The sequence below is a fragment of the Saccharothrix syringae genome, from assembly GCF_009498035.1.
GTDB classification, from domain to species: Bacteria; Actinomycetota; Actinomycetes; order Mycobacteriales; family Pseudonocardiaceae; genus Actinosynnema; species Actinosynnema syringae.
Genome location: NZ_CP034550.1, coordinates 4464502 through 4521280 on the forward strand (window position 1 = coordinate 4464502; position 56779 = coordinate 4521280).

54 protein-coding genes and 1 pseudogene (2 of these 55 running past the window's edge) are annotated in these 56779 nt (G+C 73.3%); 21 read left to right on the forward strand and 34 right to left on the reverse strand.

Translation table 11 applies throughout. The features are described 5' to 3' along the window. Positions 1-357, forward strand: the 3' portion of a protein-coding gene (locus EKG83_RS19310; protein ID WP_033434608.1) for a hypothetical protein. The gene continues 177 nt to the left of window position 1, outside the view; the window shows 357 of its 534 coding nt (coding positions 178-534); the start codon falls outside the window, past its left edge; its stop codon occupies positions 355-357. Positions 358-380: 23 nt separating this feature from the next. Here the strand turns inward: EKG83_RS19310 and EKG83_RS19315 are convergent, their stop codons facing one another. Continuing rightward, positions 381-1433: a VanZ family protein gene (locus EKG83_RS19315; protein WP_153278224.1), complete on the reverse strand. Its 1053-nt coding sequence runs from the start codon at positions 1431-1433 to the stop codon at positions 381-383. Between the two features lie 237 nt (positions 1434-1670). On the opposite strand from EKG83_RS19315, the gene EKG83_RS19320 reads away from it, so the two are divergent. After that, a complete protein-coding gene (locus EKG83_RS19320) occupies positions 1671-2417 on the forward strand; it encodes a hypothetical protein (protein WP_153278225.1) in 747 nt (248 codons plus the stop codon). Between the two features lie 7 nt (positions 2418-2424). On the opposite strand, the gene EKG83_RS19325 is transcribed toward EKG83_RS19320, so the two are convergent. Together EKG83_RS19325 and EKG83_RS19330 are read right to left on the reverse strand one after the other, a co-directional pair. After that, positions 2425-2835 carry a VOC family protein gene (locus EKG83_RS19325; protein WP_033434606.1) on the reverse strand — a complete coding sequence of 137 codons (411 nt, stop codon included), beginning with the start codon at positions 2833-2835 and terminating at the stop codon, positions 2425-2427. Between the two features lie 24 nt (positions 2836-2859). Next, positions 2860-3861: an LLM class flavin-dependent oxidoreductase gene (locus tag EKG83_RS19330; protein ID WP_033434605.1), complete on the reverse strand. Its 1002-nt coding sequence runs from the start codon at positions 3859-3861 to the stop codon at positions 2860-2862. Between the two features lie 84 nt (positions 3862-3945). Between EKG83_RS19330 and EKG83_RS19335 the strand changes: the two genes are divergently transcribed. Beyond that, positions 3946-4947 carry an MBL fold metallo-hydrolase gene (locus EKG83_RS19335; protein ID WP_033434604.1) on the forward strand — a complete coding sequence of 334 codons (1002 nt, stop codon included), beginning with the start codon at positions 3946-3948 and terminating at the stop codon, positions 4945-4947. Here the strand turns inward: EKG83_RS19335 and EKG83_RS19340 are convergent. Continuing rightward, positions 4940-5698 (reverse strand): alpha/beta fold hydrolase, encoded by a 759-nt coding sequence (locus EKG83_RS19340; protein WP_033434603.1) that lies wholly within the window; start codon positions 5696-5698, stop codon positions 4940-4942. The two genes, EKG83_RS19335 and EKG83_RS19340, sit on opposite strands and share 8 nt — an antisense overlap. A gap of 42 nt (positions 5699-5740) precedes the next feature. Here EKG83_RS19340 and EKG83_RS19345 point away from each other — a divergent pair, with 42 nt between their 5' ends. Beyond that, entirely contained in the window at positions 5741-6355 is a 615-nt protein-coding gene (locus EKG83_RS19345; protein ID WP_033434602.1) for a TetR/AcrR family transcriptional regulator, read from the forward strand. Between the two features lie 73 nt (positions 6356-6428). Here the strand turns inward: EKG83_RS19345 and EKG83_RS19350 are convergent, their stop codons facing one another. The 3 genes from EKG83_RS19350 to EKG83_RS19360 are packed head-to-tail and all read right to left on the reverse strand — an operon-like array spanning position 6429 to position 9552. Further along, the gene (locus EKG83_RS19350; RefSeq protein WP_033434601.1) at positions 6429-6866 is read right to left on the reverse strand and encodes a response regulator; all 438 of its coding nucleotides are present in this window, start codon (positions 6864-6866) and stop codon (positions 6429-6431) included. After that, on the reverse strand, positions 6863-8353 hold the full coding sequence (locus tag EKG83_RS19355; RefSeq protein WP_051766770.1) for a sensor histidine kinase: 1491 nt from the start codon (positions 8351-8353) through the stop codon (positions 6863-6865). Before EKG83_RS19355 ends, EKG83_RS19350 begins: the two co-directional genes overlap by 4 nt. Continuing rightward, positions 8353-9552, reverse strand: a complete 1200-nt coding sequence (locus EKG83_RS19360) for a PP2C family protein-serine/threonine phosphatase (RefSeq protein ID WP_153278226.1) — start codon at positions 9550-9552, stop codon at positions 8353-8355. The genes EKG83_RS19355 and EKG83_RS19360 overlap by 1 nt, the downstream gene beginning before the upstream one ends. 75 nt (positions 9553-9627) lie before the next feature. Here EKG83_RS19360 and EKG83_RS19365 point away from each other — a divergent pair, with 75 nt between their 5' ends. After that, complete coding sequence (locus EKG83_RS19365; RefSeq protein WP_033434630.1) at positions 9628-10362, forward strand: lysophospholipid acyltransferase family protein; 735 nt, start codon at positions 9628-9630, stop codon at positions 10360-10362. Between the two features lie 3 nt (positions 10363-10365). Here the strand turns inward: EKG83_RS19365 and EKG83_RS19370 are convergent, their stop codons facing one another. The 8 genes from EKG83_RS19370 to EKG83_RS19405 form a co-directional block, all read right to left on the reverse strand. Next, positions 10366-10821 carry a YkvA family protein gene (locus EKG83_RS19370; protein ID WP_228122701.1) on the reverse strand — a complete coding sequence of 152 codons (456 nt, stop codon included), beginning with the start codon at positions 10819-10821 and terminating at the stop codon, positions 10366-10368. A gap of 399 nt (positions 10822-11220) precedes the next feature. Beyond that, complete coding sequence (locus EKG83_RS19375; protein WP_211269245.1) at positions 11221-11946, reverse strand: D-Ala-D-Ala carboxypeptidase family metallohydrolase; 726 nt, start codon at positions 11944-11946, stop codon at positions 11221-11223. A gap of 121 nt (positions 11947-12067) precedes the next feature. After that, entirely contained in the window at positions 12068-12259 is a 192-nt protein-coding gene (locus EKG83_RS19380; RefSeq protein WP_153278227.1) for a hypothetical protein, read from the reverse strand. A gap of 18 nt (positions 12260-12277) precedes the next feature. After that, a complete protein-coding gene (locus EKG83_RS19385; protein ID WP_033434600.1) occupies positions 12278-13501 on the reverse strand; it encodes a hypothetical protein in 1224 nt (407 codons plus the stop codon). A gap of 239 nt (positions 13502-13740) precedes the next feature. After that, positions 13741-15231, reverse strand: a complete 1491-nt coding sequence (locus EKG83_RS19390) for an NAD(P)/FAD-dependent oxidoreductase (protein ID WP_084717011.1) — start codon at positions 15229-15231, stop codon at positions 13741-13743. Next, positions 15228-16067: a ferric reductase-like transmembrane domain-containing protein gene (locus tag EKG83_RS19395; protein ID WP_194283041.1), complete on the reverse strand. Its 840-nt coding sequence runs from the start codon at positions 16065-16067 to the stop codon at positions 15228-15230. Before EKG83_RS19395 ends, EKG83_RS19390 begins: the two co-directional genes overlap by 4 nt. Before the next feature lie 172 nt (positions 16068-16239). After that, positions 16240-16992, reverse strand: a complete 753-nt coding sequence (locus EKG83_RS19400) for a DUF4142 domain-containing protein (protein ID WP_051766768.1) — start codon at positions 16990-16992, stop codon at positions 16240-16242. 28 nt (positions 16993-17020) lie between these two features. After that, the gene (locus EKG83_RS19405) at positions 17021-17605 is read right to left on the reverse strand and encodes a hypothetical protein (protein ID WP_170191939.1); all 585 of its coding nucleotides are present in this window, start codon (positions 17603-17605) and stop codon (positions 17021-17023) included. Positions 17606-17782: 177 nt separating this feature from the next. On the opposite strand from EKG83_RS19405, the gene EKG83_RS19410 reads away from it, so the two are divergent. From EKG83_RS19410 to EKG83_RS19420, 3 genes are all read left to right on the forward strand, one after another. After that, complete coding sequence (locus tag EKG83_RS19410; protein ID WP_084717009.1) at positions 17783-18346, forward strand: sigma-70 family RNA polymerase sigma factor; 564 nt, start codon at positions 17783-17785, stop codon at positions 18344-18346. Between the two features lie 5 nt (positions 18347-18351). Then, entirely contained in the window at positions 18352-19077 is a 726-nt protein-coding gene (locus tag EKG83_RS19415; protein ID WP_033434598.1) for an anti-sigma factor family protein, read from the forward strand. Between the two features lie 227 nt (positions 19078-19304). Continuing rightward, positions 19305-20219, forward strand: a complete 915-nt coding sequence (locus EKG83_RS19420; protein ID WP_322746678.1) for an NAD(P)-dependent oxidoreductase — start codon at positions 19305-19307, stop codon at positions 20217-20219. A gap of 64 nt (positions 20220-20283) precedes the next feature. Here the strand turns inward: EKG83_RS19420 and EKG83_RS19425 are convergent, their stop codons facing one another. Further along, the gene (locus EKG83_RS19425) at positions 20284-21192 is read right to left on the reverse strand and encodes an FG-GAP repeat domain-containing protein (RefSeq protein ID WP_084717008.1); all 909 of its coding nucleotides are present in this window, start codon (positions 21190-21192) and stop codon (positions 20284-20286) included. A gap of 187 nt (positions 21193-21379) precedes the next feature. Beyond that, positions 21380-21724, reverse strand: coding sequence for a DUF742 domain-containing protein (locus tag EKG83_RS19430; protein WP_033434596.1), 345 nt, complete (start codon positions 21722-21724; stop codon positions 21380-21382). 486 nt (positions 21725-22210) lie between these two features. Between EKG83_RS19430 and EKG83_RS19435 the strand changes: the two genes are divergently transcribed. Both EKG83_RS19435 and EKG83_RS19440 read left to right on the forward strand, forming a co-directional pair. Continuing rightward, positions 22211-22966, forward strand: coding sequence for an ABC transporter ATP-binding protein (locus tag EKG83_RS19435; RefSeq protein ID WP_033434595.1), 756 nt, complete (start codon positions 22211-22213; stop codon positions 22964-22966). After that, the gene (locus EKG83_RS19440; protein WP_033434622.1) at positions 22966-25500 is read left to right on the forward strand and encodes an ABC transporter permease; all 2535 of its coding nucleotides are present in this window, start codon (positions 22966-22968) and stop codon (positions 25498-25500) included. Before EKG83_RS19435 ends, EKG83_RS19440 begins: the two co-directional genes overlap by 1 nt. A 249-nt stretch (positions 25501-25749) precedes the next feature. On the opposite strand, the gene EKG83_RS19445 is transcribed toward EKG83_RS19440, so the two are convergent. From EKG83_RS19445 to bdeA, 6 genes are all read right to left on the reverse strand, one after another. Beyond that, a complete protein-coding gene (locus EKG83_RS19445) occupies positions 25750-27546 on the reverse strand; it encodes a 1-deoxy-D-xylulose-5-phosphate synthase (protein WP_084717007.1) in 1797 nt (598 codons plus the stop codon). After that, positions 27543-28469 (reverse strand): 4-hydroxy-3-methylbut-2-enyl diphosphate reductase, encoded by a 927-nt coding sequence (gene ispH, locus EKG83_RS19450; protein WP_033434594.1) that lies wholly within the window; start codon positions 28467-28469, stop codon positions 27543-27545. The genes EKG83_RS19445 and ispH overlap by 4 nt, the downstream gene beginning before the upstream one ends. Before the next feature lie 210 nt (positions 28470-28679). Continuing rightward, entirely contained in the window at positions 28680-29720 is a 1041-nt protein-coding gene (locus EKG83_RS19455) for a family 2 encapsulin nanocompartment cargo protein polyprenyl transferase (RefSeq protein WP_033434593.1), read from the reverse strand. 86 nt (positions 29721-29806) lie between these two features. After that, complete coding sequence (locus EKG83_RS19460; RefSeq protein WP_033434592.1) at positions 29807-31216, reverse strand: family 2B encapsulin nanocompartment shell protein; 1410 nt, start codon at positions 31214-31216, stop codon at positions 29807-29809. Between the two features lie 179 nt (positions 31217-31395). Beyond that, entirely contained in the window at positions 31396-32802 is a 1407-nt protein-coding gene (locus tag EKG83_RS19465) for a family 2B encapsulin nanocompartment shell protein (RefSeq protein ID WP_033434620.1), read from the reverse strand. Positions 32803-33872: 1070 nt separating this feature from the next. Further along, a complete protein-coding gene (gene bdeA / locus EKG83_RS19470) occupies positions 33873-34733 on the reverse strand; it encodes a bis(hydroxyethyl) terephthalate hydrolase (protein ID WP_211269168.1) in 861 nt (286 codons plus the stop codon). Between the two features lie 170 nt (positions 34734-34903). Between bdeA and EKG83_RS19475 the strand changes: the two genes are divergently transcribed. Genes EKG83_RS19475 through EKG83_RS19490 form a run of 4 tightly spaced genes read left to right on the forward strand, consistent with a single transcriptional unit; the run spans position 34904 to position 39780 of the window. Next, positions 34904-37360 (forward strand): helix-turn-helix domain-containing protein, encoded by a 2457-nt coding sequence (locus EKG83_RS19475; RefSeq protein WP_033433057.1) that lies wholly within the window; start codon positions 34904-34906, stop codon positions 37358-37360. A 13-nt stretch (positions 37361-37373) separates the two neighbouring features. Further along, on the forward strand, positions 37374-37808 hold the full coding sequence (locus tag EKG83_RS19480; protein WP_033433058.1) for an acyl-CoA thioesterase: 435 nt from the start codon (positions 37374-37376) through the stop codon (positions 37806-37808). Further along, positions 37805-38905, forward strand: coding sequence for a zinc-binding dehydrogenase (locus tag EKG83_RS19485; protein ID WP_033433059.1), 1101 nt, complete (start codon positions 37805-37807; stop codon positions 38903-38905). Before EKG83_RS19480 ends, EKG83_RS19485 begins: the two co-directional genes overlap by 4 nt. Positions 38906-38964: 59 nt before the next feature. After that, complete coding sequence (locus EKG83_RS19490) at positions 38965-39780, forward strand: cyclase family protein (RefSeq protein ID WP_228122703.1); 816 nt, start codon at positions 38965-38967, stop codon at positions 39778-39780. Positions 39781-40121: 341 nt separating this feature from the next. On the opposite strand, the gene EKG83_RS19495 is transcribed toward EKG83_RS19490, so the two are convergent. After that, a complete protein-coding gene (locus EKG83_RS19495; protein ID WP_228122704.1) occupies positions 40122-41633 on the reverse strand; it encodes a GGDEF domain-containing protein in 1512 nt (503 codons plus the stop codon). 59 nt (positions 41634-41692) lie between these two features. Between EKG83_RS19495 and EKG83_RS19500 the strand changes: the two genes are divergently transcribed. From EKG83_RS19500 to EKG83_RS19510, 3 genes are all read left to right on the forward strand, one after another. Then, positions 41693-42211 carry a MarR family winged helix-turn-helix transcriptional regulator gene (locus EKG83_RS19500; RefSeq protein WP_033433060.1) on the forward strand — a complete coding sequence of 173 codons (519 nt, stop codon included), beginning with the start codon at positions 41693-41695 and terminating at the stop codon, positions 42209-42211. Positions 42212-42573: 362 nt separating this feature from the next. Then, positions 42574-43194 (forward strand): DUF4360 domain-containing protein, encoded by a 621-nt coding sequence (locus EKG83_RS19505; protein WP_033433061.1) that lies wholly within the window; start codon positions 42574-42576, stop codon positions 43192-43194. A gap of 104 nt (positions 43195-43298) precedes the next feature. Continuing rightward, a complete protein-coding gene (locus EKG83_RS19510) occupies positions 43299-43931 on the forward strand; it encodes a DUF4360 domain-containing protein (RefSeq protein WP_033433062.1) in 633 nt (210 codons plus the stop codon). 128 nt (positions 43932-44059) lie between these two features. On the opposite strand, the gene EKG83_RS47950 is transcribed toward EKG83_RS19510, so the two are convergent. The 9 genes from EKG83_RS47950 to EKG83_RS19550 all read right to left on the reverse strand — a co-directional run bounded on the left by EKG83_RS47950 (position 44060) and on the right by EKG83_RS19550 (position 54606). Continuing rightward, a complete protein-coding gene (locus EKG83_RS47950) occupies positions 44060-44155 on the reverse strand; it encodes a 5'-nucleotidase (RefSeq protein WP_228122706.1) in 96 nt (31 codons plus the stop codon). A 261-nt stretch (positions 44156-44416) separates the two neighbouring features. Beyond that, positions 44417-45868, reverse strand: a complete 1452-nt coding sequence (locus EKG83_RS19515; protein ID WP_033433063.1) for a glutamate synthase subunit beta — start codon at positions 45866-45868, stop codon at positions 44417-44419. Next, the gene (gltB, locus tag EKG83_RS19520; protein ID WP_033433064.1) at positions 45861-50363 is read right to left on the reverse strand and encodes a glutamate synthase large subunit; all 4503 of its coding nucleotides are present in this window, start codon (positions 50361-50363) and stop codon (positions 45861-45863) included. Before gltB ends, EKG83_RS19515 begins: the two co-directional genes overlap by 8 nt. Before the next feature lie 387 nt (positions 50364-50750). Continuing rightward, positions 50751-50963 (reverse strand): hypothetical protein, encoded by a 213-nt coding sequence (locus EKG83_RS19525; RefSeq protein WP_033433065.1) that lies wholly within the window; start codon positions 50961-50963, stop codon positions 50751-50753. A gap of 141 nt (positions 50964-51104) precedes the next feature. Beyond that, on the reverse strand, positions 51105-51809 hold the full coding sequence (locus EKG83_RS19530; RefSeq protein WP_033433066.1) for a VIT1/CCC1 transporter family protein: 705 nt from the start codon (positions 51807-51809) through the stop codon (positions 51105-51107). Between the two features lie 144 nt (positions 51810-51953). Beyond that, entirely contained in the window at positions 51954-53189 is a 1236-nt protein-coding gene (locus EKG83_RS19535) for an MFS transporter (protein ID WP_322746690.1), read from the reverse strand. 24 nt (positions 53190-53213) lie between these two features. After that, entirely contained in the window at positions 53214-53582 is a 369-nt protein-coding gene (locus EKG83_RS19540) for a hypothetical protein (RefSeq protein ID WP_153278228.1), read from the reverse strand. A gap of 86 nt (positions 53583-53668) precedes the next feature. Then, positions 53669-54220, reverse strand: a complete 552-nt coding sequence (locus EKG83_RS19545; protein WP_033433068.1) for a hypothetical protein — start codon at positions 54218-54220, stop codon at positions 53669-53671. Between the two features lie 20 nt (positions 54221-54240). Then, on the reverse strand, positions 54241-54606 hold the full coding sequence (locus tag EKG83_RS19550; RefSeq protein WP_033433069.1) for an ArsR/SmtB family transcription factor: 366 nt from the start codon (positions 54604-54606) through the stop codon (positions 54241-54243). Positions 54607-54701: 95 nt separating this feature from the next. On the opposite strand from EKG83_RS19550, the gene EKG83_RS19555 reads away from it, so the two are divergent. Beyond that, on the forward strand, positions 54702-55433 hold the full coding sequence (locus EKG83_RS19555; protein ID WP_033433070.1) for an SDR family NAD(P)-dependent oxidoreductase: 732 nt from the start codon (positions 54702-54704) through the stop codon (positions 55431-55433). Between the two features lie 117 nt (positions 55434-55550). Then, on the forward strand, positions 55551-55754 hold the full coding sequence (locus EKG83_RS19560; RefSeq protein WP_033433071.1) for a hypothetical protein: 204 nt from the start codon (positions 55551-55553) through the stop codon (positions 55752-55754). Here the strand turns inward: EKG83_RS19560 and EKG83_RS49655 are convergent. Then, positions 55673-56401 (reverse strand): annotated as a pseudogene (locus tag EKG83_RS49655) (hypothetical protein); the annotation flags it as partial. The gene EKG83_RS19560 and the pseudogene EKG83_RS49655 overlap by 82 nt on opposite strands. Here EKG83_RS49655 and EKG83_RS19565 point away from each other — a divergent pair. Both EKG83_RS19565 and EKG83_RS19570 read left to right on the forward strand, forming a co-directional pair. Next, positions 56322-56549 (forward strand): hypothetical protein, encoded by a 228-nt coding sequence (locus EKG83_RS19565; protein WP_153278229.1) that lies wholly within the window; start codon positions 56322-56324, stop codon positions 56547-56549. The pseudogene EKG83_RS49655 and the gene EKG83_RS19565 sit on opposite strands and share 80 nt — an antisense overlap. After that, positions 56546-56779, forward strand: the start of a protein-coding gene (locus EKG83_RS19570; protein WP_033433073.1) for an HAD domain-containing protein. The gene runs 246 nt beyond the window's last position; only the first 234 of its 480 coding nucleotides appear in the window; the start codon lies at positions 56546-56548; its stop codon lies off the right edge, out of view. Before EKG83_RS19565 ends, EKG83_RS19570 begins: the two co-directional genes overlap by 4 nt.

Sequence of the window (56779 nt, forward strand, 5' to 3'; positions counted from 1 at the left end):
CGCAGCGAGGTCGTCAACCTGCCCGTCGGCTACACCTACAGCGGCATCGACGCTTTCGTCTCCACCACCCCGCAGGCCGGCCTGGTGCCGTTCTACCGCATCTACAGCCCGCAGCGGAAAGACCGCTTCCACACCGCGAGCTGGGACGAGGTCGTCGCCGCGACCGGCAGCCAGGGCTACACCTACGAGGGGATCGGCGCCTACGTCCTCCCGGCCGGCTCCGGCGCCGGGATCCCGTTCCACCGGCTGCGCCACCCGGGCAACGGCGACCACGTGCTGATGACCAGCCAGGCCGAGGTCAACCACGCGATCAACGCCGGGTACCGCTACGAGGGCGTGGCGGCCGAGGTCGGGTAGGCCGCGGGACGGGGGCGGGTGCGCTAGACGCGTTCCGGCACCCGCTCCGACACCGCCCGCGTGCCCGCCACCCGCTCGTGCCACCCGGCCTGGTCCCGCCGGAACACCGGCACCGCGAACGTCCCCGCCAGCACCACCGCGATCACCAGCAGGTCCAGCCACCACCAGCCCAGCCGGGGCGACACCGCCACCGCGTACGCGAGCAGCCCCGTCACCCCCAGCAGCTCGCGCACCGCGATCCGCCCGGCACCGGCCCGACCACCGCCCGGCAGCCGGGTCCGGTACCGCAGCAGCCACCCGCCGAACGTCCAGCCGCCGCTCACCGCCGGCACCACCACCCGCAGCAGGGCGGTCAGTGCCAGCGCCCACCACGCCCCGGGCAGCAGCAGCCGGCACACCAGCGCCACCACGAGCAGGTCCACCACGAGCCCGCACAGGCGCCGGGGCACGCTCACCGTGCCCGGCGGCGCGGTGGCGTCCGCCGCGTCGGGCACCGCAGGCACGACCACCGCCACCGGCGCGAGCATCCACCCCAGCAGCGCGCCCGCGGTGTTGGAGATCAGGTCGTCCACGTCCGCGATCCGGTACGGGCACGGGTAGTAGCCGAAGTTCCCGGTGTACTGCACCACCTCGACGGCCAGCGACACGCCCAACCCGACGCACACCACCGCGAACGGCCCCCGCCGGTACGCCTTGCGCAGCACCACGCCCAGCGGCACGAACAGCGCCACGTTGAACGCCTGCTGGAGGAACGCCTGCGAGGTCGCCATCGCCTGGATGCCCGAACGCCCGGTGGCCGCCATGTTGTTGCGCATGTCGGTGACCCACTGGAACGGCGTGGTGGACAGCATCGTCTCGCCCCGGCACACCTGCGCCCGGTCCGGGAACGGCAGGAAGATCAGCGCCAGCGCCACCAGGCCGTACGCCAGCAGCCCGTAGAGCACCACCGCCCGGCGCGGCTCGACGCGCCCGAACCGCCAGTAGTGCAGCGCCACCAGCGGCAGCAGCAACAGCGCGCCGACACCGACGAAGGTCGAGAACCCCGTCCGCGCGGGCTCCAGGTACGAACTCAACATGTCCACGGCTCCGCTTGCTCAGCGCGACGGGGTGAACCTCCTTTATCCAACCGCCCCGCCCGCCAAACCCCGCCGGGGCCGGCCGCTGGTCACCGGGACCGGCGAGCCGGGGCGAGGTGCCCGCCGCCACCCGCGCGCCGTACTTCTGCGGAACGACCGGGGCGGGGCTTGACCCTTTCTGATGTATTCGCGACCGGTGGCCGCCGACCGGCCCCGGCGGGCGCTAGCGTGCGCCTGGTGAAAGAAGGGGTTCCGCCGGCGCTGGGCATCACCGCGGTCGGCCTCCTCGCCGTGGTCCTCGTGCTGAGGTGGCGCGCGAAGCGCGAGGGCTCTTCGGTCTGGCCGTGGTTCGAGCGCGCCAGCTGGGTGGCGGGGATCGCCGCGGCGATCTTCGCGGTCGTGATCGTCGTCGCGGTGCGGGACGAGCCCGCGGCGATCGGCGGCAGCCCCGTGCCGGACGCCGCGACCACCAGCCCGGCGGCCTCGCCGTCGGGTTCCCCGACCCCGACGACCACCACGGCCACCACGACGGCCGCGCCCGTCGCCGCACCGACCACCCCGCCCCCCGAGCCCGTCGAGGTCCAGCTGTCGCCCGGGGTGTGCGGCATCGGCGTCGACTCCTTCCTGGACTTCGACGAGCCGCGGTCGTTCGTCGAGCGGACCGACACGCCCCTGCGGGACCTCGACGGCTTCGAGCTGCTCTACCGCAACTGCAGCGGCGGCCTGGAGAACCACAAGGCCAAGTCGTACGGCGCGGCGCGCGACGTCGAGGCGACCCCGGAGGCGTGCCGGACCGCGGCCCGGACCCGGGGCGTCGGCGAACTCCCGCTCGCGGAGGTCGTGCCCGGCGTGGTGCTGTGCGTGGTCACGAACGAGAACCGCGTCGGGTGGGCCAGGGTGATCGAGGTCCGCTGCCCGTGCGCGGAGGCGAACGACGGCGAGATACCCACGATCCGGCTGTCGGTCGTCTCCTGGCCCGGCTGAGGCCGCCTCAGAGCCCGCGGTCGTCCTGGACGAACTCCAGCAGGATGCCGCTCGGGTCCTTGACGAAGAAGTACGTGACGCCGGTGACGCCCTCGCGCACCTCGATGCCGGAGGCCAGCCCGCGCCGCTCCAGGAACTCCTTCGCCTCCCGGATCGACCCGACCCGCAGGCCGAGGTGCTTGACGCCGACCCGGGGCAGGTCCGTGGCCAGCGCGCCCGCGGTCGCCGGCGCGTCCTGCCGCGACCGGTACCAGAAGATCTCCAGGAAGGTCCCGTCGAGCTTGAGGTGGGCGATCTCGAACTCGCCCGCCGGGTCGCGGTGGCGCAGCGCCACCTCGAACCCCAGCTCGCCGTAGAACCGGATCGACTCGTCCATGTCCACGGCGCTGATCGCCGTGTGGTGCACGCTGAACCGCACGTGGGTGCTCCTGTCCGTGGTCGCCTACGCCCGCGCGGGGCCGGTCTTCAGCTTCGGCAGCACCTCCGCGCCGAACAGCCGGATCGCGTCGAGCACCGACCTGCGCGGCAGGCCGCCGATGTCGATCATGACGAGCTGGGCGTCCAGGCCCAGCAGGTCGGTCAGCGCGTTGAGCCGGTCGGCCACCTCGGCCGGGTCGCCGCACACCGCCGCGCCGTCCATCAGCGCGTCCACGTCCACGTCGCCGTCGCCGCGCCACCGGTCGGCGAAGTGGGCGTAGGCGGCCAGGTGCGGCCGCCACCTGCGCCGCGCCTCGGCCGCGGTGGGCGCGACGAACACGTGGCTGGGCAGCGCCACCCGGCCGCCGCCGGACATGGCGGCCCGGTAGTGCCCGACCACCGACCGGTGCGTGCCCGGGTCGCGCAGGGTGCTGGGCAGCATCAGCGGCAGGTCCAGCTCGACCGCGAGGTCCGCGGACACCGCCGAGGCGCTGCCGATCCACACCGGCGGCCGCGGCCGCTGGACCGGGCGCGGTGTCGTGGTCACGTCCACCAGCGGGCTGCGGTAGCGGCCCTCCCAGGTCACCTGGGGCTGCTCCAGCAGCCGCAGCAGCAGCCGCAGGTTCTCGTCGAACCGCTCCCGCAGGTCGTCCTGGACGCCGAAGGCCGCGTCGGTGCGCTGCGACACGCCCCGCGCCACGATCATCTCGGCCCGGCCCCGCGACAGCACGTCGAGCGTGGCCAGTTCCTCGGCCACCCGCACCGGGTCGTGGTGGGCCAGCAGCGTCACCCCGGTGGACAGCCGCAGCGTCGACGTGCGCGCGGCGATGGTCGCCAGCAGCAGCTCCGGCGCCGAGACGATGTAGCGGGTGAAGTGGTGCTCGCCGATCGCCACCCCGGTGAAACCGGCCTCCTCGGCCACCACGGCCTGCTCCACGATCGCCCGCAGCCGGTCGGCCTCGGTCACCACGTCCCCGGTGCACGGGTTGGGCAGGTGGTCGCCGAGGATCAGCAGGTAGACGTCCATCAGACAATCTTGCACCGCACGACTGCGGCCCCGATCGGCCACCGGCCGTGCCCACCGCGGGTTACCGGAAAGTAGGATCCGCGGGTGGACTGGACCCAGCCAGGAGTTTTCGAGGTCGCGCCCGGTGTGCACCGCATCCCGCTGCCGCTGCCCAACGACGGCCTGCACACCGTCAACGCCTACGCGGTCGAGGACGGCGACGGGCTCGTCCTGATCGACCCGGGCTGGCACCTCGACGCCGGCCTCACCGCCCTGGAGGCGGCCCTGGACGCGCTCGGGCACGGCTTCGAGGACGTCCGCCGGTTCCTCGTCACCCACGCCCACCGCGACCACTACACGATGGCCGTCGCCCTCCGGCGCCGCTTCGGCACGAAGGTCGCCCTCGGCCTCGGCGAGCAGCCGTCCCTGGCCAGGATCGCCGCGCGCACCGGGAACGGCCAGGTCGAGCGGCTGCGCGCGTGGGGCGCGCCGCACCTGGCCGAGCAGTGGCTGACCCGGCTGGCCGCCCTCGGCGAGGCGGAGCTGCGCGACTACGAGGAGCCCGACGAGTGGCTGGAGGAGGGCGACCTGGAGCTGGACAAGCGCGTGCTGCGCGTCCTGCCCACCCCCGGCCACACCCGCGGGCACGTGGTGTTCGTGGACGCGGAGTCCCGGCTGCTGTTCGCCGGCGACCACGTGCTGCCGCACATCACCCCGTCCATCGGCTTCGAGGCCGACCGCCCGCCGCTGCCGCTGGGCGACTACCTCGACTCGCTGAACCTCGTCCGCTCCTACCCGGACCTGCGGCTGCTGCCCGCCCACGGCCCGGTGACCGAGTCCAGCCACGCCCGCGTGGACGAGCTGCTGGCCCACCACGAGGACCGGCTGGCCGCCACCCTGGACGCGGTCCGCGCGGGCACCGGCACGGCCTTCGCCACCGCGGGCCGCCTCGGCTGGACCCGCCGCGGCAGGCGGTTCGCCGAGCTGGACCTGTTCAACCAGGTGCTGGCCACCGGCGAGACCGCCGCGCACCTCGACGTGCTGGTCCGGCGGGGCCTGGTGCGCGCGACCGGGCGGGACGGCGTGACGACCTACGAGGTCAGCTGAAGAAGTCGGCCAGCACGGGCGCGAGCACGTCCGGCGCGACACCGTGCCACTCGCCCGGCACGGTCCGGCGCGCCGCCCCGGGCAGCCGCGCGGCCACCCCGTCGGCCCACGCGCGCAGCCGCGGGTCGCTGCCCGAGCTGTCCAGCACCAGCGCGGGCGCGGCGACCGCGGCCAGGTCCGGGACGGTGGCGGTGACGGTCAGGTCGTAGGCGGTGGTGTGGGCCAGCGCCTCCAGCACCGGCCGGCCGGGGGACCGGCGCGCACCCGCCACCACCTCCTCCGGCATGCCGCAGGCGAGCTGGAAGCGGGCCAGCGCGTCCCCGCGCCGACCGGCCGCCACCAGGGCCTCGATCTCCGGCCGCACGTCCGGCCCCGCGTCGGGCTCGAACGACAGCGGCGGCTCCAGCAGCGCCACCGCGCGCAGCGGCACCCCGGCCGCCGCGGCGTGCAGGGCGAGGACCGCGCCGGAGGAGAAGCCGTGGGCGAACGCCGCCCCGCCGGCCGCCTCGACCACCGCCGCCAGGTCCTCCACCTCGCGCCCGACCGCGTACGGCGCGGTGTCACCGCTGTCGCCGCGCCCGCGCCGGTCGTAGGTGGACACGGTGAACGACCCGCTCAGCGCCTCGGCGAGCGCGCCCATCGGCCCGGACGCGCGGAAGCAGCACGCCCCGTCCACCAGCACCACGGCCGGACCGGTCCCCACCCGGGAGAAGCCGATCCGCGTGCCGTCCCTCGAAACCGTCGAACCCACGTCGCCCCCTTCGGAACAGAACTAGACGGTACAGTACTACTCATGGGTATGGACCGGGCCGAGCGCAAGCGGCGGACGATTCTCGGTGCAGCACGGGAGGTGTTCCTCGAACACGGCTACGTGGGCGCGAGCATGGACCAGGTGGCGGCTCTCGCGGCGGTCTCCAAGCAGACCGTCTACCAGCACTTCACCGACAAGCGCGGCTTGTTCGCGGCGGTCATCACCGCCGACGTGCGCGCCGCGGAGCAGCGCTCGGACGAGCTGCTGGACGCCCTCGCCGGCACCGCCGACCCGGAGGCCGACCTCCGCGCCGTGGCCCGCGGGCTGGTCACCGTCGTGACCCAGCCGCACCTGGTCCGGATGCGGCGCGTCGTCATCGGCGAAGCCGAGCGGTTCCCCGACCTCGCCGCGCTCTGGTACGCCACCGGCCCGGAACGCGGGTACCACCGCCTGGCCGAGCGGTTCGCCCGGCTCGCCGACCGCGGCCTGCTGCGCGTCCCGGACCCGCTCGCGGCCGCGCGGCACTTCACCTGGCTCGTGCTGTCGGTCCCGCTCAACCAGGCCATGTTCGACCCCGCCGCGCGGCCCACCGAGGAGGAGCTGCTGCGGGTCGCCGACGACGGGGTCAGGGTCTTCCTGGCCGCCTACGCGGCCTGAGCCGGGTCGGTGCCGGCACGATCCGCTTCCGGCACCGACCCGCCGGCGGCCACCCCGACCCCCGGAACACGACCTAGCGGGGCAGCTTCACCACGGTCACGAAGAAGTCGTCGATCTGCCGCACGACCTCGATGAACCGGTCGAAGTCCACCGGCTTGGTGACGTAGGCGTTGGCGTGCAGGTTGTAGCTGCGCAGGATGTCCTCCTCCGCCTCCGACGTGGTCAGCACCACCACCGGGATCGTGCGCAGCGACTCGTCCGCCTTGATGTCGGCCAGCACCTCGCGCCCGTCGCGCTTCGGCAGGTTCAGGTCCAGCAGGATCAGCCCGGGCCGGGGCGCGTCCGCGTACTGCCCCTCGCGCCGCAGGAACTCCAGCGCCTCGACGCCGTCGCGCACCACGTGCAGCTGGTTGCGGATCTTGTGGTGCTCGAACGCCTCCTGCGTCATCAGCGCGTCGCCCGGGTCGTCCTCGACCAGCAGTACGTCGATCACGTTCAGCGGGCTGCTCATTGCTCGTCGTCCTCTACTGCCGGGAGGGTGAACCTGAAGGTGGTGCCGGGACCCTCGGTGGTGTCCAACCAGATCCTGCCACCGTGGTACTCGATGATCTTCCGGCACATCGCCAACCCGATGCCCGTGCCCGGGTAGTCGTCCTTGTGGTGCAGGCGCTGGAAGATCACGAAGATGCGCTCAGCGTACTCCGTGTCGATCCCGATGCCGTTGTCGCTGATGGTGAAGGTCCAGGAGTCGTCCGTCCGCTCGACCCCGATCCGCACGTGCGGCGGGTCCTGGCCGCGGAACTTGAGCGCGTTGCTGACCAGGTTGCCGAACACCCCGCCCAGCAGCGACTCCTCGCCGCGCACCGTCGGCAGGTCGGCCACCTCGATCGTCGCACCGGTGCTCTCGATGACCTCGGAGTAGTTGTCCAGCACCTGCTCGACCAGCACGTCGCAGTCCACCAGGGTCTGCTCGCGGGTGATCCGGCCGACCCGGGAGAACGCCAGCAGGTCGTTGATCAGCACCTGCATCCGCTTGGCGCCGTCGACCGCGAACCGCAGGTACTGCTCGCCGCGGTCGTCGAGCTGGCCGGAGTAGCGGCGCTCCAGCAGCTGGCAGAAGCTCGCCACCTTGCGCAGCGGCTCCTGGAGGTCGTGCGAGGCGACGTAGGCGAACTGCTCCAGCTCCGAGTTGGACCGCTGCAGCTCGGTGACGTCGGACAGGATGCGCGAGCGCATGGCCTCCACGTCCTGGCCGAGCATGACGACCTCGCGGGGGCCGGTGACCCGCACCTCGTGCGCGTAGTCGCCGGACGAGACCTGCCGCACGTCGCCCGCCAGGCCCGCCAGCGGCGCGATCAAAATCCGGTAGAGCACCACCGCGACCGCGCTGATGATCACCACCAGCAGCAGGCCCACTCCGACGGCCACCCACAGCACGTCGCGCGCGACGTCGTCCAGCTCCGCCCGCGCCTCGCCGGAAGCCACGTCCAGCTCGGCGACCAGGGCGTCGATGGCGCCGCGCAGCCGGTCGAACAGCACCTTGCCCCGCTCCGCGTCGGACGTCCCCTGCGTCGGCACGCCGGCCGCGCGCACCGAGGCGATGCGCTGCTCGGCGTACTGCGCCCGCCAGTCGGCGCCCAGCGCGAGCACCTGGTCGAGGTCGTCCATCAGGTCCGGGCGGACCGATCCGAGCAACCGCCTGACGTCGGCCGCCGCGTCCTGCTCGGTGCGCTGCCCCTCGGTGTAGGGGGTCAGGAACTCCTGGTTCGCGGTGAGCAGGTACCCGCGCAACCCGGTCTCCTGGTCGACCGCCGCCGCCTCGATCCGCAGCACCGCGCCGCGGGCGGGGTTGATCTGGTCCGACAACTTCACGCGGGCGTCGGTGAGGCTCGACAGCGCGACGGCCATGCCGGCGACGGCTCCCGCGCAGACGATGATCAGGGTGGTGACGGCGGCGACGAGCAGCCTGGCCGCGGGCCAGCGGGTGCGGTAGTCCATCAGACGGGGTAATCCTGCTCCGAGATCAGCATGACGGCCATGTCGTCGTCCAGTTCCCCGCCGTTGAGCTCCTTAACCCTGGAGATCAGGGTGTCCAGCAGCGCGGACGGGGCCCGCGTGCCCTCGCGCAGGGTCTCGGTGACCTCGCCGATCAGCTCGATGAGCCGCTCCGAGCCCAGCCGCTCGGTGTCGCCGACCACGCGGCCCTCGACCAGGCCGTCGGTGTAGAGCAGCATCGACCAGCCGGGCGGCAGCGGCACGTCCAGGCCGCTCCACGTGCTGTCCGGCAGCACGCCCAGCGGCAGGCCCGCCCGGTCCCGGGGCAGCTCCAGCACGCGGTCGCCGACCAGCAGCATCGGTTCGGGGTGCCCGGCCAGGTACAGCCGCGCCCAGCGGCGGTCGGGGGAGATCGTCACCATGCACACGGTGGTGAACAGGCCCGCCTGGTGCCGCTCGTGCTCCAGGATCTCGTGCAGCGTGCGCAGCACCCGCGAGGGCTCCTGGTCGGCCAGCACCAGCGCCCGCCACGCGATGCGCAGGAACACGCCCAGCGCCGCCTCGTCCGGGCCGTGCCCGCACACGTCGCCGATGACGACCTGGAGCGTGCCGTCCTGCTTGCGGACCGCGTCGAAGAAGTCGCCGCCGAGCAGCATCCGGCTGCCGCCGGGGCGGTAGCGGACCTCCACCTCCAGGTCCTCGCCGTGCAGGATGGGCGAGGGCAGCAGGCCGCGTTCCAGGCGGGTCTTCTCCGCCGCGAGCAGCTGCTCGTCGCGGAGCTGCCGCTGGGTCTCCTCGGCGCGCTTGCGGCCGACCGCGTAGCGGATGCCGCGGGCCAGGCCGACGCCGTCCACCTGGCCCTTGACCAGGTAGTCCTCCGCGCCCGCGGCCACCGCGCGGGTGCCCTGGTGCTCGTCGTTCAGGCCGGTGAGGACGATGATGGCCACCGGCGCGGGGTGGGCCAGCAGCCTGGTCAGGCCGTCCAGGCCGGTGGTGTCGGGCAGGCCGAGGTCCAGCAGCACGCAGTCCACCTTCGCGAGCAGCCGCTCGGCCTCGCGCAGGGTCCGCGCGCGGTGGAGCACCACGTCGGCCTCGACTTCGTCCAAAAGGGCCTCGACCAGCACGGCGTCGCCCTCGTCGTCCTCGACGAGCAGCACGCTGATGCGGTCCACCGCGGTGCGCGGTGTCGGGAGCCCTGCCACGGTGGGTGAGATTAGTCGAACTCGATCAGAGCCGGGCGACCGCGGTCGGTGGGTCGCGTGACCGGCGGGGTGGGGATGGCCGATGATCCCGGCGTGACGTTCTACCGGATGGCGGCCCTGACCGCCCGGCTGCCGCGCCGCGGCAGGGGTTTCTGGTACTCCGTGGCCATCGACGTGCTGTGGCCGCTGGTGGTGCTGTTCGTGCGGATGCGCATGAAGGGTCGGGCGAACATCCCCCGACAGGGGCCGGTGCTGCTGGCCTCCAACCACCTGTCGTTCGCCGACCCGGTGACGCTGACCGCGTTCGCGCTGGCGTCCGGGCGGGTGCCGCGGTACCTGGCCAAGGCGAGCCTGTGGCGGGCGCCGGTCATCGGGTGGGTGATGTCCTCCGGGCGGCACATCCCGGTCGACCGGGGCACGGCGCGCGCCGGGCGGGCGGTGGACGCCGTGCGGGCGTCGCTGGAGGCGGGGGAGTGCGTGATCGTCTACCCCGAGGGCACGTTCACCAACGACCCCGACGGGTGGCCCATGCGCGGCAAGAACGGCGTGGCGCGGGTCGCGCTGGCCACCCGCGCGCCCGTGGTGCCGGTGGCGCAGTGGGGCACGCGCGAGCTGCTGCCGCCCGGGCGGTTCGTGCCCCGCCCGTGGCGGCGGGTGTCGGTGGTGGCGGGCGCCGAGGTCGACCTGTCCGACCTGTACGGGCTGGAGCCGACCAAGGCGGTGCTGGACGAGGCGACCGCGCGGATCATGGGCGCGGTGACGGCCCTGCTGACCGGCATTCGGGAACTGCCGGCGCCCCGGGACCGGTGAGGCTCACGGTCGGGGCGGGCGCCGCCCCGACCGCTCCCAGTTCAGGTACTGGCCCGCCACCGTGGAGACGCTGGTGAGCAGCCACACCGCCACGCCCGCGTCGTCGGTGACGCCGATCAGCGGCAGCAGCTCGGGCAGCACGTCGATCGGCGAGACGAGGTAGACGAGCGCGAAGCCCCACGTGGCCAGCGTGCTCGTGGGCAGCCCGTAGGCTTTGCGCTGCCGGATCAGGCGGGGCAGCGCCCGGGCCCGCTCGAAGACGTTGCCCACCGGCCGGGGCTCACCCTTGCGCTCCCACCGCCGGCGGCGCCGCATCGCCCACAGCACGCCCGCGCCGACGCCGAGGGCGAGCAGGACCAGGCCCGCGACCACCGGGGGCAGGCCGAGCACGTCGGTGTCGCGCCACACCAGCGTGCCGACGCCGAGCAGGGCCAGCACCACGGCCACCAGGATCACCATGCCATGGTAGGTGCCCGGTGGGGCACGTGCCGGAAACTCCCGGATCGGCGACGGCCCGGGGCGCACCCGGCCGTCGACGCGATGCGGCGGTGAGCGGATCGCCCACCCGCGCGGTCCGCCGCGGGTGTGCACCGCGGTGCGGGGGTGTCGGGGCGTGGGCCGGCGGTCGCCGGCCCGACTGCCGCGGTGCCCCTCGGCACACTCCGTGAGGTGTCCGATGTGGACAGGGCACCGCTCGGCATCCCTCCCTGCCGGCCGTCGATCCCGCCGGAGTCGTGCACCGGGACGACGTCCGGGTGCTCTGGCGAGGCGGTACTCGTGGTGCGGGCGGCCTTCACGCGGCCGGAGGGGGTGCGGCGAGCCCGCTGTCGGGCGAACCCGCCGCCGTCCGGGTGTCGGTCAGATGCCGCAGGACGAGGCCGACCAGAAGCGGCTGCCGCGGTGGTCGACGTGGGTGTGGTCGCCGTGGCCGGGGTAGCCGGGGCCGAGGATGCCGTTGAAGCCGTGGTTGCGGGCCTGCTGGGCCATCCGGCACAGGGTGTGCGAGCCGGCGCCCAGGTCGACCGCGTCACCGTAGAGGTGCCGCGAGTCGGACGCGCCGCCGACCGCGTTGTTGCACGACACGCTGCGGAAGCCGCTGGTGACCCGGATCGGCTGGTCGCCCAGCGCGTGCCGCATGGCCTGGAGCTTCCACATCGACACCAGGGCGTTGGCCCGCGCCGTGGACGCCGACACCCGGCCGCCCGACCAGTCGGAGTTGCAGCCGTTCAGCTCGGCGTAGGAGAAGTTGACCGGCGTGCAGTCGTCGTCCTGGAGGGCGTAGATGCGCGAGTAGGTCGCGCTGCCCGCGATGCCGTCCGCGCCCAGGCCGTAAGCCTGCTGGAAGCGGACCAGGGCGGCCCGGGTGGCGGGGCCGAACTGGCCGTCCAGGCCGAGCACCGCGCCGTAGCCGGGGTAGCCGGACAGCCGGATCTGCAGCTGCCGGACGTCCTCGCCGGACGCGCCCTCGGACAGGGTCCGGTTCCAGGTGTAGCAGCCGTCGGCTTGGGCCGTGCCGCCACCGCCCAGCACGAGCACGGTGGTGACCAGCGCGAGCGAGGCCACGTAGGACAGGAGTCGGAGCACAGGGACCTCCAGGCCGTTCGGGAGCAGGGGACCTGGAGCCTGTCGGAAGTGGAAAACTTGCGTCAATCTGTCTTGGATGTCCGAAGTTTTCACACATGGAGAATAGTTTGTTAACGACGGGTCACCCGCGGCGGGCGGCCACCAGCAGGGCGGCGGACGCGGCGGCGCACAACACCGCCGCGGCGCTGCGCCACAGCACCGCGTCCTGCAGGGCCAGCACGCCGTTCCACAGGGCCACCGCCAGGAAGACGGCGGCCAGCGCCACCAGGGGCCGTGCGCCGCGCGTTCTCATGTCCTGAACAGCGTTCGGCACGGCCCCGGCGTTACGGGATCACGCAGGCACGCCCCAGGCGGGTGACACCTCGTTGAAGCCGGCCCAGTGGCGCACGTCGAACCCGCTGGGCCCCGGGCCGCCGCCCAGCACGATGCCCCTGGCCTGCACCGCGCGCACGGTCTCCGCCGCCTGCCGGTCCAGCAGCCCGTCGATCTCGGCGTCGCGCAGGCCGTCGATCTCCTCCCAGAACGTCAGCACCCGGTTCACGTACAGCGCGACCAGGTGGTCCCGGGCGGGCTCGAACCGGCCGCGCGCCACCGCCGCCAGCGCGTCGGCCAGGATGTGCGGCCACTCGTCGGCGCCCACCCGCAGGCCCCACGGCGCGGGACCGACCGCGCTGGCCGACGGGAACAGCGCGCGCACGTCGCGGTGGTGGGCGTCCAGGTAGCGGGCCACCGACGCCGACACCCGCGACACCACCGCCGGGTCCTGCCGCACCGCCGCGCCGTCCACCGCGGCCCGTGCCTTCGGGGTGGCGAAGCCGGGCGCGCGCACCGCGTCGGTCCGCAGCACGACGTGGAACAGCGAGTCCAGCACCTGCTGCGGCAGCCGCAGGATCTTCGGGAACGGCGAGTTGTGCAGCTTGCGCCCCAGCGGGACCTCCACCACGCGGACGCGCTCGCGCAGCGCGTTGGCGGTCAACCACACGTCGATGCCGTAGAGGTAGGCGCTGTCCGGCCGCGGCCAGGTGCTCGCGCGCTCCAGGAACGCCCGGTTGAACGCGAACTCCCCGCCGATGGGCTGCTGCACGTGCACCCCGAACACCGCCGCCAGCAGCGGGCTGACCAGGTGGTTGGTGGTGTTCGCCTCGAACCGGTCGCGCCGGTACGCGGGCACGGCCAGCACCGGCTCGGCGGAGTCGACCGCGTCGGCCAGCGCGGGGATCCACCCCGGCTCGGTGGAGCGGACGTCCGCGTCGAGCAGCAGCAGCCGGTCCGCGTCGAGCTCCAGCGCCCGCTCGACGATGGCGAACACGTTCGTGCCCTTGCCGGTGCCCTCGCCGGGGGAGCTGGCCACCACCTTCCTGCTCCTGAGCGGGACCTCGGTGAAGCGCTGCACGGTGCCGTCGGTGCTGCCGTTCTCGGCCAGCACGACGACGTTCGCGCCCTCGGGGAAAGCGAGGTGCAGGCCGGTGTCGGCGGCCTGGGCCACCGCGCCGACCGTGCGCGCCTCGTCGCGGGCCGGGATCCCGACGACGGTGACTCGACTCCGGTTCGCCATGGACCGAATGCTTGGTGCCCAGGGTTACGGGGACACGGCGTGGACGTAACAGATGGACCGGTATCGGGCGGCTGTCCCCTGTGGTCCGCACCGATCCGGTTCACCCCGTTGCCAAACCACTACTTCGGGTGACGAACGGCCCGTGACGGGGACCGCCCGCGCCGTTGGGGGCGGTCCCGTCCGGGACGCGCGACCGACCCCGGTGCGGACCGAGGGGCGGCCCGCACCGGTGGGGTGGGTCAGCGCGGTCGTGCGCGGGGGCCGCTGCGGCTCAGCGGCCGGCCGCCGTACCCCCTGGCGCGGACCACGGGGGCGTGCGAGGGCACCGGCAGCGGCTGGGAGTCCTGCTGCTGCCGGGGCAGCAGGGGCCCGGCCTCCCGGGGTTCGGCGGGGCCCTCGTAGCGGGTGGGCTCGTACCGGTCGGCGCTCGGGGCGGGCCCGCCCCGGGTGGACGCGCTCCGGGCGGGTGGTGCCGCCTCGGGCCGGTCCGCGAGCTGCTCGGGAGGTGCCAGGTGCTGTGGCGGGCGCCGCTGCGGCCCGGTCCGGTCGACCCGGTTCTGCCGCCACAGCTCGGTGGACAGCTTGATCATCGCGGTGGGCGCGTCCAGGCCGACCATCCCGACCAGACGGCCGTCGTGGACGAAGCCGGTGATGGTGCGGTGGTCCTTCTGGGACCCGGCCAGCGTGGTGGTGTCCTTGCCCAGCGCCGGGATGCCCGAACCCTGGATGCGCATCCCGTACTGCTCGGTCCAGAACCGGGGTACAGGGGTGAACGGCCGCGAGTTCTGCCTGCCCGCCAACAGGTTCTCCGCGGCCGCCCGCCCCATCTCCACCGCGTTGAGCCAGTGCTCGACCCGACGCGGCTGCCCTCCGAACCGGAGGTTCGGCCACCGCGCGACGTCACCCGCGGCCACCACGTCGGTCGCGCCGACCACGTGGCACGCGGGGTCGCACAGCACCCCGTCCTCCAGCACCAGACCCGACCCGCGCAGCCAGGCCACCGACGGCGAGGCGCCCACCGCGATCACCACGACCGCGGCGAAGAACACCTGCCCGTCGGACAGGTGGATCGCCACCCCGCCCGGCTGGCGCACCCAGTGCCGGATCTTCACGCCCATCGCCATCCGCACGCCCCGCGCCCGGTGGGCGGCGGTGACGGTCTCGGCGATGTTCTTGCCGACCGCGCTGCCCAGCAGCGTGGCCGACCGGCTCACGATGGCCACGTCGCGGCCCATCGTCTTCACCGACGCGGCCATCTCGCACCCGATCAGGCCGCCGCCGATGACCACGACCAGCCCCTGCGTGGAGTTGATCGCCCGCTTGATGGCGATGGCGTCGTCCACCGTGCGCAGCACGTGGATGCGGGGGTCCTGCCGCGGCGCGCCCGCGAGGTGGCGCGGCTCGACCCCGGTCGCGATGACCAGGCCGTCGTACTTCAGCTCCTCGCCGCCGGGCAGGCCCACCACGTGCCGGTCCGGCTCCAGGTGGGTCGCGTGCGTGCCCAGCCGCCAGACCGCGTTCAGCTCGCGGCTGATGCTCAGCCGCAGGTCCGACGCCGTCAGCTCGCCGTTGATGGCCTCCTTGGACAGCGCCGGCCGGTGGTAGGGGAGGTGGCGCTCGGCGCTGACGATCACGATCTCGCCGCGGAACCCCAGCTCCCGCAGCCGCTCGCCGGCGCGCAGGCCGGCCAGGCCGCCGCCCGCGATGACCACGCGTTCCTCGTTCCTCACCGGACACGCTCCCGCAGCTCGATCGCGCGCATCGGGCAGGCGCGCGCGGCGGCCCGCGCCTTCGCGAACTGCTCGGGCGGCGGTCTGCGCTCGTAGCGCAGGCGCTCGTCGTCGATCAGCTGGAACAGCCCCGGCGCCTCGGCCTGGCAGATGCCGTAGCGGTGGCAGCGCTCGTTGTCGACGCTGATGTCGAGCGCGCTGCCGCCCGCGCCGTCGGGTTCGGGCTCGAAACCGGGCTCCGGTTCCAGCATGCCCAGCTTGACCAGCACGTCCGGCGGCAGGAAGCGGGCGATGGCGATGGTGGCCGTGGGGATCAGGACGGTCAGCCCGGCCAGCCACAGCAGGGCCAGGTTGCCGTTGGCGATCGCGCCGAACCAGGAGTGGACCACCCCGAGCACGACCGCGGCGTAGGCCAGTTGGTGCAGCCGCAGCCACTTGCGGTAGTAGATCTTCTTGCGCAGGCCCGCGGTGAACGCGATGGCCAGCATCAGCTCCAGCGCCAGGATGCCCAGGGCGTGCCGGAACAGGCCGCCGTCCGCGAAGGGCACCAGGAGCCGCAGGTGGGAGAACGCGCCCAGCTCCAGCAGGGTGAAGGCGAACGCGTGGAGCGAGCCGAACGCCAGGGCCAGCGTCGCCAGCACCATGTGGCTGTTGCGCAGGCCCTGTCTGCCGGTGATCTTGTTGGCCCAGCCCGTCGCGATGAGCACGCCCCAGCACAGGGTGGCGCACATGAACGCGTAGGCCAGGCGCGCCGAGATCTGCGCGACGTGGCGCACCCCGGCGTCGTGGTCGCCGCCGGTTGCCTGGGCGACCAGCAGCGGGACCTGGGAGAGCACGGGACTTACCTCCGAGATGGCGGGAGAGAACTCGCAGGCGGTGGTGCCCGACCCGCCCGGCGCGCCGTGCAGGAGTGGTCACGGCGCGCCGGGGCGGGTCGGGGGGATGTGGAAGTTTCCGCGTCACAGGGGCGCGTGCAGTGGGGTCGGGTCGTCCGGCCACCACCTCCTTTCAGCCGACGTTGCCGCGGGGCCGCAGCAGGCGCAGGACACCGATCGTCACCACCGCGCCCACCAGGCAGATGACGAGCACGACGAGGGGGTTGGGGCTGCCGGTGGGCACCACCTGGGCGGCGCGCACCGGGTCGGCGGCGACCGCCGCCCGGTCCACCGCGCCGGCGGCCACCGGTTTGGACAGGCCGGCGTCGGTGACGAGGTTGGTGCTCTCCAGCAGGGTCATGTGCTTGAGCACGATCTGGTTGCAGACCTGGGCGAACTGCCGGATGGCCTCGTTGCGGGTGTTCGCCCGCACCGTCGAGACCACCGGGAAGATCGCGCCGTGCGCGGCGCGCAGCCGGTTGGCGAACGAGTCGTCGAACGCCGCGCCGGTGCGCGAGCGCATCTCGGCCATCCAGGACTGCTGGTCGGCGTTGGCCTCGTCGGGCAGCTCCACGCCCATCTGCGAGGCGAGCCGCACCACGCGCTCGTCGAGGAAGGTGTGGTCGCTGGCCAGTTGCTGACCCACCTCCTTGACCCGCTGGCTGCCGGCGCGGGTCTGCGCCTCCTCGCCCATGGGCATCTCCCACAGGCCGGCCAGCCGCACCTTGACCAGCAGTTCCTTGTCCGACGCGGTGATCGGGCCCAGCGGGGTCTGCTCCACCGGGCCCGCGTCGGCCGGGTCGTCGGCGTGCGCGACCCCGGTCACCGCGGGCGCGAGCAGCAGGTGCAGGGCCAGCAGGGCCGCCGCGAAACGCTTGGCTGGCATGGGTTTCCCGTCCTGTTGCCGGGGTCCGTCAGTAGCCGTCGCCGGTGCCGCCGCCGGTGTCGCCGGGTGCCGCGCCGTCGTCGGCCTGCGCCTTCCTGCCCTCGGGCGTGACCGCGAACCACGTGCCGCCCTTGCCCTGACCGGCCAGGTCACCCGCCTTCTTGTCGCCCGCGTACCGGTAGAGGGGCCAGCCGGCGAGGGTGACCTGCTTGCGGCCGTCCTCCCGCGCGACCGAGCCGACCAGCGTCGGGTCGACGCCGGAGGTCATGGTGTGCTCGCCGACCAGCACGGGGGGCCACATCTCCAGGCACGCCGCGTCGCAATTGGACTTCGACGGTTTCGCGGTGTCCTTGTCGAAGCGGTAGAGGGCGAACCCGCCCGCGTCCGCCACGAACCACCCGACCTCCCGCGACTCGGTCGCCGACAGCAGCTGGTGGGGCTCCTTGCCGAATTCCGGGTTCTGCTGGAGAGTCGTCGTGCCGGAGTTGGCGCCCGCCGCGCCGCCCTGGCCGCCCGCGGTGCCGGTGCCGGTCGCGCCACAAGCGCTGACCAGCGCCAACGCCGCGGCTGCCGGAACCAGCAGCAACGCCGTTCGGGTACGTCGACTGAGCATCGTTGGTCCTTTCTCCTGCTGGCGGTTCCGCCGTAAGGCGCAAGGGCCGGGTGGTCGGGCCCTCGCCATCGAGGCGGATACCGTGGAGTACGGACACGATGCGGTGACGGTTCACGAACAAATCGACCACTTTTTTTGCGGCCAAACCCTCGACGCGGAACCGTCCGGCGCGCTTGGATGCACGGCGTGGCGCGGCACAGACGCAGCACTTCCCCCCAAAGAGAACGCACCTGGCCGGACGTGAGCCCGGAAGACGAGCTGATCCGCAGGCTCTACCAGGAGTTCGGCAGCGCGCTGCTCGGACATGCCATGAGACTGACCGGCAGCGACCGGCAGTGGGCTGAGGACATCGTCCAGGAGACGCTCGTGCGGGCGTGGCGGAACGCGGAGAAGCTGGAGCGGGACCCGGTCCTGCTGCGCTCCTGGCTGTTCACCGTCGCCCGGCGACTGGTCATCGACGACCGTCGGAAGCGGAGCGTCAGACCGCAGGAGTCGGAGTTGACGCCGTCGGACGAAGCCCCGGTGCGGGACGAGGCCGACCGCACCCTGGCGGCGATAGTTGTGGCCGAAGCGATGAACGGACTGACCGAGGAGCACCGGGAGGCTATTCTCGAGACGTACTTGAGGGATCGGACCGTCGGGGAAGCCGCAGCGGTGCTCGGGGTACCGCCCGGCACGGTGAAGTCCAGGGTGTACTACGCGCTCCGCGCCCTGCGGCGGGCACTGCAGGATCGGGGCTGACAAGCGTGACATCGCCTACGAACCACATCGACGTGGCGGCATACGTCCTCGGCGTCCTGGACGAGGACGAGGTCGACGCCTTCGAGAACCACCTGGCGCAGTGCCGCCGATGTGCGCTCGACCTGCGCGACTTCGCCGAGCTGCCGGACCTGCTCGACGAGGCGAACGCCAACGGCCTGCTGCGCGCCGGCACGGGGGAGCGGCCCGACGGCCGCTCGGTGCGCGCCATGCTGGACAACGTCACCGAGCTGCGGTCGCGCAAGCGCCGCACCGCGGTCCTGCTGGCCGCCGCGGCGGCCGTGCTGCTGGTCGCGGTGACCGCGTTCGTGTCGGTGGCGGTGACCAGGTCGGGCGACCGGGTCGCCGCCTCCACCACGACGGTGCCCGCGCAGACCAACATCGCCAACGGCGAGCCCGACTCGGAGACCGTCCTGACCCGCAGCGACCCGGTGACGGGCGTCTACGCCAGGCTCGCGCCGTCGCTCCAGCCGTGGGGCACCGCGCTGGACCTGGAGGTCAAGGGCGCCAAGGGGCCGACGCGGTGCGAGCTGGTCGCCAAGTCCCGGTCCGGTGAGAGCGTGGTCGTCAGCTCGTGGCTCGTGGGCGCCACGCCCGACCGCGAACCCACCCACCTCCAGGCGGCCGTGGGCATGCGCTGGCACGACATCGCGGAGTTCGCGGTCCGCGACACCAAGGACGGCGCCACCCTCCTCCGCCTGCCCACCTCCTGACCCGACCCGAACGCACAACTCGCGGTGCCGGACCGGAGGACACGCGGTGTCCGACCGGAGGACACGCCGGTAAAAGCCCTTCAAACCGGGCGTGTCCTCCGGTCAGGCACCGCGTGTCCTCCACTCGGACACCGCGAGTTCTGCGTTCGGGCGCACGAGCGTTCAAGACGGGGGCCGGCGCGGGGTGGTGGAATCACGGGTCCGAGGGGTGTCGTGGGTTGGAGGTCGTGGTGCGGGTCGGATTCGTCGGGCTGGGGATCATGGGGCAGCCGATGGCGCTCAACCTGGTGCGCGCCGGGCGGTCGCTGGTGGTGTGGAACCGCTCGGCCGACCGGTGCGAGCCGTTGCGGGAGGCCGGGGCCGAGGTCGTCGGCGAGGTCGACGAGGTCTTCGCGCGGGCCGAGGTGGTGATCGTGATGCTGGCCGGCGAGGCCGCGATCGACGCGGTGCTGGAGCGCGGTGCGCCCGGGTTCGCCCGCAAGGTCGCCGGGCGGACCCTCGTGCACATGGGCACGACCTCGCCGGGCTTCTCGCACGGGCTCGAAGCCGACGTGCGGGCGGCGGGCGGGCACTACGTCGAGGCGCCGGTGTCCGGTTCGCGCGGTCCGGCCGAGGCCGGTGAGCTGGTGGCCATGCTCGCCGGCGAGCCCGAGGCGGTCGAGCGGGTGCGGGAGGTCGTCGGGCCGATGTGCGCGAAGGTGGTGGAGTGCGGCCCGGCGCCGCGGGCGCTGCTGATGAAGCTCGCGGTCAACGTCTTCCTGATCACCACGGTGACCGGCCTGGCCGAGTCGTTCCACTTCGCCGAGCACCACGGGCTGGACCTGGTCAAGCTGGTCGACGTGCTGGACTCCGGGCAGATGTCGAGCCGGGTGTCCCGGGCCAAGACGGCCAAGCTGCTGGCCGCCGACTTCGGCGCGCAGGCCGCGATCTCGGACGTGCTGATGAACAACCGGCTGATCGCCGGCGCGGCCCGTGCCGCGGGGGTGGCGTCGCCGCTGCTGGACGTGTGCCTGGAGCTGTTCGCCCGGACCGAGGAGCTGGGGCACGGCAAGGAGGACATGGCCGCGGTGGTGCGGGCGATCCGGGAGCGGACGGACGCGCTGGGGCCCGACGCGCCAGGGGCCGGGCAGCGGCCGGTCTGAGCACCGGTGCGCCACCCGGACCCGGGTGCGGGTCGGCCGCGCGTGACGCGGCCGACCGCCCGCGTCACGTGGACAGGAAGTACGGGCCCCAGCCGCAGCCGACCTGGGTGCCGGCGCCGAGCCCGCCGCCGCCGTTGCCGAACCAGCGGTACAGGCAGCCGTTGCTGCTGTTGATGGCGACGACGTCGCCCGCGCTGTCACCGTTCAGCGCGCCCATCCCGCTGATGTTCCCCGCGCCGGTGTAGGGCGCCCAGCCGCAGCCGAGCTGGGCGCCGGCGCCGAGCCCGCCGCTGCCGTTGCCCAGCCAGCGGTACAGGCAGCCGTTGCCGTTGTTGATGGCGACGAGGTCCGCGTTGCCGTCGTTGTTGAGGTCACCGGCGCCGGTCAACGAGAACGTGTAGGGCGCCCAGCCGCAGCCGACCTGGACACCGGCGCCGAGCCCGCCGCTGCCGTTGCCGAGCCAGCGGTACAGGCAGCCGTCGCCGCCGTTGATGGCGACGACGTCGCCGGCGCCGTCGTTGTTGAGGTCACCGGCGCCGGCCAACGCCAACCAGTAGGGCGCCCAGCCGCAGCCGAGCCGGACACCGGCGCCGAATCCGCCGCTGCCGTTGCCCAGCCAGCGGTACAGGCAGTTGTCGCCGCCGTTGATGGCGACGAGGTCACCGGCGCCGTCGCCGTTGAGGTCACCGGGACTGGCCAGCGATCCCTCGTAGGGTGCCCAGCCGCAGCCGAGCTGGGTGCCGGCGCCGAGCCCGCCGCTGCCGTTGCCGGTCCAGCGGAACAGGCAGCCGTTGCTGCCGTTGATGGCGACGACGTCGCTGTGGCCGTCGCCGTTGTAGTCGTTGCGCTTGTCGGCGATGGTCGCCAGCGCGGGCAGCGAGGTCGCCACCAGGGCGCCGACGACCGCGATCACCACGAGGACCGACCTCCGCAGAGCGGTCCACCCGGTGCTCCGGTGCACGTTGGTTCTCATCGCGTCCCCCCTCCGACGACGTGCCCGCCCGGGTGGCGTCGCACGTCTGAGGCACCCACATTGAGCGCGGGGCGGAGGGGTTCTCTACGCAGAATTGCGGTATTCCGGCCCGGCGCAAACGGAGGACGGGCGGCAGGCGAACGGGGCGCACGCGGTGCGGCCACGTGGAGGTACGACCCCGGGACCTTCAGATGCGGCGCAGGCCGGCGAGGACGCGCTCCATCAGCTCCAGCGACGGCTTGCCCTCGGCGTCCAGCTCCTCGCCCTGGTGCACGACGATCAGGCTGAGGTCGGACATGTCCGCCAGCAGCACCCGCACCACGCCGAGCGGCAGCCGCAGCCGGGCCGCCACCTCCGCCACCGAGTGCGGGTGGCGGCACAGGTCGCCGATGGCGCGGTGCTCCGCGGTGGAGGTCAGCGCGTCCCGGTCGGCCCGCTCGTTCGTGGTCACGATCGTCTCGATGGCCAGCGTCCGCGCGGAACGCGTGCGGCCGCCGGTTCTGGTGTAGGGGCGCACCCGGAGGGCAGACACACCAGCTCCTCGAAGCGGTCGGAGTTGATCTTCGTTCACGTGTGGTCAGGGTCTCTGACGACGCTCGACCCTACGGTTGATCAGGCCCGCTGTCTCGACTTTCCCGGCATGTGGGAGGAATTTCGGACGGTTTTGACAGTGTGTGTCCGACCGTTTCCGGGGGGTGCGCAAAACCCCGCCGCAGGCATCCGATGATCGAACCGCTACCCCCGGTTCACCTCCGGTTCGCCTGGGCGACGAACCCAGGCGAACCGCCGGGGGAACTAACCGATGGGGGTCGGGTTCGGAATCACGCGGTCGACCGTAATCACCGGTGGAGCGCTCTCACAACGGTTGTTGACCAAGGTTTGAGGTTCGTCACCGGGAGGGTCGGGGTTTTCCCCCGAGGCGGAATCCGGGGTCGGTCCCGGAAGCGCCGGGGGTGCCCGTTCGGGCAGGTTTCCCCCGTGGCGGCGAGGGCCGTCGACTGGGGATCCGGAGGAAGTCGTGACCGGTGGGGTTGCCGCGGCCAGGGCCGTGGACGTGTGGAAGTCCTACGGGACGGGGGAGGCGGCCGTCACCGCGCTCGCGGGGGTGAGCGCCGAGTTCGAGCGCGGTCGGTTCACCGCGATCATGGGGCCGTCGGGGTCGGGCAAGTCGACCCTCATGCACTGCCTGGCCGGGCTGGACGCGATCGACACCGGCGAGGTGTGGATCGGCGACACGCGGGTGGACGGCCTGCGCGACCGGGGGCTGACCGACCTGCGGCGCCGGCACGTGGGGTTCATCTTCCAGCAGTTCAACCTGCTGCCGACGCTCACCGCGGCCGAGAACATCACCCTGCCGATGGCGATCGGCGGGCAGAAGGTCGACCAGACCTGGTTCGACGCGGTCGTGGAGGCGGTCGGCCTGCGCGACCGGCTGGGCCACCGGCCCACCCAGCTCTCCGGCGGCCAGCAGCAGCGGGTGGCGTGCGCGCGGGCCCTGGTGTCCCGGCCCGACGTGGTCTTCGCCGACGAGCCGACCGGCAACCTGGACTCGCGCTCCGGCGCCGAGGTGCTGGGCTTCCTGCGCCGCTCGGTGCGCGACTTCGGCCAGACCATCGTCATGGTCACCCACGACCCGGTCGCCGCCTCCTGCGCGGACCGGGTGGTGTTCCTGGCCGACGGCCGGATCGTGCGCGAGCTGCACGCGCCCACGGCGGACGCGGTGCTGGAGACGATGAAGCACCTCGACGGCGGCGAGCGGCTGGTCGTGGCGTGATGCTGAGGGCGACCCTGAAGAGCCTGCTGTCCCGCAAGCTGCGGCTGGTCCTGTCCGGGCTGGCCGTGGTGCTCGGCGTGATGTTCGTGTCCGGTTCCCTGGTGCTCACCGACACGCTCAACCGCTCGTTCACCGACCTGTTCGCCTCCGTGTACGCCGACGTGGACGTGCAGGTCGCGGTCAAGCCGAAGGTCGACGGCGCCGAGGGCGACGACCCCGTCGCCGGCACCCTCACCGCCGACGACCTCCGGGCCGTCGAGCAGGTCGACGGCGTGCGCGGCGCCGTCGGCGACGTGACCGGCTCGGCCCGCCCGATCGGCGAGAACGGCAAGGTGCTCACCACCACCGGCGCGCCGCGCCTGGGCACGGCCTGGCGCGACGGCGGCCAGGAGGAGCTGCGCGCCGGCCGACCGCCGCGGGCGGAGGGCGAGATCGCGGTCAGCGCCCTGCTGGCCAGGACCGGCGGCTACGAGGTCGGCGACCGGGTGTCCGTGCTGACCCTGGAGCCCAAGCGGGAGTTCACCGTCACCGGCGTCTTCGGCTACGCCGGCGGCCGCGACTCCCTCGGCGGCGAGCTGACCACCGCGTTCACCGAGGCCGAGGCCCAGCGGCTGCTGCTGGGCGAACCCGGCCACTACAGCTCGGTGACCGTGCGCGCCGCCGACGGCGTGGCGCAGGACGTGCTGCGGCAGCGCGTCCAGGACCGGCTCGGCGACGCCTACCAGGTCAAGACCGGCGAGCAGCTGGCCGCCGACTCGGCCGACGACATCAACGAGGGCCTGGCGTTCTTCAACTACGTGCTGCTCGGCTTCGCGGGCATCGCGCTGTTCGTCGGCGTCTTCATCATCCTCAACACCTTCTCCATCATCATCGCGCAGCGCACCCGGGAACTGGCGCTGCTGCGGGCCATGGGCGCGGGCCGCGGGCAGGTGGTCGGCTCGGTCGTGGTCGAGGCCGTGGTGATCGGCCTGGTCGCGTCCGCGGTCGGCCTCGGCGCGGGCATCGGCGTCGGCGCCCTGCTGGCCTGGCTGTTCAGCACGTTCGGCGGCGCGAACCTCGACCTGGCCGACCTCGCCGTGCCCACGTCCGCGATCGTGTCCTCGTTCGCGGTCGGCACGGTGGTGACCGTGCTGGCCGCGCTGCTGCCCGCGGTGCGCGCCTCCCGCATCCCGCCGGTGGCCGCGCTGCGCGAGGCGGCCACCCCCGACCGGCCCCTGACCGGGATCAGCGTCGCCGGCGCCGCGGTGACCGCGGGCGGCGCGGTCGCGCTCGGCCTCGGCTTCAACGGCGACGTGCTGTGGCTGACCATGGCGGGCCTGCTGGTGTCGTTCGTCGGCGTCGCCCTGCTCACGCCGCTGGTCAGCAAGCCGGTGGTGTCCGCGATCGGGAAGCTGATGGCCTGGTCGACACCGGGCACGCTGGGCAGGCGCAACTCGGCCCGCAACCCGCGCCGCACCGCCATCACCGCCGCCGCGCTCATGGTCGGCATCGCGCTGATCACCGGCGTGAGCGTGGTGCTCGGCTCGGCCACCGCGAGCATCGAGGAGGTGGCCCGCAACCAGGTCAAGGCCGACCTGATCGTCTCCGGCGACACCACGACCGAGAGCCCGGCCACGTTCGGCGCCGACCGGGTCGACCAGCTCCTGGCCACCCCCGGCGTGGCGACCGGCTTCGCCTGGTACACCGACGTGGTCATGGTGGACGGGGAGCGGCGGGGAGCCGCGGTGAGCACCGACCTGGCCGCCACCCGCGACCTCCTCGGCCTCAGCGCCCGCGACGGCTCCTTCACCGAGCTGCGGGAGGGCGAGATGGCCCTGGACGAGGACCTGGCGGCCCGGCTGGGCCTCCGGTACGGCGACACCGCCCGCGTGCAGACCGCCAAGGGGCGGGAGCGCGAGTACACCGTCGCCCTGGTGATCGAGAAGAACCAGGTGGTGGGCGGCACCGTCCTGCTGCCGCGCGCGGTGGCCGACGAGTTCACCCTGGCGCGGCCGGTCAGCGCGTACGCCGCGGTGGAGCCGGGCGCGAACCCGGCCGACGTGCGCGCGGCCGCGGAACCGCTGTTCGCCGACGAGCCCGAGGTCTCGGTCCAGGACGTGAGCGCGTTCGTGCGGCAGCAGACCGCGCAGCTGGACACCGTGCTGCTGATGATCCAGGTGCTGCTCGCGCTGGCGATCCTCATCGCGGTGCTCGGCGTGGTCAACACGCTGGCGCTGTCGGTGATCGAGCGGACCCGGGAGCTGGGGGTGCTGCGCGCCATCGGCATGCGGCGCGCCCAGGTCATGCGGATGATCACGGTCGAGTCGGTGGTGATCTCGGTGTTCGGCGCGCTGCTCGGCCTGGTGGTGGGCACCGCGATCGGGCTGGCCGCGGTCAAGGCGCTGGCCGACGAGGGGTTCACCGCGGTCGCGGTGCCCTGGGCGCAGCTCGGGACCTACCTGCTCGCCGCCGCCGGGGTCGGCGTGGTGGCCGCCGTGCTGCCCGCGATCCGCGCGGCCCGGCTGAACGTCCTGGGCGCCATCGCCCACGACTGACGCGCTGGTGGGGGCGGGGTCGAGTTGGACGCCCCGTTGCCCTGGGCTGGTGGGGCCGGGGTCGAGCTGGCTGCCCCGTTGCCCTGGGCTGGTGGGGGCGGGACCGAGCCGGCTGCCCCGTCACGCCGGGCTGGTGGGGCCGGGACCGAGCCGGCTGCCCCGTCACGCCGGGCTGGTGGAAGCGGGACCGAGCGCCCCGTGACGCCGGGTTGGTGGAGCCGGGTCCGACCGATCGCGGTCGGACCCGGCTCACTTATTCGCGTCCGGCTCGCGTCCGGCTCTGCCCTGTGCCCGTCCTGTGGTTCCCGCCCCGTGCCAACCGTGCCTCCCCAGCCGCTTGAGCACCGCGGTGGCGATGCCCGCCGCGTCCAGGCCGTGCGCGCGCAGGATCTCGTCCCGCGTCCCGTGCGGCAGGAAGTTCGCGGGCAGCGCGTAGGTGCCGACGCGGGTGGGCGCACCCAGCACGGCCAGCGCCTGCGCCAGCCGACCACCCAGGGCACCGGTCGCCGCGGTGTCCTCCACGGCCAGCACCAGCCGGTACCCGGCGGCCAGCTTGACCAGCTCCGGGTCGAGCGGCGTGATCCACCGCGGGTCGACCACGGTGACCGGCACGCCGTGCCCGGCCAGCTCGTCGGCGGCGGCCAGGCACGGCCCGGCCATCGGCCCGACCGCGATGACCAGCCCCGCCGCGTCGGGCTCCTCGCGCAGCACGTCGCAACGGCCCACGCGGCGCAGCGCCGGCACGTCCGCACCCGCCTTCGCCTTGGGGTAGCGCACCGCGGTCGGCCCGTCGTCGACCCCCACGGCCTCGTGCAGCGCCTCCCGCAGCCGGGCCGGGTCGCGCGGCGCGGCCAACCGCAGGCCGGGCACCACGGGCAGCACCGAGGCGTCCCACATGCCGTGGTGGCTGGGCCCGTCCGGACCGGTCACCCCGGCGCGGTCCAGCACGAACGTCACCGGCAGCCGGTGCAGCGCCACGTCGAGCAGCACCTGGTCGAACGCCCGCGACAGGAACGTGGCGTACACCGCGACCACCGGGTGCAGCCCCGCCAGCGCCAGGCCCGCGGCCGACGTGACCGCGTGCTGCTCGGCGATGCCCACGTCGAAGGTGCGCCCCGGGAACCGGCGGGCGAACTCGCCCAGCCCGGTCGGGTCGAGCATCGCGGCGGTCAGGCACACCACGTCCGGCCGCGCCTCGCCGATCCGGGCGATCTCCGCGCCGAACACGTCGGTCCACGTGGCACCGCCTGCCGACCCCGCGGGCGACACCGCGTGCAGGCGGTCCACCGGGTCCCGCTCGGCGGGCGGGTGCCCCCTGCCCTTGGTCGTCACGCAGTGCACCACCACCGGCCGGCCCAGCTCGGCCGCGTCGACCAGCGCGTGCTCCACCGCCACCGCGTCGTGCCCGTCCACCGGGCCCACGTAGGCCAGCCCCAGCGCCTCGAACAGCGCGGGACGGCGCCCCGCGCGCAGCTCCGCCAGGTGCGCGGCCAGGCCGCCGACCGTGGGCGCGTACGACCGGCCGTTGTCGTTGAGCACGATCACCACCGGGTGGTCGGTGGCCGCGAGGTTGTTCAACGCCTCCCACGCCATGCCGCCGGTCAGCGCGCCGTCGCCGACGACCGCCACCACCCGCCGGTTCGAGCCGCGCAACCGCAGCCCCCTGGCCAGCCCGTCGGCGTAGGACAGCGCGGTCGAGGCGTGCGAGTTCTCGATCACGTCGTGCGGCGACTCGGCGGCGCACGGGTAGCCGGACAGCCCGCCCGCCCGGCGCAACCCGTCGAACCCCTCGGCCCGACCGGTGAGCACCTTGTGCGCGTACGCCTGGTGACCGGTGTCGAACAGCACCACGTCGTGCGGCGAGTCGAACACCCGGTGCACCGCGATGGTCAGCTCCACCGCGCCCAGGTTCGACCCCAGGTGACCGCCCGCGCGCGTCACCCGGTCCACCAGGAACCGGCGCACCTCGCCCGCCAGCGCGGGCAGCGCCGAGGCCGGTAACGCCCGGACGTCCCCGGGCCCGGTGATGCTGCCCAGCAGCGTCACCGCGACCTCACCGCGGCGGGCAGGGTGAACTGCACGGTCTCGCGCGTGGTCTCCCGCACCTGCACGTCCCACGCGCCCAGCGCCTCGATCACCTCGTCCACCAGGTGGGGCGGCGCGGAGGCGCCGGCGCTCAGCCCCACCACCCGCACCCCCTCCAGCCACTCCGGCCGGATGCCCGAGGCGTCGTCGACCAGGTGCGCGGGCGTGCCCGTCCGGCGGGCCAGCTCCACCATCCGCACGGAGTTCGACGAGTTCGCCGAACCGACGACCAGCACCAGGTCGGCGTCCAGGGCCACCTCCCGCACCGCCTCCTGCCGGTTGGTCGTGGCGTAGCAGATGTCGGCCGAGGCCGGGCCCCGCAGCGCGGGGAACCTCGCCTTCAGCGCGCCCAGCACCTCGGCCGTCTCGTCCACCGCGAGCGTGGTCTGGGTCAGGTAGGAGACCCGGGTCGGGTCGGGCACCTCCAGCGCCTCGACGTCCGCGACGCTCTCCACCAGCAGGATCCGGTCGGGTGCCTCGCCGAGCGTGCCCTCGACCTCCTCGTGGCCCGCGTGACCGATCAGCACCACCGTGTCCCCGCGCGCGACGTAGCGCTTGGCCTCGCTGTGCACCTTGGTGACCAGCGGGCAGGTCGCGTCGACCACGTCCAGCCCGCGCCGGGCGGCCTCCCGGCGCACCTCGGGGGACACGCCGTGGGCGGAGAAGACGACGGTGGCGCCCTCGGGCACCTCGTCCAACTCGTCCACGAACACGGCGCCGCGGGCTTCCAGCTCGGCCACGACGTGGGTGTTGTGGACGATCTGCTTGCGCACGTGGATCGGTCCACCGCGCTGGTCGAGCAGTCGGTCGACGATGTCGATGGCCCGCTCCACCCCGGCGCAGAACGACCGGGGGGACGCGAGCAGCACAACGGGAAGGACCATGGTGCGGCTCCTCGTGCGGTAGCGGGGTGGGTGGGGGTGAGGGGACGGGGCGGGTGGTGGGGACGCTTGGCGGGGCCGGGTGGTGAGGACGGTCGGCGGGGCGGGATTGTCGGTGCTCGCCGGCAGAATCAAGACCGGGGGACCCCCTGGGCGGGGACTCCTGCGAAGCCGTGGCGGGAAGCGGGCACGAGCAGGTGTGAGCAGGCCCGGTCAGCGGTCGCGGCGCGTGGCCAGGCGTGCCACGGCGTCCAGCTCCCGCTCCGCCCGCGCCACCGCCTCGGCCGCCCGCAGGTGCCCCTGCGCCCGCTCCAGCAGGTCGTCGGCCTGGTCCTGGCTCCACGCCCGCGCCCCGGACAGCTCGATCAGCTCGGCCGCCCGCTCCAGGTCGGCCACGGCCAGCTCCCGGCCCGAGTGGTACAGCGCGTCCAGCTCCCGCGCGGCCGACGTGCCCGAGGTCAGCGCCGCCACCACGGGCAGCGACTTCTTCCGGTTCTGCAGGTCCGAGTACACCGGCTTGCCCGTCACCGCCGGGTCGCCCCAGATGCCGAGCAGGTCGTCGGCGAACTGGAACGCCAGCCCCATCCGCTCGCCGAACGACCGCAGGTGCCCCACCTGCTCCGGCCGCCCGCCGCCGAACAGGGCGCCCAGCGCGCACGACGCGCCCAGCAGCGCCCCGGTCTTGCCCTCGGCCATCCGCACGCACTCCGCCAGCCGCACGTCCGAGCGCTCCTCGAACGACAGGTCGGCCCGCTGACCCTCCAGCAGCTCCTGCACCGCCGTCGACAGCACCCGGATCGACTGCTGCGCCGCCGGGTGCCCGCTGCCGGCCAGCTCGTCCAGCGCCAGCGTCAGCAGCGCGTCACCGGCCAGGATCGCCGGGTTCACGCCGTACACGGTCCACGCGGTGGCGCGGTGCCGCCGCGTCCGGTCGCCGTCCATCACGTCGTCGTGCAGCAGCGAGAAGTTGTGCACCAGCTCCACCGCCACCGCCGCGGGCAGCGCCTCGTCCGCGGTGCCGCCCACCGCCTGCGTGCCCAGCAGCACCAGCGCGGGCCGGATCGCCTTGCCCGCGTCCGCGCCGGTCGGCCTGCCGCCCTCGTCCCACCACCCGAAGTGGTAGCCCGCGATGGTCCGCATCGAGTCGGGCAGCCGGTCCACCGCGGCCCGCAGCGCCGGGGTCACCCCGGCACGGCTCCAGTTCAGCACCTCGCGCGCGGACCGGTGCGCGGGTCCGGCGTCCAGGTCGGTCATCGCCACTGCTCCTGTTCGGGGGAAGCGCCCGCGCCGCGGGCGGGGAGGCCAGCCGGGCCCGCGGCGGGCCCGGCTGGCCGGTTGGCCTACGACCGGCCGATCTCGACGTGCTCCAGGACGCCGAGCGCGTCCGGCACCAGCACGGCCACCGAGTAGTACGCGCTGACCAGGTACGAGGCGATCGCCTTCTCGTCGATGCCCATGAACCGCGCGTTCAGGCTCGGCTGCACCTCGTCGGGGATGCCGGGCTGGTGCAGGCCGACGACGCCGCCGTCCTCCTCGCCGACGCGCATGGCGATGATCGAGCTGGTGCCGTGCTTGCTGATCGGGATCTTGTCGGTCGGCAGCAGCGGGACGCCGCGCCACGTGGTCACCCGCGTGCCCTCGACGTCGGTCGTGCCGGGGTAGAGGCCGCGCTTGCTCGCCTCGCGCCCGAACGCCGCGATGGTGCGCGGGTGGGCCAGCATGAACCGCGTCTTGCGCCGCCTGGAGATCAGGTCGTCCAGGTCGTCCGGGGTCGGCGGGCCGCTGCGGGTGTGGATGCGCTGCTTGAGATCGGCGTTGTGCAGCAGCCCGATGCGCCGGTTGTTGATCATCTCGTGCTCCTGGCGTTCGCGGAGCGCTTCGATGGTCAGGCGGAGCTGCTGCTCGGTCTGGTTCATCGGGTGGTTGTAGAGGTCGGACACCCGGGTGTGGACGCGCAGGACGGTCTGGGCGACCTCCAGCTCGTACTCCCGAGGTGCCAGCTCGTAGTCCACGAACGTCGCGGGCAGGTCCGGTTCGCCGTCGTGGCCCGAGGCGATCTCGATGTCCGCCTCGCCGTGCTTGTTCTGCGGCTTGGCCGCGCCGCGCACCACCGCGTCGACGTGCGCGCGCAGCGCGTCGGTGCGGCCGTTGAGCTGCTGCACCGACTGCCACGGCAGGACCAGGGCGATCACCGGGGTGACCGCCCGCGCGGTGTACTCCCACTCGGCCTCGGCGCCGGTCAGCACCTCGTCGCCGAAGTGCTCGCCGTCGGCCATGGTGTCGAGCACGGTCTGGGCGCCGTACTCGCCGCGCCCGATCTTCTGCACCTTGCCGTGGGCGATGAGGAAGACCTCGTCGGCCCGGTTGCCCGACTCGACGAGCGCCTCGCCGGGCTGGTACTCGCGCTGCTGGAACCGCTCGGCCAGCGCGACCAGCACGTCGTCGTCGGGGAAATCGCGCAGCAGGGGGAGTTCCCGCAGCTCCTGCGGGATGACCCGGATGTCGGCGCCGGTGCTGATGAAGCTCACCCGCCCGTCGCCGACGGCGTAGGTCAGGCGGCGGTTCACCCGGTAGGTGCCCGCCTGGGTCGCGACCCAGGGCAGCTTCCGCAGCAGCCACCGCGGTGAGATGCCCTGCATCTGCGGGGTCGACTTGGTCGTGCTGGCGAGGTTCCGCGCCGCGGCGGTGCCCAGGCTCTGCCGCTGGTGCTCGGCCTCCTCGGGGACGAGGCCGGGTTCGATCACGGTCACGTCAGGGGTCCGATCTCGTTGTGGGGTTGTCAGTCCTCAGTGGGCCGGTGGTCCGGAGGGGTGGTGCTGGAGCCGCGTCCGGGGGTGGAGCGGTGTCCGGGGGTGGAGCGGTGTCCGGGGGTGGAGCGGTGTCCGGGGGTGGAGCCGCGTCCGGGGTGGTGGAGCTGGACCCGCGTGCCCTAGTCCTCGCGGCCGATCTGCACGTGTTCGAGCACGCCCACCGCGTCCGGCACCAGGATCGCGGTGGAGTAGTAGGCGCTGACCAGGTACGAGATGATCGCCTTCTCGCTGATGCCCATGAAGCGCACCGACAGGCCGGGCTGGTACTCGTCGGGCAGGCCGGTCTGGTGCAGGCCGATGACGCCCTGGTTGTGCTCGCCCGCCCGGAGCAGCATGATCGAGCTGGTGCGGCTCTCGGTGACCGGGATCTTGTTGCAGGGCAGGACGGGCACGCCGCGCCACGCGGGCACGTGCTGGCCGTTGAGGTCGACGGTGTCGGGGTAGATGCCGCGCTTGTTGCACTCGCGCCCGAACGCCGCGATGACCCGCGGGTGGGCGAGGAACGCGGTCGGCTCCTTCCACACCGTGGACAGCAGCTCGTCCATGTCGTCCGGGGTGGGCGCCCCGTTGCGGGTGTGGATGCGCTGCTTGAGGTCGGCGCTGTGCAGCAGGCCGAAGTCGCGGTTGTTGACCATCTCGTGCTCCTGGCGTTCGCGGAGCGCTTCGATGGTCAGCCGGAGCTGCTGCTCGACCTGGTCCATCGGGTGGTTGTAGAGGTCGGCGACGCGGCTGTGCACGCGCAGCACGGTCTGCGCGACGCTCAGCTCCAGCTCCCGCGGCGCCAGCTCGTAGTCGACGTAGGTGCCGGGCAGGTCCGGCTCGCCGTCGTGGCCGGAGGCGATCTCGATCTCCGCCTCGCCGTGCTGGTTGGCGCGGCCCGCGATGCCGGCGAACGCGCGCTGGATGTGCGCCCGCAGGCCGCCCGCCTCGCCGTTGAGCTGCTCGAACACCTGCCAGGGCAGGACGAGCACGATGACCGGGGTGACGGCGCGGATGGTGAAGTCCCAGTCCTCCTGCGGGCCGGCCAGCACCCGGTCGCCGAAGTAGTCGCCGTCGGCCAGCACGCCGAGCACGGTCTGGTCGCCGTACTCGCCCTGGCCGATCTTCTCGACCTTGCCGTGCGCGATGAGGTGGACCGCGTCCTGCGGGCGGCCCCGCTCGACGATCACGTCGCCGGGCTGGTGCTCGTGCTGCTCGAAGCGGGCGGCCAGGGCGGACAGGGCCTCGACGTCGTCGAAGTCGCGCAGCAGCGGGAGCTCGGTCAGCTCCTGCGGGACCACCGAGATGTCGGCGCCCACGTTGGTGAAGGTGAGCCGGCCGTCGCCGATGGCGTAGCTGAGCCTGCGGTTGACCCGGAAGGCACCACCCTTGGCCTCCACCCAGGGCAGCACCTTGAGCAGCCACCGGGAGGTGATGTTCTGCATCTGGGGGACGGTCTTGGTGGTGGTCGCGAGGTTTCGCGCCGCCCGCCTGCTCAGGCTGAGCTGAGGCTGCTCGACCTCCACGTCCGAATCGGTCACAGACACCGGGTACACCGCCAATCGGATTCAGTTCATTGGGCCGGATTGACGGTAGTGAGGCCGAATGTGCCACGGGAAGCGGCCGATGCGGCGACCCCCCTGAGGGTCATTTCGGCGTTTTGTGTGCACAGGGTGTGCATGTTGTCCGCTTTGCAAGTAATAACGGGTGATTTTTTCGTTCTTGGTCCCCCGTATGCGTGGTGACGTGGAATGTTTACCACGTTCGTAGTAGCGTTTTTCACGCTGGTGGGGGGTTGACGTGGGGTGGAGGTGTGGTTTGGGTGGGCGTTTTGCCGTTGTGCGGTCAAAAGTCCAGTCTTGTGAGGGTACTTCGATCCGGTGATGCTGTCCCGTTTTTTGCGAAGCGGTTGTTTGGGTGTGCGCTAACGTGAAAGCGAGAAATGCTCGGGCTCGTGTTCTGGGCCGTTCGGGTGGTGGGGTGGGCGGTGGGTTCGGGGAGCCGTTGCGGGCGGGTTGGGGGCTCGTCGAGGGCTCGTTGGGTGTGTGGGTTGGGTGTGGGTTGGGTGGCGTTGCAGGGGTGTCTGGGCGTGCGGGGGCGGCTCGGGTTTGGTTGGCCTTCGGGTGTCGTCCGGCTCGATTTGACATGGGGCCCTTACGAGCGCCGGAGGCAGGCCGCAGCCGACAGGCACGGCGGGGAAAAGCGTCCCGCCGAGCCTGCCGGCTCCGACCAGCCTATGGCACTCGAACCCATGTCAAATCGGGCCTCGTCGGCCCCCACCGGCCCCAGCGCCCTTCCGGCGTGTCATGCGTTGGGGTCGGGCGTGTCATGCGTTGGGCACCGGCGTGTCATGCGTTGGGTCCGGGCGTGTCATGCGTTCAAGCCGCGCGAGTCGAACGTTCAGGACCGTCGTGTCGAACGTTCCGGGCCCCCGAGTTCTACGTTCAGCACCGGCGTGTCCTCCAGTGGGGCACCGCGTGTCCTCCGGTCCGGCACCGCGTGTCCTCCAGTCGGGCACTGTGCAGTGGGTGAAAAGCGCGAACACCGCGCCACCCGGTCGGGTGGCGCGGTGTCGGGTGGGCGGGGTGCGGGGAGAGTCGCGTTCCGCCCGGGTCGGTCAGGTGGAGTGCGGGCAGGTGTCCCGGTACTCCTGGATGGCGGCGCCGCGCGGGGCCGGGCAGAGGAACTGCTCGTAGCGGGTGTCGTTGTCGATGAACCGCTTGAGCCAGGAGATGCTGTACTTGGCGATGGTCGTGTTGGAGGTGTTCGGCGTGAAGTGGGTCGCGCCGTTCAGTTCCAGGTACGCCTTGTCCAGCGTCGAGGGCAGCGTCGTGTAGAACGGCTCCGAGTGGGAGCTGACCGGGGCGATGGTGTCGCCGTCGGCGCCGATCACCAGGGTGGGCACGCGCACGCTGCCCCACGTCTTGTCCGTGTGCCAGCCGGTCAGGGGGATCGCCGCCTGGAGTGACGGGCGCTGCTCGGCGGCGCGCAGGGTGCCGCCGCCGCCCATGGAGTGGCCCATGACGCCCAGGCGGGTGTTGTCGATCCTGGTCCGCACCGAGCTGCGCTGGGTCAGGTAGTCCAGCGCCGCCAGCAGCTGGTCGGCGCGGCTGTCGGGCTGGTCGAGCGTCGTGTTGGTGTCGATGGTGAACACGACGAAGCCCTGGGACGCCAGGCGCGGGCCCAGCCAGGAGATGCTCGACTGGGTCCCGGTGTAACCGGGGGAGATGGCGACCGCGCCGAAGGTGCCCTCGGCGGTGCTGGTCGGGTAGTAGATGGTGCCGCCGCCGAAGCCGGTGACCAGCAGGGACGAGACCGAGGTCTCGGAGACCGCGAACGGGCCGCGGAGGGCTTCGATGCTGGAGTTCGTGGGTGCCGGGCCGCGTCGGTACTCGGTCTCGGCGGCGGTGGCCTGGGGGGCCGCCAGCGCCAGTGCCAGGACCGGGACGAGCGCGGGGATCAGTTTGCGGAGTTGCACGTCGGTGTACACCTCGCTCAGCAGGGAAACTGCGTACGGCGACGACCCTGCTCCCCGGGGTGACCGCGTCGCATCGGTGCAACCACCGGTCCGGTGCGAAACCTAACACTGGTAGATAATTTCGGTGCTCCCCCTTCCGCGAAACTCTTGCGACCCGTAAAACTGGCTGCATGCTGCGCGGACGTCATCGGCAGCGCGTCGCCGTGGACGCGTTGCTCGCGCGTGCCCGGGGTGGGCGCGGTGGAGCTCTGGTGCTGCGCGGCGGCCCCGGGTCGGGCAAGACGGCGATGTTGGGCGTTGCCCGCGAGGCGGCTGCCGACAGGGGCGACCGGGACGTGCTGCTCTGCGTTGACGACGCCCACCTGCTCGACGACACGACCTGGCTCACCGGGCTCGCCCGCGACATCGCCGACGAACCGGTCGCCCTGCTCATCGCCACCGAGGGCGAGCCCCACGGCCTGCCCTGGGTGCGGCTCGACCCGCTCGACCACGCCGACAGCCTCCGCGTCCTGCGCGACCTGCGCCCCGGCCTGCCGCCCGGCCTCGCCGACGAGGTCGCGGACCTCGCCATGGGCAACCCGCTGGCCCTCGTCGAGCTGACCCGGGCCCTCACCTCCGAGCAGCTGGGCGGCACGGCTCCGCCGCCCGACGCGCTGCCCGAGGACAGCTCCCTGCGCGCCCGGTTCAGCGCCCGCTTCCACGACCTGTCCCCGCAGGCCCGCTACGCGACCGCGCTGCTGGTCGTGGACGACGAGGTCGACGCCGACACCCTCGCCCGGATGCCCGACCTCGACCTGGCGGCGGTCGAGCAGGCCCGCGCGCTGCTCGACGGCGGGCCGCTGGTGCGCTCCACGCTGCGCACCGAGGTCCCGCTGGCCCTGCGCTACGCCGCGCACGCCGCGCTGGCCGGTGCGCTGCCCGCCGGGCCCCGCCGCACCTGGCACGAGGCCGCCCGCGCGCCCGGTGACCGGGACGCGTTCGCCGACCGGCTGGCCGACTTCGCCCGGCGTGCCCGGCGCTGCGGCGACTACCCGGCCGCGGCCCGCGACCACGACCGCGCCGCCGCGCTCGCGGGTGCACCCGACACGCGGGCCCGGCACCTGGTCGCCGCCGCCACCGACCACTGGGCGCACGGGGCGCCGCGCCGGGCCCGGGTCGCGCTGCGGTCCGCGGTCCGCCTCACCGACGACGCCGGGCTGCGCGCCCGCGCCGAGCTGCTGCGCGGCGGCATCGACCTCGGGCACGGGCTGCCGGACGTGGCCACCCGCCGCCTGCTGCACGCGGCCGGCGAGCTGGTCGGCACGCACCGCGCGCTGGCCATCACCGCGCTGGGCTTCGCGGGGGAGGCCGCCAGCATCGCGGGCGACCACGGCCGGTACGCCGAGACCGCCGCGTTCGCCGGGCGGCTGCGCAGGCCCGACGAGCCGGACGGGACGCGGGTGACCCTCGACCACCTGCTGGGCATGGCCGCCACGTTCGCCGGGCGCCACCAGGAGGCCCTGCCCGCGCTGCGCTCGGTGGTGGAGCTGGCCGAGCGGCTGCCGCACCCGCAGGCCAAGATCTGGGGCGGTCAGGCCGCTTACACGCTCGGTGACGCCACCAAGGCGCACGAGCTGGCCACCAGCGCGGTCACCGCGGCGCACGAGCACGGCCTGACCGGGCTCGTGCCGTGGGCGCTGGTCTACCGGGCGCTGTCGGCGCTGCTGCTCGACCAGCACTCGGTGGCCCTGTCGGCGGCCTACGAGGGCGTGCACGCGGCCACCGCCATGGGGCAGCACAACGCCGTCGTCGACCACCTGACGATCCTGGCGCTGCTCGCCGCGCTGCGCGGGGACACCGAGACCGCCGTGCACCGCATCGACGCCGCCGCCGAGCAGATCGCCCAGCGCGGCCTGGGCCGCTCCGGCGCGTTCGGCGCCTGGGCGTTCGCCTGCGTCGACCTGGTGCTGGACCGCCCGGCCGACGCGCTGGACCGGCTGCGGCTGATGGGGCCCGGCGCGGGCGGGGTGCACGCGGGCATCAAGGTGCTGGCCGCGCCGCACGTGGTGGAGGCCGCCGTCGGGTGCGGCCGGCCCGCCGCCGGTGACCGCGCGCTGCGCCGCTACGAGAAGTGGGTCGGGGCGACGGGCTGCGCCGCGCGGCTCGCGCTGTCGCACCGCTGCCGGGGCATGCTGTCCGACGGCAGCCGCTCCGACGAGCACTTCCGCGAGGCGATCCGGCTGCACCGGGCCAGCGGCACCGCGATGGAGCTGGCCAAGACCGAGCTGTTCTACGGCCACCGGCTGCGGCGCGACCGCCGTCCCCGCGCGGCGCGCGAGCTGCTGCGCGACGCGGTGAAGATCTTCCAGAGCTACGACGCCGACCGCTGGGTCGCCCGGGCCCGGGCCGAGCTGCGCGCCGCGGGTGACACCGTGGGCGACGCGCCCGGCGCGCCCGGGACCGACCGCTCCGCCGAGCTGACCCCGCAGCAGGTGCGCATCGCCCGCCTGGTCGCCGAGGGCGCGACCAACCGGGAGGTCGCCGCGCGCCTGTTCCTGAGCCACCGCACCGTCGAGCACCACCTGCGCAACATCTTCGCCAGGCTCGGGGTGCGGTCCCGCGTCGAGCTGACCAGGGTGCTCGACTGAACCAGGAGGTCGCGTGACGACCGGCAACACCACGCGTGAGGACTACCGGCACTGGCAGCGGATCCCGACCCGCTGGCACGACAACGACGTCTACGGGCACGTCAACAACGTCGTGCACTACGCGTTCATGGACACGGTGATCAACACGTGGTTGATCACCGAGGCCGGGTTGGACATCCACCGCGGCCGGGCGATCGGGCTGTGCGTGGAGTCCCACTGCAACTACCGGGCTTCCCTCGCGTTCCCCGAGGCCGTCGACGCCGGGCTGCGCATCGGGCACCTGGGCCGCTCCAGCGTGCGCTACGAGGTCGGGTTCTACCCCGAGGGCAAGGAGGACGTGGTGGCGGAAGGCCACTTCGTGCACGTGTTCGTCGACCGGGACACGCGCAAGCCGGTGGAGATCCCCGCGCACCTGCGCGGCGCGATGGCGGGGCTGGTGGTCGCGTGAGGACGCGAGGTGCGGTGCTGACGGAGGTCGGCGGGCCGCTGGAGGTGGTGGACCTGGAGCTGGACCCGCCGGGTCCGGGCGAGGTGCTGGTGAAGGTGGGCGCCACCGGGCTGTGCCACTCCGACCTGTCGGTGATCGACGGCTCGCGGGTCCGGCCGCTGCCCATGGTGCTCGGCCACGAGGCCGCGGGCGAGGTCGTGGAGACCGGGCCCGGCGCGGCGGAGTTCGCCGTCGGCGACCGGGTGGTGCTGTCGTTCGTGCCCGCCTGCGGCTCGTGCCGCTGGTGCGTGGCGGGCCGGCAGGCGCTGTGCGAGCCCGGCGCGGCGGCCAACCGCGCGGGCACGCTGCTGGGCGGCGACCGGCGGCTGCGGCTGCCCGACGGCACGCGCCCGCACCACCACCTGGGCGTGTCCGGGTTCGCCGAGTACGCCGTGGTGTCGGAGAAGTCCGCCACGCGCGTGCCCGACGACCTGCCGTTCGAGGTGGCCGCCCTGTTCGGCTGCGCGGTGCTCACCGGCGCGGGCGCGGCGTTCTACAGCGCGCGCGTGGCGCCGGGGGACCGGGTCGCGGTGTTCGGGCTCGGCGGCGTCGGCCTGGCCGCGCTGCTGGCCGCGCGGGCGGCGGGTGCCGCCCAGGTCGTCGCGGTGGACGTGGTGGAGCACAAGCGGGAGCTGGCCTTGAAGCTGGGCGCCACGGACGCGGTCGCGGGCGGGCCGGACGCGGTGGCGGCGGTGCGCGAGCTGACCGGCGGCGGTGCCGACCAGGTCATCGACACCACCGGCGTGGCCGCCGTGCTGGAGCAGGCGTACCAGGCCACCGGCGCGGGCGGCACCACGGTCACCGTGGGGCTGCCGCACCCCGACCGGACGGTGACGCTGCCGGCGCTGAGCCTGGTCGCCGAGGAGCGCACGCTCAAGGGCAGCTACCTGGGCTCCTGCGTGCCGCGGCGGGACGTGCCCCGGTTCGTGGGGCTGCACCGGGCGGGGCGCCTGCCCGTGCACGAGCTGCTGTCGGGGCGGCTGTCGCTGGAGGAGGTGAACACCGGGTTCAGCCGTTTGGCGGCCGGGGAAGCCGTCCGGCAGGTCGTCGTGCCGTGATCATCCAGCCGGTACCTTTGCCCGGATCGGGTGACGCCTAGGCAGAGGAGTGGTCGGCGGTGCGCAGGCGGTCGATGCTCGCGGGTGTGGTTTCGGCGATGGGCGGCGTGATGGCCGCGGGCGGCGGGTCGGCGGGTGCCGCCGGCGGGCCGGGGCGGCTGGGGTTGCAGGACTACGAGCTGGTCAACCTCGCGCACGTCAACGACCCGGAGCGGACCAACGTCTACCCGGGCGACCCGGAGTTCACCCTCAGCACGGTCGCCACCGTGGAGGACGACGGGTTCTACCTCCAGTACGCGCGGCAGGGCGAGCACACCGGCACGCACTGGGGCGCGCCCGCGCACTTCAACGCCGACCAGCCCCACGCCGACGAGCTGGAGCCCGCGGACCTGTTCCTGCCCGCGGTCAAGGTCGACGTCCGGGACCGGGCCGCGCGCGACGCCGACTACGAGGTCAGCGTCGCCGACCTCCAGCGGTGGGAGCGGGAGCACGGCCGCATCCCGCGCGAGGCGGCCGTGGTCCTGTGGACCGGGTGGGAGGACCGCTGGGGCACGCCCGCGTTCTACAACTTCGACGACGCCGGGCAGATGCACCAGCCCGGGTTCTCGCTGGAGGCGGTGGAGTGGCTGGTGCGCACCGGGCGGCTGGGCAGGCGGGGCGCCCTGGGCACGGACACGTTCAGCCCGGAGTCGGCGCTGGACGCGGAGTACCGGGTGTCCAAGCTGCTCTACCGGGAGCACCGGATCAGCCTGGAGGTCCTGGCCAACCTGGCGAGCCTGCCCGAGCAGGGCGCGCACGTGCTGGTGGGCGGCGTGGTCAACCGGCGTGGTTCGGGGTCGCCGGCGAGCGTGTACGCGTTCGTGCCCAGGGGGTGACCGCGGTCGCGTTCGGACGGCGCCCGGCCCGGCGCCGCTCGACCGGCTGGGGCACGTCCGGTTCTTCGAGACGCACCGGTTCACCGGGACGTGCGCGTGGGCGCCGGCGTCCGCGGGACGCGCGTGGCGGGCGTACTCCTTCGACGGCAGCTCCCCGCCGGAAGTCCTGGGTGGACCGACCTGGTGCCCGACGAGGACCACGTGCTGGGCATGGCAGGCGGTGGGGCGTGGACCCGTGCGGGATCGACGGCGTGGTCACCGGGGGGCGGGGGATCGCCGGGCGGTTGGGATGACGCGCGGCCGGGAGCGGGTGAGCCCGGGGGGTCGGGGGCCGATCGGGTTCAGGGGTGGATGACCAGGCCGCGGCCACCGTCCCGCTTGGCCTCGTACATGGCCTTGTCCGCGCACTTGAGCACCGACGCCGCGGTGGTCTCCGGGTCGCGCTCGGCGCAGATCACCACGCCCACCGAGGCGCTGATCTCGTCGCCGAGGCTGTCCAGCACCCGGAAGGCGACCCGTTCCGGTTCCGCCACGCCCTCGACCAGCACGCCGAACTCGTCGCCGCCCAGCCGGGCCACCACGTCGGTGTCGCGCACGCACCCGCGCAGCCGCTGGGCCACCCGCTCCAGCAGCGCGTCGCCGTGCGCGTGGCCGGACACGTCGTTGACCGCCTTGAAGTCGTCCAGGTCCACGAACAGCAGCCCGAACGGGGTGCCGCCGTCGTGGTGGCGGGCCAGCGCCTCGTCCAGCCTGCGCTCGAACACCGCGCGGTTGGCCAGCCCGGTCAGCGGGTCGTGGTGCGCCTGGTGCTCCAGCACCCTTTCGGACTCCCGCAGCATCAGCACCAGCCTGGCGTTGTCCACGATGGTCACCAGCTGCCGCAGGATCACCGCCACGAACACGGTGAACCCGCACCCGATCTCCACCGCGTCCAGCGGCCGCACCTCGCCGATCACCGTGCGGCGCAGCACCAGCACGGTGCAGACCAGCAGCGGCACGTACGGCATCAGCAGGTACGCCCACTGCCACGACCGCCGGTTGCGCGCCGGGCCGCCGGTCGCCGACGGGGTCGGCGCCAGGGCGGCCAGGGCGATGAGCGCGGGGCCGAGCACGAAGCCCGCGTTGGCCAGCGGCGGCACCTCCGGCGCCTGGACGCTGACCAGGTAGGCGAACGCCAGGTCGGACGCCGCCAGGCCGGCCAGGCCCAGGCCGAGCAGGCGCAGCTGGGGCCGCAGCACGACGTTCCGGTCGGCGCTGAGCACCACCACGACGACCAGCAGCGCCAGGTCGGTGACCGGGTAGGCCACGGCCACCAGGAACGCCGCCGTGCTCGGGTTGCCCGCCGCCACCAGGCCGCCCAGGGCCGTGGTCCAGGTCAGCGCGAACAGCGACCCGACCACGATCAGCCCGTCGAGCAGCAGCACCACGCGGGCGCTGCGCGACCGGTGGTCCAGCAGCGCGTCCGACGAGTCCGACCGCCGGTGGTTGCCGATGACCAGCAGCGCGACGAACGCGCACGGCACGATGCTCAGGTACCCGGCGTCGGCGGGGGACGGCGAGGGCACGGCCCGGTCCTCGACCACCTGGTACCAGGTCCACAGGGCCATGCCGACCGACCAGCCGAACGTGCCCAGGCCCATGGCCACGCGCCACCGGCGGTCCGGCCCGGTTCCCCGGCGCGCCGTCCACCAGCAGCAACCGGTGGCGTACAGGCCCGCGGCCAGCTGCGCCAGGTCGTCGAGCACGACGGCGGCGCGGTCCTTGACGAGGTCGAACCCGGCGGCCACGGACGCGGCCACGGCGATCGCCAGCACCACCGTCGCGGTGCCGGCGAACCGCCTCGTCCCGATCACGCGGGTAAGTGTGCCCGATTCCCGCACCACCGACCGGGTCGCCCTGCGAGGATCAGCACGTGGCAGAGCAAGGGGTCCCCGCCGCGGCCGACGTGGTGACGGAGCAGGACTACGAGCGCTTCGCGCGCCACCGGATCGCGGAGATGGGCGGCGACGACAGCGCGTTCAGCCTGTCGTACAACGTGCTGCACCTGGCGTACATGATGATCACCGACTACGAGGCGCTGGTGCACCGCGAGCAGGGGTGGACCATGCCCGGGTTCCGGCTGATGTTCAAGCTGTGGGTCCTCGGGCCGACGCAGCCCGCGCGGCTGGCGGACCTGTCGGGCACGACCAGGTCGGCCATGTCGAACCTGATCAACACGCTGGAGCGGGCCGGGCTGGTCGAGCGCACCAGGGACGCGCAGGACCGGCGCGTGGTGTTCGTGGCGCTGACCGAGGAGGGGCGCGAGGCGGTCTCGCGCGTGTTCCCGGTGCAGAACGCCCGCGAGGCGCGCTGGTTCGAGGCGCTGGACAGCGAGGAGCGCGAGCGCGTGGTCGGCCTGATCCGGCGGGTGGTGGCCGGTCGGCCGCAGTAGTTGCCCCGACCGGTCCGCTTCCTCTTCGTCCGGTCGCGGCGGGGACGGGTGGTGTCCGGGGGCGGTTCCGGGGGCCGGTTGGGGGCGGTGTTGTCCGGCCGCAGCAGCGCGGTGTGCCGCCCGGCCGTCCCGCGCTGCGGTCCGAATGCCGTCTCGTCATATTTTCAATAAACACTTTCGCGACTTTCGGGATGTGGTCATCCCATGTCACGGGAGCGGGGCCGCAACTTTTCGCGGCCGTCGCCCGATCGGCGCAGGTGGATTACCCACCCCAATGGGGTAATTCACTTCGGACATCACTGCGATACATTCTCGTAACCGTCGCCGCGTCACCTGGCATCAACGTTCGAGAAAGGCCCCCCATGTTGACCGCAGTGGCAGCGGCAGTCCTTGCCGTGTCCGCCATCTCCCCGGCCGCCGGACCGGCGGCCGAAGACGCGCCACCTGATTACGTCACCATCGAGGTGGTGACCGTCAACGGCTCCGGCTGCCCGGCCGGCACCGCCGCCGTGGCGGCCGCGCCGGACCGCACGGCGTTCACCGTCACCTACAGTTCCTTCCTGGCCCAGGCGGGCGGCGAATCCGATCCCACCGATTTCCGGAAGAACTGCCAGCTCGCGCTGGAGCTGACCTACCCGCAGGGCTTCACCTTCGGCATCGCCCAGGCCGACTACCGGGGCTTCGCGCACCTCCAGCAGGGTGCGACCGGGGTGGAGCAGGGCAACTACTACTTCCAGGGCACGTCGCCCACCGCGCGCAAGCAGCATTCCTTCGGCGGTCCCTTCAGCGACAACTGGCAGGCGACCGACACCACCGAATGGGGTTCCATCGTCTACGCGCCGTGCGGTGAGCGCCGCTTGTTCAACCTCAACACGGAACTGCGCGTCAATGCCGGTTCTTCACGTGGGACCAGTTTCATGGTGATGGATTCCACGGACAGCAACGTGAGCACCGAGTACCACTTCTCGTGGAAGAGATGCTGACCCGACTCGTCGGGTCGTGGTCTGCCGCGCGCTGAGCTGATCAACGTCGATCACCGCCGAACCGCCGCCGATCACCGTGCCCGAGACGAGTCGGAAGGTGTGACATGTTCAACCTCGGAATTGCCGCCGCACTGGCGGCCGTGATCGTGATCCCGCCGGGCGGTGCGCCGAACACCACGCCGCCCCCCGATCACATGACCATCGACGTGGTCACCGTCAACGGCTCCGGCTGCCCGGCGGGCACCGCGGCCGTGGCGGTGTCGCCGGACAACAAAGCCTTCACCGTCACCTACAGCCAGTTCATGGCGCAGGTGGGTGTGGGCGCCCTGCCCACCGACTTCCGGAAGAACTGCCAGCTCAACCTGAGGATCAACATCCCGCAGGGCTTCACCTACGGGATCGCCCAGGCCGACTACCGCGGTTTCGCGCACCTGGAGCGGGGCGCGTCCGGTGTGGAACGGGCGAACTACTACTTCCAGGGCATGTCGCCGACGGCCTACAAGAGCCACTCCTACCCGGGCCCCTACAGCGACGACTGGCAGGCCACGGACACCACCGAACTGGCCGCGATCGTCTTCCACCCGTGTGGTGAGCAGCGGCTGTTCAACATCAACACGGAGCTGCGGGTGAGCGCCGGCTCGTCCGACCCGGCCACCACGACCAGCTTCATCTCGATGGACTCCACCGACGGCAGCGTGGAGACGACCTACCACTTCGCGTGGAAGGAATGCCCGTGACCCGGCGGCCTCGTCGGGGGTAGGCAGCCCGGGGCCCGGCTGAACGCGCCCGGGGCGTTCGGCGGGGGCTGGGCGTGAGGCCGTGTGCGACCGGACCGCGCTCCGGTCGCACACGGCACGATCGGCTGCTACCGGTTGGCGATGCCGAAGGGCACGTGCACGCAGGGGAGCGCGGAGGCCGGCTCCAGGTGGTCCTGCTGGAAGATCGCCCTGGTGATCGGCAACCCGTGGGGACAGGTTGGACGACGCGCTCGACGCGATCCCGATGACCAGGCGGCCGTCCAGGTCGTAGGACGTGGTCCCCCAGGGCTCTTCCGTTCGGAAGAGGGACGCCACGTCCGAAGGGATTACCGGGGACCGTGTGATCGCATCCGGTCGGCGACCGAGCGAAAAGCACGATGCCGGGTGGCCGGACCACGCTGTCCGGCCACCCGGCGAGGACGTCCCCGACCGCCGGACCACGCTGTCCGGCCCCGGGAACGGCTTCAGGCGATCGGCCGGTCCGTCGGCTCGATCGGCCGGGGCAGCACGTGCCGCCCCGTCAGGTACGCATCCACCCCCGCGGCGGCCGAGCGGCCCTCCGCGATGGCCCACACGATCAACGACTGCCCGCGCCCCATGTCACCGGCCACGAACACGCCCTCCACCGAGGTCGCGAACGACGAGTCGCGCGCCACGTTCCCCCGCGGGTCCAGCTCGACCCCCAGCGACGTGAGCAGCCCGTCCTTCTCCGGCCCCACGAAACCCATGGCCAGCGTCACCAGCTGCGCCGGGATCTCGCGCTCCGTCCCCGGCACCGGCTCGAAGCGCCCACCGGAGGCCGCCACCTCGACCAGCTTCAGGGCCCGCACCGCACCGGCGTCGTCGCCCAGGAACTCCACCGTGGACACCGAGTACAGGCGCTCGCCGCCCTCCTCGTGGGCCGACGTCACCCGGTACAGCATCGGGTAGGTCGGCCACGGGTGCGCCTCGGCCCGCCGCTCCGGCGGCCTGGGCATGATCTCCAGCTGCGTCACCGACAGCGCGCCCTGGCGGTGGGCCGTGCCCACGCAGTCCGCGCCCGTGTCGCCGCCGCCGATGACGACGACGTGCTTGCCCGCCGCGGTGATGGGCGGTTCGGCCAGCTCGCCGCGCGCCACCCGGTTCGCCCACGGCAGGTACTCCATCGCCTGGTGGACGCCCGCGAGCGAACGGCCGGGCACCGGCAGGTCCCGCCACGCGGTCGCGCCGCCGGCCAGCACCACCGCGTCGTGCTCCGAGCGCAGCTGCTCGACCGTGACGTCCGCGCCGACGTTCACGCCCGTGCGGAACTCGGTGCCCTCGGCGCGCATCTGCTCCAGCCGCCGGTCCAGGCGCCACTTCTCCATCTTGAACTCGGGGATGCCGTACCGCAGCAGCCCGCCGATGGCGTCGGCGCGCTCCAGCACCACCACGGAGTGCCCGGCGCGGGTCAGCTGCTGCGCCGCGGCCAGCCCGGCCGGGCCGGAGCCGACGACCGCGACCTTCTTGCCGGTGCGGGTCGCGGGTACCTGCGGGGTCACCCAGCCCTCGTCCCACGCCCGGTCGATGATGGAGATCTCGACCCGCTTGATGGTGACCGGGTCGCCGTTGATCCCGACCACGCACGCGGCCTCGCACGGCGCGGGGCACAGCGTCCCGGTGAACTCCGGGAAGTTGTTGGTCGCGTGCAGCCGCTCCGACGCCTTGCGCCAGTCGTCGCGCCACACCAGGTTGTTCCACTCCGGGATCAGGTTCCCCAGTGGACAGCCCTGGTGGCAGAACGGGATGCCGCAGTCCATGCACCGGCCGGCCTGCTTCTCCAGCCGGGGGCGCTCGAACTCCTCGTACACCTCGCGCCAGTCGCGCAGCCGCAGGAACACCGGCCGGCTGCGCGGGACCTCCCGCTCGGTGGTGAGGAAGCCGCGGGGGTCAGCCATGGGAAGCCTCCATGATCGCTTCGTTGACGTCCCGGCCCTCCCGCTCGGCCCGGGCGCGGGCGGCCAGCACCCGCTTGTAGTCCTTGGGCATGACCTTGGTGAACCGGTCGACCGCGAGGTCCCAGTCCGCCAGCAGCGCGTGCGCCACCGCCGAGTCGGTCTCCGCGTAGTGCTTCTCCACCGCGGAGCGCAGGAACGCCCGGTCCTCCTCGTCCAGCGGGTCCAGGTCGACCATCTCGGGGTTGACCCGGCCCACCGCGGCGTCGAGCAGGTAGGCCACGCCGCCGGACATGCCCGCCGCGAAGTTGCGCCCGGTCGGCCCGAGCACGACCACCCGGCCGCCGGTCATGTACTCGCACCCGTGGTCGCCCACGCCCTCGACGACGGCCAGCGCGCCGGAGTTGCGCACGCAGAACCGCTCGCCGACCCGGCCGCGCAGGAAGACCTCGCCGGACGTGGCGCCGTAGCCGATCACGTTGCCCGCGATCACCTGCTGCTCGGCGGTGAACTGCGCGCCCGGCACCGGCCGCACGGTGATCCGGCCGCCCGACAGGCCCTTGCCCAGGTAGTCGTTCGCGTCGCCGACGAGCCGCAGGGTGATGCCGCGCGGCACGAACGCGCCGAACGACTGCCCGGCGGTGCCGGTGAAGGTGATGTCGATGGTGTCGTCCGGCAGGCCCGCGCCGCCCCACCGCCGGGTCACCTCGGAGCCGAGCATGGTGCCCACGGTGCGGTTGACGTTGCGCACCGGCAGCTCCAGCCGCACCCGGTCGCCGGAGGCGATGGCGCCCTCGGCGAGCTGGATCAGCGTGTTGTCCAGCGCCTTCTCCAGCCCGTGGTCCTGCGCCACCACCCGGTGCCGCGCCGCCCCCTCGGGCAGGTCGGGCACGTGGAAGATCGGCGACAGGTCCAGCCCGGCCGCCTTCCAGTGGTCCACGGCCTTGCGCGTGTCGAGCAGGTCGGCGTGGCCCACGGCCTCGGCCAGCGTGCGGAAGCCCAGGCGCGCCAGCAGCTCGCGCACCTCCTGCGCGACGAACTCGAAGAAGTTCACCACGTGCTCGGCCTTGCCCGCGAACTTCGCGCGCAGCACCGGGTTCTGCGTGGCCACGCCCACCGGGCAGGTGTCGAGGTGGCAGACCCGCATCATGATGCAGCCCGACACCACCAGGGGAGCGGTGGCGAAGCCGAACTCCTCCGCGCCCAGCAGCGCCGCGATCACCACGTCGCGCCCGGTCTTGAGCTGGCCGTCGGTCTGCACCACGATCCGGTCGCGCAGCCGGTTGGCCAGCAGCGTCTGCTGCGTCTCGGCCAGCCCCAGCTCCCACGGCCCGCCCGCGTGCTTGATCGACGACAGCGGCGACGCGCCGGTGCCGCCGTCGTGCCCGGAGATCAGCACGACGTCCGCGTGCGCCTTGGACACGCCCGCCGCGACCGTGCCGACGCCGACCTCGGAGACGAGCTTCACGTGGATGCGCGCCGCCGGGTTGGCGTTCTTCAGGTCGTGGATGAGCTGCGCCAGGTCCTCGATCGAGTAGATGTCGTGGTGCGGCGGCGGGGAGATCAGGCCGACGCCCGGCGTGGAGTGCCGGGTCTTGGCGATCCACGGGTACACCTTGGCACCGGGCAGCTGGCCGCCCTCGCCGGGCTTGGCGCCCTGCGCCATCTTGATCTGGATGTCGTCGGCGTTGACCAGGTACTCGCTGGTCACGCCGAACCGGCCGGACGCCACCTGCTTGATGGCCGAGCGGCGCGAGTCGCCGTTGGCGTCGGGGGTGAACCGCTCCGGGTCCTCGCCGCCCTCGCCGGTGTTGGACTTGGCGCCCAACCGGTTCATCGCGATCGCCAGCACCTCGTGCATCTCCTGCGAGATGGACCCGTAGGAGATGGCGCCGGTGGCGAACCGCTTGACGATGGAGGAGACCGGCTCGACCTCGTCGATCGGCACCGGCGGCCGCACGCCCTCCTTGAACTCGAACAGGCCGCGCAGCGTCATCAGCCGCCTGGACTGCTCGTCGACCGCGCGCGTGTACTCCTTGAACACGTCGTAGCGGCCGCTGCGGGTGGAGTGCTGGAGCTTGAACACCGTCTGCGGGTTGAACAGGTGCGCCTCGCCCTCGCGGCGCCACTGGTAGTCGCCGCCGGTCTCCAGCTCCCGGTGGTGCGGCCGGACGCCGTCGGGCGGGAACGCGGTGCGGTGCCGCCGCGCGACCTCCTCGGCCACCACGTCGAACCCGATGCCGCCCAGCCGCGAGGTGGTGCCGGTGAAGCAGGAGTCGACCACCTCGGCGCCCAGGCCGATCGCCTCGAAGATCTGCGCGCCGGTGTAGGAGGCGACGGTCGACACGCCCATCTTCGACATCGTCTTGCGCACGCCCTTGCCCAGCGCCTTGATCAGGTTGCGGGCGGCGACCTTCGGCTCGACGTCCGGCAGCTCCTCCACCGACGCCATCGCCAGGTAGGGGTTGACCGCCTTGGCGCCGTAGCCGATGAGCAGCGCGATGTGGTGCACCTCGCGGGCGTCGCCCGCCTCCACGATCAGGTCGACCTGGGTGCGGGTCTTCTCCCGCACCAGGTGGTGGTGCACCGCGCCGGTCAGCAGCAGCGACGGGATGGGCGCGTGGGTCTCGTCGACGCCCCGGTCCGACAGCACGACCAGGCGCGCCCCGTCCCGGATGGCCGCCGACACCTCGGCCCGGATCTCGTCGAGCCGCCGCACCAGCGCCGCGCCGCCGCCCGCCACCTCGTAGAGGCCGCGCACGGTGAAGGTGCGGAACTCCGGCAGGGTGCCGTCGTCGTCGACGTGCACCAGCTTGGCCAGCTCGTCGTTGTCCAGCACCGGGAACGGCAGCGAGATGCGCCGGCAGGAGTCCGCGCCCACCGACAGCAGGTTGGGCTCGGCGCCGAGGGTGGCGTGCAGCGAGGTCACCAGCTCCTCGCGGATCGCGTCCAGCGGCGGGTTGGTCACCTGCGCGAACAGCTGCGTGAAGTAGTCGAACAGCTGCCGCGGCCGGTCCGACAGCGGCGCGAACGGGGCGTCGTTGCCCATCGAGCCGATCGGTTCGGCGCCGGTGCGGGCCATCGGGCCCAGCAGCAGCGCCAGCTCCTCCTCGGTGTAGCCGAACGCCTGCTGGCGGCGCACCAGCGACGCGTGCGTGGGCACCTCGCGGGCCCGCACGGGCAGGTCGGCCAGGTGCAGCACGCCCCGCGCCACCCACTCCTCGTAGGGGTGCTCGGCGGCGAGCTGCCCCTTGATCTCCTCGTCGTCGATGATCCGCCCCTGGGCGGTGTCGACGAGGAACATCCGGCCCGGCTCCAGCCGGCCCTTGCGCACGATGGTCGCCGGGTCGAGGTCGAGCACGCCCGCCTCGCTGCCCAGCACCACCAGGCCGTCCTCGGTGACCCAGTACCGGGCCGGGCGCAGGCCGTTGCGGTCGAGCACCGCGCCGATCAGCGTGCCGTCGGTGAACGACACCAGCGCCGGGCCGTCCCACGGCTCCATGAGCGTGGAGTGGAACTCGTAGAACGCCCGCCGCGCGGGGTCCATCTCGGCGTGGTTCTCCCACGCCTCGGGGATCATCATCAGCACCGCGTGGGGCAGGCTGCGGCCGCCCAGGTGCAGCAGCTCCAGCACCTCGTCGAAGGTCGCCGAGTCGCTGGCGTCGCGCGTGATGACCGGGAAGACCCGGGACAGGTCGCCGGGGATCAGGTCGGTGGCCAGCACCGACTCCCGGGCGTCCATCCAGTTGCGGTTGCCGCGCAGGGTGTTGATCTCGCCGTTGTGCGCCACGTACCGGTACGGGTGGGCCAGCGGCCACGACGGGAACGTGTTGGTGGAGAACCGGGAGTGCACCAGGCCGATGGAGCTGGTCACCCGCTCGTCGGTGAGGTCGGGGAAGAACCCCTCCACCTGAGGCTCGGTGAGCATGCCCTTGTAGACGACGGTGCGGCCGGACAGGCTCGGGAAGTACACGTCCGCGGCGTGCTCGACGCGCTTGCGCACCACGAACGCCAGCCGCTCCAGCTCCAGGCCGGCGACCCCGTCGGGGCCGGCCAGGAACAGCTGGGCGAACGCGGGCATGGTCGTGCGCGCGGTCGGGCCCACGTGGTCGGTGTCGACGGGCAGCTCGCGCCAGCCCAGGACGGTGGCGCCCTCCTCGGCGGCGATGCGCTCGACCACGGCCCTGACCTCGTCCTGCCCCTCGCGGGGCAGGAACGCCGTGCCGACGGCGTAGTGGCCGGGCTCGGGCAGCGCGAAGTCGACGACCTCGCGGTAGAACGCGTCGGGCACCTGGATCAGGATGCCCGCGCCGTCACCGGTTTCGGGCTCCGCACCGCGGGCACCCCGGTGTTCGAGGTTGCGCAACGCGACCAGGGCCTGGCGCACGATCCCGTGGTTCCGGCGCCCGGCCAGGTCGGCGACGAACGCGACGCCACAGGCGTCGTGCTCGTACTGCGGGTCGTAAAGGCCGCTTCGCGGCTGGTGGTGGTGGGTCACAACGGGCCCTCCCGTGGCGTCGTCAGTTCGCCTGTTTCCGGGCAAACGGATGCGGCCGAGCCCCCGCGCGCGGCTTTACGCGGGCAGGTCGGCCTGCTGGTGTTGACCGTGGAACCACGCCGGGAAGGTCTACGGCGTGGGGACCGCACGCCGTTGTGCGGGAGATGCACTTCCTGGCACGCGCCCGCCGGGGCCCGATGGGGCCGCTGGAGCGCGCAGAGCGGTGAGCCGGGGTTGCCGGGGTCTTGTGACGATAATGTGAATTCGGGGTTATGGCGCTAGCCCGACAGGGCGTCGTGGTGAAGACCACCCCTACTTGACGCCGTTAGCACTAATGGGTTACACCCGATTGGGCTAGCGCTCCACTGGTCCAAGCCGCCCCGCGGATCAGGCCCCGCTTCGGCGGGCCGCTCTCGCGCAGGCGCCGGCGGCACCGAGGAACAGGATCGCCACGACGGCCTGCCACCAGGCGGCCTCGGTCGCGGCCAGCAGGCCATTCACGCTCCCCACCAGGGCGAACAGGGCGGCGAGCAGTGTCCAGACCCGGCGTTCGGCCTTCTCCGAACGGGGTACCAGGACAGGGGTGGGCGGGTGGGTCACGGCGGGCACCTCCAGTCGGGGACCTGTCGCTCCCGATGGCGACAAGGCGGTCTCGTGTACCCGCACTTTGCGTAGATCACACCGGGCAGGGCCCGGCACCTTCGGTGATCCGCGAACTGGGTGAACTCTGTGTAACCGGGATTACCCCATCGTTACTCCGAACAGGAGACCGACGTAGTAGGTGACGATCATCGTGAGTGACCCCACCACGACGTTGCGGCGCACCGCTCGGCCAACCGGGCTCGCGCCGAGCCGGGCGCTGACCACGCCGGTGAGCACCAGCCCGACCAGCACGGCCACCGCGCACGCCCACACCCGCCACGCCGTCGGCGGCAGCACGATCGCCACCAGCGGCACGAGCGCGCCCGCCGCGAAGGCGATCAGCGACGCCCAGGCGGCCTGCCACGGGTTGGTCAGGTTGTCGGGGTCGATCTGCAGCTCGGCCTCGGCGTGGGCGCGCAGCGCGTCCTTCTCGGTCAGCTCGTGCGCGACCCGCTCGGCCAGCTCCGCCGACAGGCCCTTGTCCTGGTAGATCCCGGCGAGCTCGCGCTCCTCCTCCTCGGGCATCTCGCGCAGCTCGCGGGCCTCCAGGGTCAGCGCGGCCCGCTCGGTGTCGCGCTGGGTGCTGACCGAGACGTACTCGCCGCCCGCCATCGACAGCGAACCCGCGACCAGCCCGGCGACGCCCGCGGCGAGGATGGCGGTGCGGTCGGCGGTGGCGCCCGCGACGCCGACCACCAGGCCCGCGGTGGACACGATCCCGTCGTTGGCGCCCAGCACACCGGCGCGCAGCCAGTTCAGCCGTCCGGAGAGGTCGTCGTGGTGCGGTTCGCCTGCGTGCGTCATGACCGGAATCGAACCACCCGCCGCGCTACCGGGTGGTGCGGAGGTCGCGAACGGGTGACAGGGGTGGACGGCGGGCCGCGCGTTCTGCCCGTGATCGACCCGGGTGTGACGAATGGGGGATTGCGTTGGTCGTCGGGAGGGGGGTCAGCGGGCGGGTCCCACCTCGGCCGGCAGCCGCCTGACGGAGCGCACGGCCAGCGCCGCCGGCGCGCTCAGCACGGCGACCAGCGCGCCGGCGAGCAGCACGGCGCCCACGCCGACGCGCTCGGCCGCCGGGCCGGCCAGCGCCATGCCAACCGGCGTGGCGGCCAGGCCGACGACGGTGGCGAAGCCGGTGGCCCGGGCGACGAGGTCGGCGGGCACGTGCACCTGCCGGGCGGTGTCGGTGAGCACGGCGTGGAGGGCGGCCTGCGCCCCGGCGGGCACGGCCGCGGCGGCGAGCACCGCTGTTGGCGCGCCGGCGGCGAGCAGGACCAGCAGCGGGGCCAGGGCGACGGGGACGGTGACGGCCGTCCGGAGCGGGTGGCGCGGTCGCAGGCGCAGGGCGAGGGCGCCGCCCAGCAGCGCGCCGACGGCGTAGCCGTTGCCGATGAGCGCCCAGGCCAGGGGGCCGCCCAGGCGCTGGTCGGCGATGACCGGGCCGAGGACCAGGAACGGGGAGACGCAGGCGCCGTTGACGAGGGCGACCTGGACGGTGGTGGCCTGCAACCAGGGGCGGGCGCGGAAGTCGCGCCACCCGTGCCGCGCGGCGTCCAGCAGTGCCGGTCGCGGTGCGGTGGGCCGGTCCGGGACCCGCAGGGCGGCGAGCGCGGCGGCGCTGACCGCGAAGGTGACCGCGTCCGCGGCGAAGGACGCGCCCGCGCCGACCGCGGCCACCAGCGCCGCCGACACCACCGGGGCGACGAGGGTGGCGGCGTGCTGGGCGGTGGTGAGCAGGGCGTTGGCCCGGTGGCGTTGCGCCGGGGGCACCACATCGGCGACCAGCCCCGCCGCGGCGGGGGTGAAGAAGGCGCCGGCCGCGCCCGCGACGGCCTGCAGGGCGGCCAGGTGCCACGGGGTCGCGGTCCCGGTGAGCAGCAGGGCGGCCGTCAGGGCCTGGGAGGCGCAGCGGACGACGTCGGTGACGAGCATGACCGCCCGGCGCGACAGCAGGTCGCCCACCACCCCGCCGACGAGGGTCAGCACGACCACCGGCAACCGGCCGGCGAGCAGCACCAGGCCCACCTCGGTCGGTGACGCGCCGAGCCGCAGCGCGCCGAACGCCAGCGCCACGGGGACCATGCCGTCACCGAGGTGGGAGGACGTGCGGGCGAGTAAGTAGCGGCGGAAGGCCGGGGTGCGCAGCAGCGGGGTCACGGGCGTGAACCTGCCGGCCCCCACCGACAACCCGGCCGGTCCGCGGGTTCAGTCGAGGCAGCGCAACCACACCACGCGCGGCCCGCCGACGCCCTCCCCGCCGGCGTCCACGTCCACGACGCCCAGCCGCACGCGGGTCCTCACGGCGGTGTCGGTGCCGACGCAGGTGGGGCCGTCCCCGGAGTGCCACGCGTTGTCCCGGCCGGCCCACCACGCGCCCGCGATCTCGTAGCCGTTGCCCTCGCGGGTGTCGTCGCCGTCGTGCAACGAGATCGCGGTCCCCGCCGCGTTCGGCACCGCCCAGCCCTCGACGACCTCGGGGGTCGCGCCGTGCCGCGTGGTGAACGACCAGGCCCCGACCGCGGCCGCGGCGATCAGACCTGCCGCCACGGGGGGTACGAGCCGCTTCGCATCCATGGTCGGTTCATATCAGCACCGCGGCCGGCTTGACCTCGGGTCGACCCGGTCGGTGGTTCGCGGTGCGGGACCGGGAGGTCGCGGTCCTAGCCGGACTCGACGATCCGCCACTGCGGCCCGTTGACCCAGGTGGCCTCCAGGCGGGAGCGGTGGCCGGGGCCGGTGAACTCGACCACCACCGCGTCGGCGGGCTGCTCGACGGTGGCCGCGAAGCCCTGGCGCGGGGTGGCCGAGATCGGCTGCATGTCGCGGGCGGCGAAGCGGACCGCGGCGACGCCGCCCTGGAGGCGGAAGCTGCGCAGGTACACCTGCTCGCCGTCCTGCTCGGTCCAGGTGCCCTGCTCCGACGGCAGCGGCGGGGGTGCGGCGGTCGTCGTGGTCGTCGCGGGGGTGGCGGTCGTGGTCGTCGGTTCCGGGGTGGTGGTCGTGGGGAGCGCGGTGGTCGTGGTGGCCGTCGGGACCGCGGTGGTCGTCGTGGTCGAGGGGACCGCGGAGGACTGCTGGACGGGACCGGCGACCGCGCGCGGCCGCTCCGGCACGCCCGCTTCGAGCACGGACCGGATGCCCAGCCAGGACAGCACCACCGCGACCGCGGTCGAGGCCGACCACGCCGCGAAATACTGCAGGCCCCTGCGCACGCGGCCATCCTGCCGGCGGGTCAGCTCCCGGGTTCGCCCACCCGCCGCACGCAGGTGGTCACGTGGTGGCCCACGTCGTCGCCCTCGGCGGCGGCCAGCACGGTGTCGAGCAGGTGCGGGAAGCGGGCGTCCAGGTCCTCCCGGCGCAGCCGTATGTAGCAGCGGGTGCCCTCCTCGCGCCGCCAGGTCACGCCCGCGGCGTTGAGGACCTTGAGGTGGTGGCTGAGCGTCGACTTGGCCACCGGGGCGGTGAACTCGCCGAAGTAGCGCTCCTCGCCGTCGGCCAGCAGCCGGACCAGGCCGATCCGCAGCGGGTCGCTGAGCGCCGCGAGGACGTCGGGCAGGCTGAGCTGCTCGACGTCCGGGTTGGACTCCTGGTGGCGCACGGGGACAGTCTAGTTGTTCGACGGATTGCGAACAGGGGGCGCGAGGCACTACGTTGTTCGATGTTCAGCGAACATCGAACGTTGGGGGTTGGAACATGGAGTTCGACGGGCAGGTCGCCCTGGTCACCGGCAGCACCGCGGGCATCGGCCGCGAGACCGCGCGGCTGCTGGCGCTCGGCGGCGCCCAGGTGGTCGTCTCCGGCCGGGACGCCGCGCGCGGCGCCGAGACCGTGGCGGCCATCGAGGCCGACGGCGGGCGGGCGAAGTTCGTCGCCGCCGACCTGGCGGACCTGGACTCGGTCCGCGAGCTGGCCGCCGCGGCGGGCGAGGTCGACGTGCTGGTGAACAACGCGGGCATCTTCCCGTTCGCGCTCACGCCGGAGCAGGACCCGCAGGTCTACCAGCTGCTGTTCGACGTCAACGTCCGGGCGCCGTTCTTCCTCGGCGCGGCGCTGCTGCCGGGCATGGTCGAGCGGGGGCGGGGGAGCGTGGTGAACGTGTCCACCTCGGCCACCGAGGTCGGCATGGCGGGCGCCGCGGTGTACGCGGCGACCAAGGGTGCGCTGGAGGCGCTGACCCGGACGTGGGCCGTGGAGTTCCGCGGTACCGGCGTGCGGGTCAACACGGTGTCCCCGGGTGCGACGGCGACCGAGGCGGCGCTGGCGTTGACCGAGGGCGCGGCGAGGCACATCGGTGAGGCGTCCGCGCTGGGGCGCATCGGCGAGCCGCGGGAGATCGCGGAGGCGATCGTGTTCCTGGCCTCGCCGCGGGCCGCGTACGTGCACGGGGAGAAGCTGCTGGTCGACGGTGGGTTGACGATCGTCTGACCGGTCGGGTGGGTGCGCCGGTCCGGTTCGCCGGGCCGGTCACTCCCGGGTTCAAGACGCCTAGGCGTCGTAGTGGCCGGGTGGCGCAGGGCGGTGTGCGGTCCTCTGGTTTCCGGGATGACCCGGACGACGGTGTTGGCGGTGCCGGCGGACAGCGTGTCGCGGGTGGACTGGTCGGCGTTGCAGACGCCGAGCAGGAAGAAGATGTCGTCCCGGGACGTGCCGGTCTCCAGCTTGGTCAGCTTGCCCGCCGACCACCCCAGGGTGGTCACCATGTCCTTGAACGAAATGCCCGACCGGCGTTGGACCGTGCGCAGGTAGGCGCCCAGTTCACGGCTGTGGGCGGTGCTCGTGCGCCCAGGGGAGTCGGTTCCGTCATGGAATTCCCTTCGCATTGGGTGACGCCCGGTGTCGGGTTTTGTCGGAAGGGAACCGCAATTAATGGTTGCGCCGACGCGCCGGCGCGTTGTTGTCCCTGGGCCGAGTGGTGCCTGACGAGGACTCGCAGTACGCGTTGGCGCGCGAGTTGGGCGTTCCGCGTGAACTGGTGCGTCGTCTGGGGTGGCCCGCCTGGCTTCCGAGGGGGTGGCAGGGTCCGCAACCTGGTCGATGCCGACCTGAGGTTGGTCGCGGACCTGCTGGAACAGGGCAGCTACACCGAACAGGTGGGTGCGCGTCTGTTCAGCGTGGCGGCGGAACTCGGTCGGGTCGCCGGGTGGTCGAACTTCGACGCACACCGCCGGCGACCGGGCCGTCGGCGCGAACATCCCGAAGTGCACGAGCCTCCAACTCGCCGAGGCGCAGAAGCCGGTCGAGGCGCTGGCTGTCGCCACGGCTGCCCGCGCCAGCGCAAAGCGGGCACCGCCGCTCGTTGTCGCCATGATGACCGTGCAGGGAGCGCGGAGGCACGCTGAGCTCGGCGACGTCGACCACGCCTGCTCGTCGGCGGGTGAGGCGGTGCCGTCCATCGCGGCGGCGCGCTCGGCCCGGGACCGGCGGCGCCTGGCCGACCTCCGGGCCAAGGTGAACACCCACCGGCACGCAGCCGTGGCCGCGCTGGACGAGCAGGTCCGCGCCCTGATCGCCCGGGCGGGCGCGGCTAAGGTGCCGCCGTGACCGGGCGCCCGCTGCTCTTCCTCGACGTCGACGGCCCCCTCCTCCCCTTCGGCGGCGAGCACCGCTCCTTCCCGCCGCCCGACCGGGACAACCCGCTGCTGGCCCGCTGCGACCCCGCCCACGGCCCGCGCCTGGCCGCCCTGCCCGCCGACCTCGTGTGGGCCACCACCTGGGGCGAGGAGGCGAACCGGGTCCTGGCCCCGCGCCTGGGCCTCCCCCCGCTGCCAGTG

What these genes read in the sequence shown, in the direction of transcription:
- EKG83_RS19365 (WP_033434630.1), top strand. Translation starts at nt 9,628, where the DNA reads ATGGCCGATGATCCCGGCGTGACGTTCTACCGGATGGCGGCCCTGACC.
- EKG83_RS19440 (WP_033434622.1), top strand. Translation starts at nt 22,966, where the DNA reads ATGCTGAGGGCGACCCTGAAGAGCCTGCTGTCCCGCAAGCTGCGGCTG.
- EKG83_RS19560 (WP_033433071.1), top strand. Translation starts at nt 55,551, where the DNA reads ATGACCCGGACGACGGTGTTGGCGGTGCCGGCGGACAGCGTGTCGCGG.
- EKG83_RS19515 (WP_033433063.1), bottom strand. Translation starts at nt 45,868, where the DNA reads ATGGCTGACCCCCGCGGCTTCCTCACCACCGAGCGGGAGGTCCCGCGC.
- EKG83_RS19315 (WP_153278224.1), bottom strand. Translation starts at nt 1,433, where the DNA reads ATGTTGAGTTCGTACCTGGAGCCCGCGCGGACGGGGTTCTCGACCTTC.
- EKG83_RS19385 (WP_033434600.1), bottom strand. Translation starts at nt 13,501, where the DNA reads ATGGCGAACCGGAGTCGAGTCACCGTCGTCGGGATCCCGGCCCGCGAC.
- EKG83_RS19345 (WP_033434602.1), top strand. Translation starts at nt 5,741, where the DNA reads ATGGGTATGGACCGGGCCGAGCGCAAGCGGCGGACGATTCTCGGTGCA.
- EKG83_RS19505 (WP_033433061.1), top strand. Translation starts at nt 42,574, where the DNA reads ATGTTGACCGCAGTGGCAGCGGCAGTCCTTGCCGTGTCCGCCATCTCC.
- EKG83_RS19510 (WP_033433062.1), top strand. Translation starts at nt 43,299, where the DNA reads ATGTTCAACCTCGGAATTGCCGCCGCACTGGCGGCCGTGATCGTGATC.
- EKG83_RS19410 (WP_084717009.1), top strand. Translation starts at nt 17,783, where the DNA reads ATGCACGGCGTGGCGCGGCACAGACGCAGCACTTCCCCCCAAAGAGAA.
- EKG83_RS19400 (WP_051766768.1), bottom strand. Translation starts at nt 16,992, where the DNA reads ATGCCAGCCAAGCGTTTCGCGGCGGCCCTGCTGGCCCTGCACCTGCTG.
- EKG83_RS19425 (WP_084717008.1), bottom strand. Translation starts at nt 21,192, where the DNA reads ATGAGAACCAACGTGCACCGGAGCACCGGGTGGACCGCTCTGCGGAGG.
- ispH (WP_033434594.1), bottom strand. Translation starts at nt 28,469, where the DNA reads ATGGTCCTTCCCGTTGTGCTGCTCGCGTCCCCCCGGTCGTTCTGCGCC.
- EKG83_RS19540 (WP_153278228.1), bottom strand. Translation starts at nt 53,582, where the DNA reads ATGGATGCGAAGCGGCTCGTACCCCCCGTGGCGGCAGGTCTGATCGCC.
- EKG83_RS19355 (WP_051766770.1), bottom strand. Translation starts at nt 8,353, where the DNA reads ATGGACTACCGCACCCGCTGGCCCGCGGCCAGGCTGCTCGTCGCCGCC.
- EKG83_RS19475 (WP_033433057.1), top strand. Translation starts at nt 34,904, where the DNA reads ATGCTGCGCGGACGTCATCGGCAGCGCGTCGCCGTGGACGCGTTGCTC.
- EKG83_RS19370 (WP_228122701.1), bottom strand. Translation starts at nt 10,821, where the DNA reads ATGGTGATCCTGGTGGCCGTGGTGCTGGCCCTGCTCGGCGTCGGCACG.
- EKG83_RS19455 (WP_033434593.1), bottom strand. Translation starts at nt 29,720, where the DNA reads ATGACCGACCTGGACGCCGGACCCGCGCACCGGTCCGCGCGCGAGGTG.
- EKG83_RS19530 (WP_033433066.1), bottom strand. Translation starts at nt 51,809, where the DNA reads ATGACGCACGCAGGCGAACCGCACCACGACGACCTCTCCGGACGGCTG.
- EKG83_RS19330 (WP_033434605.1), bottom strand. Translation starts at nt 3,861, where the DNA reads ATGGACGTCTACCTGCTGATCCTCGGCGACCACCTGCCCAACCCGTGC.
- EKG83_RS19405 (WP_170191939.1), bottom strand. Translation starts at nt 17,605, where the DNA reads ATGCTCAGTCGACGTACCCGAACGGCGTTGCTGCTGGTTCCGGCAGCC.
- EKG83_RS19350 (WP_033434601.1), bottom strand. Translation starts at nt 6,866, where the DNA reads ATGAGCAGCCCGCTGAACGTGATCGACGTACTGCTGGTCGAGGACGAC.
- EKG83_RS19555 (WP_033433070.1), top strand. Translation starts at nt 54,702, where the DNA reads ATGGAGTTCGACGGGCAGGTCGCCCTGGTCACCGGCAGCACCGCGGGC.